This window comes from Streptomyces malaysiensis subsp. samsunensis (assembly GCF_024519315.1).
GTDB lineage: Bacteria > Actinomycetota > Actinomycetes > Streptomycetales > Streptomycetaceae > Streptomyces > Streptomyces malaysiensis.
The window spans coordinates 1-57,671 of sequence record NZ_JANIIC010000032.1; the positions used below are offsets into that span (position 1 = coordinate 1).

Genomic DNA, 57,671 nt, shown 5'->3' on the forward strand with positions numbered 1-57,671 from the left:
TCCACGACGCTCTTCCGATCTCCCCCCGTGGGACCCCCCCCGGGTTCCCCACCCCCCGCCCCCGCGGCCCTGACCCGACCCGCCCTCGGTCCGGGCGTCCCCTGCCCGGACCTCGCCCGGACCTTGCCTCGCCCGGACCTTGCCTCGCCCGGGCCCGGCCTCGGGCCTGGCGGCCCGTGAGCCGGGGGTCTGCGCCCCGGCCGGACCCTGCCCCGGCCGGGGCCTTATGGGCCCGTGCCTCGGCCCGGGTGCCTCGACGAGGCGGACGACGTGGATCGCCGCCGCCGAGCCCGGCGCGGGCCCGAGGTGTACCGCGCACCAGGTGCCGCCACAAGTGGCACGCGCCCGACACCTGCCCGAGGCAGCCCCGGCCGGGGCCCGCCTCGACAATCCGCCCCGGGCCGCGGCTCGTGGGTGGCCGGGCCGGTCCCGGGTTTTCGGGCGCCGCCCCGGACCGGGACCGAGACGGTCGGGCCCGGCCCGGGGCGGCGACCCCGCCGGAGCATTGGACGGACCCCGGGCGGGCTGTCGACCCGATCCTGCCCCGCCGGCAGGGTTCGGGGCCCTGCCCCGCCCCTGGGCTCCGGCTGGCCGGTTCCGGGTTTCGGGCCCGGGCCCGGTCAGGCCCGACGCCCTTCGCACCCCCGGCCCGGCCTCGGGCCTCGCGGCCCGCGAGCCGGGTGGCCCGCGCTTGTCTGGACCCAACCTCGGCCCCGGCGCCCGTTCTCCCCGCCCGAGCCTTGCGCAGGTTCCAAGGGCTTCCGCGAGCCGAGCGCCTATGGCACGTAGCGCCTGCCCGAGGGACCCCCGGCGCCGCTCCGGGGCTCCAGGCCGGGACCAAGACGCTGGGCCCGGGGCCCGGAGCCGCGCCCTGGGCGGTTGCCGGGCTGGTTCCGGGTTTCGGGTCCCGGCCCGGCAGGGTTCGGGGCGGGGTTCCGATGGGGCTGACGACCCTGGTGGGGTCTGGTGTTGGCCCCCGGCGGCCCCGGGCGGGTTGCCGGGCCGATCCTGCCCCGCCCGGCAGGGTTCGGGGCCCTGTCCCACCCTTGGGCTCCGCCGGGCCGCTCCCGGGTTTCGGGTCTCGGCTGGCGGGTCCGGGGCGAAGCCTCAGCGGGGGCCGGGGCGCGGCCCCAGCGGGGTTTGGGGCGCAGCCCCAGTGGGGGTCCGGGGCGTAGCCCCGGTGGGGTTTGGGGCGTAGCCCCGAAGAAGGGGCGGGGGGGGGGGCTAGAAGAACGTGCGGATGTAGTCCGTGACCGTGCCGTCCGCCTCCGCCACCGGGATCAGCTGCCACTTGTCGAAGCTGGTGCAGGGGTGGGAGAGGCCGAGGCCGACCCAGTCGCCGACTTCCAGGTCCGTGCCGTCGGCGACGGTGACCCAGGCGTGCTGGTCGGAGAGGGCCGTGATGGCCAGGCCCGTGGCGGGGCGGGTGGAGGCGTCGCGGGCGGAGCGGATGAGCTGGGGTTCGGGCATGTCGAGGTCGTAGGCCGCGTCCCGCTTGCCCGCGTTGAGGAACGCCTGGCCGGGTTCGGGGCGGGAGACGACCTGGGCCCACAGGCGGAAGGCCGGGTGGAGTTCGCCCTCCTCCGGGACGCGGTTGAAGGGGGTGAGATGCCGGTAGTGGCCGTCGTCGTGGGAGACGTACGCCCCCGAGCGCAGCAGCTTCAGCACGGGCCGGGACAGCGTGGGCAGTTCCGCGAAGACGTCCGCCACGGCGTCGAACCATGCGCTGCCGCCCGCGCTGACGACCACCTCGTCCACCCCCTCGAAGCGGCCCGCCGCGTCGAAGCCCGCGGCCAGCGCGGTGAGCCGGCGCAGCCACGCCCGTACCCGCTCGCCGTCCGGCTTCGGCACCTCGCCCTCGTAGCCCGCCACGCCGACCAGCCGCAGGGTCCCGGTGGCCGCGACCGCGTCGGCGACCGTCGCGCACTCCGCCTCCGTACGGATCCCGGTGCGCGCGCCCTCGCCCCCGCCGAGTTCGACGACCACATCGACCGGCCGCCGCGCGCCCGCCTCCCGCAGTGCCGCGTCCATCAGCTCCACACCGCGCACCGAGTCGACGTAGGCGATGAAGCGGAAGTCGGGGTCGGCGTCGAGTTCGGCGGCGAGCCAGCGCAGGGCGGCGGCGTCGACGACCTCGTTGGCGAGGAAGATCCGCTGGATGCCGAAGGCCCGGTAGATCCGTACCTGGGTGGGGACGGCCGCGGTGATGCCCCAGGCTCCGTGGGCGAGCTGGCGCTCGAAGAGCTGGGGGGCCAGGGAGGTCTTGCCGTGCGGGGCGAAGGCGAGCCCATGGGCGGCGGAGTAGCGCTCCATCGCCACCAGATTGTGCTCCAGCGCCTCGGCCGACAGCGCCAGCACGGGCGTGGTGAAGCCGCCGGTGAACAGCGAGCGCCGCTCGGCGGCGAGCTCGCCGACCGTGAGGCCCTCGGCGTTCGGCGGCAGCCCCTTGAAGCGGTGGTCGACGCGCTCCCGGGCGAGGGCGGCGACGGCCTGGTCGCTGTGGTCGGTGGCCATGGAGCGCCTCCATAACGATTCCGGTTGCAATCTCTGCAACGTTCATTGCGTATAACGCTTAGCGCTGTCTAACATCCCGCCCAGCACCGGGTCAACGGTGTGTGGCTGACCCCCCATCCGTCCATCCACGAGGAGCGAGACCGACCGTGTCCCCTCTCTCCAGCGTCGAGCCCGCCAACGGCGTCGCCGACGCCGACGCCGACGCCGTCGATGTCGTATGTCTCGGCGAGTCGATGGTGACCTTCGTGCCGTCCCGTCCGGGCCGGCTGGCGGATGTCCCCTCCTTCGCCCGGGGCATCGGCGGCGCCGAGTCCAACGTCGCCTGTGGCCTGGCCCTGGCCGGGCACAGCGCACGCTGGATCAGCCGGGTGGGCACGGACGGCTTCGGCGAGCACCTCGTACGGGAGATCGCGGCCACCGGCGTGGACACGGCGTACGTCCAGCGCGATCCGTACCGCCCCACCGGTATCTACTTCCGTACGGCGGGGGAGCGGGCCGTCGGCTCCGAGACGGCCAACTCGGGGACAGCCAACTCCGGGACGGCCAACTCCGGGACGGCCGACGGGGGCGGCGACACCGCCGAGCCGCTCGCCGAGGTGGTCTACTACCGGGCCGGATCCGCCGCCGCGGCCATGTCCCCCGAGCTCATCCCCCGGGAGCGGGCCTGGTCCGGCCGGGTGCTCCATCTGACCGGGATCACCCCGGCCCTCTCCGGCGACTGCCGGGCCCTGATGCGCGAGCTCACCGTCCGCGCCCCCGGCCGTCCCCTCGTCTCCTTCGACCTCAACTACCGGGTCTCGCTCTGGCGGAAGGGGGAGGCCGAGCAGCACGCCGAACCCGGCGCCGCCGTCCTCCTCGGCCTCGCCCGCCGCTGCGACCTCGTCTTCGCCGGCGAGGACGAGGCCGAGGCGGTCTGGGGGGTGCGCGGCCCCGAGGCGATCCGGGCGGCGCTGCCCGAACCCGAGGTGCTGGTCGTCAAGCAGGGCGGCGCCGGGGCCACCGCCTTCGCCCGCCGGCCGGACGGCGCCGACGCCATCACCTTCGAACCCGCCCTGCGGGTCGATGTCGTCGCCCCCGTCGGCGCGGGCGACGCCTTCGCCGCCGGTTTCCTCTCCGGCACCCTGCGCGGACTGCCCGTCGCCGAGCGGCTGCGCCACGGCCACCTCATGGCCGCCGCCGTGCTCACCGTCCCCGGCGACCTCGGCGCCCCGCCCTCCCGGGAGCGAGCCGACCACCTGGTGGCACTCGATGCCACGCGGTGGGGCACACTGCGATTCGGCCCCGGCTGGACAGATCTGCCGAGTCCCGCCGAAAAGTGGGCCGAGACCGCAGCGGTGGAGGTAACCGACCCATGAGCCAGACCGTCGACCGAGCGCTGAGCATCCTGCCGCTGCTGGCGGAGGGGCCGGCCAATCTGGAGCAGGTCGCCACGCGGCTGGGCGTGCACAAGTCGACCGCGCTGCGGCTGCTGCGCACCCTCCACGAGCACGGCATGGTCTACCGCCAGCAGGACCAGCGCTACCGCCTCGGCGCCCGCCTCTTCGCGCTCGCGCAGGAGGCGGTCGAGAACCTCGACGTACGCGAGATCGCCCACCCCCATCTGGTGACGCTCAACGAACGCTGCGGGCACACCGTCCATCTCGCGGTGTACGAGGAGAACGAGGTGCTCTACATCGACAAGGTGGAGAGCCGCTACCCGGTGCGGATGTACTCGCGGATCGGCAAGCCCGTGGCCATCACGGTCGCCGCCGTGGCCAAGCTGCTGCTGGCCGATCTGCCCGAGCCCGAGCGGCGGGCGCTGGCCGAGCGGCTCACCTACCCCGCGTACACGGCCCGTTCGACGCCGAACGCCGCCGCGTTCCTCAAGGAGCTGGCGACCGTGCGCGAACAGGGCTGGGCCACCGACTTCGGCGGCCACGAGGAGTCGATCAACTGTGTCGGGGCACCCATCCGGGGAACGGACGGCCGGGTCGTCGCCGCCTGCTCGGTGTCGGCGCCGAACGTCGTGGTCAGCGCCGAGGAACTGCTCTCCCTGCTGCCGCTGGTGCGCCGCACGGCGGACGAGATCAGCCGGGAATACTCGGGCGGCGGGCCGGCGTCCGCATCGGTGTCCCACGCCTCGCAGAACCCTCCCAAGTAACAGCCGAAACACCCGAGAAGAGAGCCGAGGAGACCTCCTCATGACCGAGAAGCTCCAGAAGACCGCGATCACCCCGGCCACCCACACCGCCCCGCCCGCCAAGTTCTCCCACGGCGTGAAGAAGGGGAACATCCTCCAGGTCGCCGGTCAGGTCGGCTTCGGCCCCGCCGTCCTGGGCCAGGCCCCCGCCCCCGTCGGGCCGGGTCTGCGCGAGCAGACCCTCCAGACCCTGCGCAATGTGCAGTCGGTGCTGGAGGAGGGCGGCGCGAGCTGGGAGGACGTGGTGATGGTGCGGATCCACCTCACCGACACCGGCCACTTCGCCGAACTCAACGAGATCTACAACGAGTTCTTCGCCGACCTCAAGGAGGTCCCGGCCGCCCGTACGACGGTCTACGTCGGCCTCCCCGCCGGTCTGCTCATCGAGATCGACGCCCTCGCCGTCCTGGGCTGACCCCCAGACTCTGGGCTGCCCCCCAGACTCTGGGCCGACCCCCAGACTTCGGGCCGACCCCGAACCCCCGCGGCGGGCGGGAGCTTTCCCCGCCAGCCGCGGGTTCCACCCCTGACTCGTCCTCACCGTCCCCGTCCCCGTCCCCGTCGCCGGAAGCTCGAGCCCTGATCACCCGCACCCAGGTTCTGCCCCAGGTTTTCCCAGCGCGCGGCCCCCCGCCGTGCGGCGATACCCCCTACCCACATCCCGGAGTACCCCATGATGTTCGCGGCCGCTCCCGCTGCCGAGACACCACCGCACACCGGTGGTCTGCTCGCCCTCATCGACGGCACCGCCGGTCTGCTGACCGTCGCCGCCCTCGGTATCGCGCTACTGCTCTACCTGATCATCAAGGTCCGGCTCCAGCCCTTCGTGGCGCTGCTCGGCGTCTCCATCGCGGTGGGACTGGCCGCCGGTCTCTCGGTCACCGAACTCTTCGGCACGGTGCAGAAGTCGGACGCCGTCTCGCTCATCGAATCCGGTATGGGCGGCATCCTCGGCCACATAGCCATCATCATCGGCCTGGGCACCATGCTCGGCGCGATCCTGGAGGTCTCCGGCGGCGCGGAGGCGCTCAGCGCCCGGCTGCTCGGCCTCTTCGGGGAGCGGCGGGCGCCGCTCGCGATGGGGCTCACCGGCCTGATCTTCGGCATACCCGTCTTCTTCGACGTCGGCATCTTCGTCCTCGCGCCGATCGTCTACGCGGCCGCCAAGCGCAGCAGCAAGTCGATCCTGCTCTACGCGATGCCGCTGCTCGCGGGGTTGTCCATGACCCACGCCTTCCTTCCGCCGCACCCCGGCCCGGTGGCCGCGGCCGGACTGCTCCATGTCGACCTGGGCTGGGTCATCCTGATGGGCATCGTCGTGGGCATCCCGTCGGTGCTGGCCGCGTGGGGCTACTCGGCCTGGATCGGCAACCGCATCTTCGTGCCCGTACCGCAGGACATGGTCGAGGCGGCCGAGGAGTCCCGGGAGGCGGTCGCGGCCCAGCAGCGCCCGGCCGGCACCAACCCGGCGGAGCAGCCGGTCTCGGTGGCCACGGTCCTCGCGATCATCGGCACCCCGCTGGTCCTGATCCTCTGTGCGACCTTCTCCTCCGTCGCGCTGGACCCGAGCACCGGCCGCTCGGTCATCGAGTTCTTCGGCCACCCCTTCGTGGCGCTGACGATCGCCCTGCTGCTCGCCTACTACCTGCTGGGCATCCGGCGCGGCTGGTCCCGCAAGTCCCTGGAGACCGTCTCCACCGCCTCCCTCAAGCCCGTGGGCAACATCCTTCTGGTGGTCGGCGCGGGCGGGGTCTTCGGCGCGGTCCTCAAGGGCAGCGGTGTCGCCCAGGCCCTGGCCGATGCCTTCGACAGCGCGGGGCTGCCGGTCATCGTGCTGGCCTGGCTGATCTCGGTGGTGCTCCGGGTGGCCCAGGGCTCGGCGACGGTCGCGATCGTCACGACGGCGGGCATCGTCACCCCGATGCTCTCCGAGGGCGATTACTCCCAGGCCCATCTGGCCCTGGTCATCATGTCCATCTCGGCGGGCTCGATCTTCGCCTCGCACGTCAACGACGGCGGCTTCTGGATGGTCGCGAAGTACTTCGGCATCTCCGAGAGCGACACGCTGAAGTCCTGGACGGTCCTGGAGACGGTGCTGTCCGTGGCCGGTTTCGTGGTGGCGGCGCTGCTGAGCATCGTCATCTAGCGGACGGCGCCCGCATGACACGACGGCCCCCGAATCCCGGCGGAAACCAAGGGGATTCGGGGGCCGTCGCCGTCGGCTCAATTCCGCTCCGTGCCCAGTTGGCATTCACCGCGGTATTCACCATTGCAACTCATTCATGGGAGCATCCAACTTTGCTCAAATGATGGCAAAGAATGCCGGTTGAAACGGAGAGCTCCCGCTCGGCGGCGACATCGCGAATGCCACGTCGTTTCGTGTTCTACGTACATTCAACTCTCCATTCCATTGAGCGGCATGATCAATCCATAGGGTCCTTGAGGCATTTGAAGGAAGGGACCCATGGAAGAACTCCGCGCAATCCGGGCTCGCGGTGTCACGAAGAGCTTCGGTGATGTCGTCGCCCTGGACGGCATCGATCTCGATGTAACGCAGGGTCAGCTCCACGGCCTGGTCGGACCGAACGGCGCCGGGAAAACGACGTTGCTCGGCCTTCTGCTGGGGCTCGCGGTGGCCGACAGCGGTCGCCTGGAGATCCTGGGTACACCGGTCGAGCGGGCACTCGACGCCCCCGACGGTGTCGCCGGCTTCGTGGACGGCCCCGCCCTCTACCCCTCGCTCACCCCACGGCAGAACCTCGCCGCGCTGGCCGCACTCCGCGGCCACGACGCGCGCACGGCGGGGATCGACGACGTACTCGCCGAGGTCGGTCTCACCGACGTCGCCGACGACCGTACCCGCGGCTTCTCCCTCGGCATGCGCCAGCGGCTCGGGCTCGCCGCCGCCCTGCTGACCAAGCCCCGGCTCCTCGTGCTCGACGAACCGTCCAACGGCCTCGACCCGGCGGGCAAGAAGCATGTGCACGGTGTCCTGGGCCGGCTCGCGGCCGACGGAACCGCCGTCGTGCTCTCCAGCCACAACATGGACGACCTCGAGGCGCTGTGCTCCGAGGTGACCATCCTGGCCGCCGGACGCGTCGTCTTCTCCGGCCCGCTGTCCAAGCTGGCCACCGAGAACCGTGAACTCGACTACCGGCTGCTCACCTCCGACCCGCGCGCCGCGCGCCGGCTGGCGGACGAGGCGCCGGGGATCGAGGTCGTCGAGGACGCCGGGGTAGGGCAGGACGCCGAACCGCTGGTCGTACGCGCCCTGGTGCCCGCCCTCGACCAACTCGTGGTGCGGCTCGTGGAGGCGGGCGTCGCGCCGCGCGAGCTCACTCCCGTGGTGTCGCCGCTCGAAGCCGCGTTTCTCGCCCTCACCGAGCGACAGGAGGCGGCCGGATGACCGCGACCCTCACCCAGCGCCCGGAACAGGAGCACGAGCGGGCCACCGGGGGTCGTCGCGCCCCCGTCACCCGCGCCTGTCGCTTCGAGTTCGTCAAGCTCGTCTCCCAGTGGCGGATCCGCCTGCTGGTCCTCGCCTGCTGGATCGCTCCCGCCCTCTTCGTCGCCGGGGTGAGCCAGCAGAGCACGCTCCCCGTCGACACCCTCTTCGGGCGCTGGATGCTCGCCTCCGGATGGGCCGGGCCGCTGGTGCTGCTCGGTTTCGCGGGGACCTGGGCGCTCCCGCTGCTGACCTCGGTCGTGGCCGGTGATGTGTTCGCCTCCGAGGACCGGCTCGGCACCTGGCGCCATCTGCTCGTCGCGGTCCGCTCGCCCCGGCGGATCTTCGTGGCGAAGGTGGTGGCCAGTCTCACCGTCCTGCTGCTGCTCGTGGCCGGGCTCGCGGTCTCCGGCACCGTCGGCGGCCTCCTCGTGGTCGGCAACCAGCCGCTGGTCGGTCTCGACGGCCATCTCCTGGCCCCGTCGGACGCCGCCGTCTCGGTCCTGCTCTCCTGGGTCTGCGTCCTCGCTCCGACCCTGGCGCTCGCCGCGCTCGGCTTCCTCGGGTCGGTCACGCTGGGACGGTCCCCGATGGGGCTGCTGGTGCCCGTGCTCCTCTCGCTCGCGATGGCGGTCGCCCAGATGCTGCCGCTTCCGGTGGCCGTGCGCGTCGCCCTGCCGAGCTACGCCTTCATCTCCTGGAACGGTCTGTTCACCAGCCCCCGGCAACTCGGCCCGCTGCTGATCGGCATCGTTGTCAGCCTCGTATGGGCCGTGGTCGCGACGGCGCTGGCGTATGTGCTCTTCGTACGGCGCGACTTCACCAGCCTGGCCCACGACGGTTCGGGTCGCCGCGCGATCACCGTCGGAGTCCTGCCGCTCGTCGGAGTGGCCGCCGCGTCGTTCGCCGTCGTCGCCGCGACGACCTCGGCGACGGGCTCCGGGATCGAGCAGGACAAGGTCCAGAGCTCGCTCGCCACCGCGTTCGCGCACCTGTACCGCATGCAGACCGACCAGCTCAACCGGCCCGCCGTCACCGAGGCCCAGTTGAAGGCCACGGCGTCGTGCAACAAGGGGAGCACCAGGGTCGCGGCGGAAGGCCCGGGCAACGACTGGCGCTGCGTCGTGACCTGGCACCTCCCCGGCGTCGAGGCCACCGGACAGGCCATCTACCAACTCGACGTCACTCCGGACGGGCGGTTCATGGCCGATGGCGATGGACCGAAGGAAGTGAACGGCTACTTCCTGGTGCGGACCCCCGATGGGGACGCGCCGAACCCGCTGTGGCAGTTCGACGGCAACGTCGAACTGCTCGACACCACCCCGAAGGGATAACCCTCAATGCAGGTCACTCGCCGCCGCAAACTCGTCGAGGAAGCCCGGATCAGCCTCATCAGCAGACGCATCGGCGGCCGGATACCGCTGTTGACGGCGGGCACCACCGCTGTCGCCCTCGTGGCCGCCGGTACGGCGCTCGCGCAGACCCACCAGTTCGGCACGGACCAGGTCGGTCAGGTCACCGAGAACGGCCAGGTCGTCTCCAGCAACCAGTACATCGCCCCGTACGGCGACCGTCTGGTCATCAACCAGGGCAAGATCATGTCGTCCTCGGTCAGCCCGGACGGCACGCACATGGCCGCCTCGGTCACCGACGGTGGCGCGGCCCTGGCCATCGTGGACCTGAAGAACTGGAAGACGCAGCAGCTCGTCAGCAGCGCCGCGTCGTCGAACCCCCGCATCAGCAGCAACAACGTGGGCCAGGAAGGCCCGACGTACTCGCCCGACGGCAAGCAGCTGTGGCTGGGCCAGCCGGACGGCTACACCGTGTTCACCGTGAACGCGGACGGCGGCGTCTCCAGCCCGCGGACCGTCGCCATCCCGGCGGACGGCTCCAAGCGCGCCCTGGTGGGCGAGGCCGTGTTCTCGGCCGACGGCAAGACCGTGTACTCCGCGGTCAACGGCCAGAACCGGGTCGTCTCGATCGACGCGGCCACCGGGACCATCAAGCGGAGCTGGGCCGTGGGCAACGCCCCGCGCGACATGGCCGTCGTCGGCGACAAGCTCTACGTCAGCAACGAGGGCGGCCGCCCGGCCAAGCCCGGCGAGCCCACGATCAACTCCTACGGTACGCAGGTACTCGCCGACCAGAAGACCGCCGCCACCACCAGCGGCACGGTCAGCGTCATCGACCTGGCGAACCAGGACGCTGCGGTCTCCAGCATCGAGGTCGGTCTGCACCCGACCGCCGTGTACGCCAAGAACGGCGTGGTGTTCGTCACCAACACCGCCGACAACAATGTGTCGGTCATCGACACGGCGAAGGACAAGGTCGTCCAGACCATCTCCACCCAGCCGTGGGCCAAGGCCCGGGTGGGCTACGAGCCCGACGCGGTGACCCTCACCGACGACGGCCACCTGCTGGTGACCCTCGGCCGCGCCAACGCCGTCGCCGTCTACAAGTTCACCTCCGCGCAGGAGCCGGTCTCTTACGTCGGCCTGCTGCCCACGGACTACTTCCCCTCGGAGATCACCACCTCGGGCAACCAGGTGTACGTCTCCAACACCCGTGGCGTCGACGCCCGCCGCAAGGCCACCGGCGGCCGCGGCACCCACGACACGACGTCGAGCGTGCAGAAGTTCACGCTGCCCGACGACAGCGTGATCAGGTCCTACACCGGCAAGGTCTTCAAGCAGAACGGCTGGAACGGCGAGTCCCTCAAGAAGACCGACGGCGCCCCGGCCAAGCCGGTGCCGGTCCCGGTCAAGCTCGGCGACCCCTCGACGATCAAGCACGTCTTCCTGCTCGTCAAGGAGAACCGGACCTATGACCAGGTCTTCGGTGACATTCCGAAGGGCAACGGCGACCCGTCGCTGACCGAGTTCGGCGAGAACGTCACGCCGAACCAGCACGCTCTGGCCAACCAGTTCGGCCTGTACGACAACACATACGACATCGGCACCAACTCCGCCGAGGGTCACAACTGGCTGATGCAGGCCGACAACCCGGAGTACACCGAGTCCTCGGCCGGTGAGTACACCCGCAGCTACGACACCGAGGACGACGCCCTCGGCCACCAGAAGACCGGCTTCATCTGGACCGGTGCGCAGGCGGCCCGCAAGTCCGTCCGGAACTTCGGTGAGTTCCAGCAGTTCCTGACCAAGCCGTCGGGTGCCAGCTGGCAGAACCTGTACTGCGACACCAAGAACATGGCGGCGACCGGTCAGGACACCGCCTACCCGCTGAACTCGACGTCGCCGATCCCGTCGCTCAACGATGTGTCGGTGCACGGCTTCCCGAAGTTCGACACCAGCGTCCCCGACGTCTACCGGGCACAGATCTGGAAGAAGGACTTCCGGAAGAACGGTCCGGCGAACCTGAACATGTTCTGGCTCTCCAGCGACCATACCGGTGGCCCGGTGAGCCCCGCCTCCCAGGTCGCGGACAACGACCTCGCCGTGGGCCAGATCGTCGACGAGATCTCGCACAGCAAGTACTGGAAGGACTCGGCGATCTTCGTCGTCGAGGACGACTCCCAGGCGGGTCTCGACCACGTCGACGGCCACCGTGCCCCGGTCCAGATCATCAGCCCCTGGGCCAAGCACGGCGCGGTGGACAGCCACTACTACTCGCAGATCAACATGGCGCGAACCATCGAGCAGATCCTCGGGATCCAGCCGATGAACCAGAAGGACACCGCGGCCACCCCGATGGCCTCGGCGTTCACCCGGAACCCGGACTTCACGCCGTTCAAGGCGCTGCCCAACCGGACCTCGCTGACCGACGGTGTGAAGACCGCGCCCTCCTGTGGTCTGGACACCCCCGCGGCGCAGAGCCTGAAGGCGGCGGCCGTGCCGTCGTCCTCGGTGCCGGCGGACATGAAGAACGTCGCCGCCGAATGGGACCAGTGGAAGTCGAAGCAGCGGCTGACCGGTCCCAACGCGGTTCCGGACTACGCTCCCCCCGCCCAGATGAACCACCTCACGTGGTACCAGACGCACAACTGGGCGAAGCCGTACCCGGGTGAGAAGAAGATCTACGCTCCTCAGGACGTGCCGGGCGCCTACATCCCGTCGGCGGAGAACGACGGCTGACGCACACGCTCACGCTCCGGGTGGCCCCTGGCCGGCGTCATCGCCGGTCGGGGGCCACCCGCGGGGTGGCTCGCATCGTCCTGAGCGGTCATCCGCAGGGCCAGACGGGGCAGCTGTGGTGTTCGCGGCAACGAGGCTGGCGCAACCGGCCTGGTCGGAGTGGGTGAGCCTGGCTGTAGCGGGACCGCCGGGCACCCGTCCCGTGGCCGGTGCCGACTATCTCTCCACCTGGGTCACGAAAATCTATCCTGGCTGGAGTAGACATTGGGTGGTGGTGTGGCTATGGTTTCTCTCGTAACCAGAGAGACAGTAGGGCCCGGCAGACACGAACTGCCGGGCAGCAATATCCGCAGTTGCAGTACGCAGGACGGTGCGGCGGTGGAGTTTCGAAGCCAGGGTTGTTGCAGGACGGCGACGGGACTGGCGGCCGGACCGGGTGGCCCGCAGTGATCAGGGGCCGCCGGGAGCAGTACCGCAGTTCACGCAGTAGCAGTACTCAGCAGTGAAGTTAAGTGAGCAGCACCTCGGTGAAGGCGTCGGCTGCGGACGCGCGCACCGGGAGGTTCGGCAGTGGGGTTCCAAGCCAGAGCAAACGCAGGACGGGCAACGGGGCTGGCTGCCGAAGAGTGGTGCTGTGACAGGCCACCGAGCAACGCGCAGGACAGTAGTAGGTAAGTGATTGACCCCAGAGGGAAGAACGGAGGAGCCAGGCGCCATCAGGATCGCCCGGGCGGAGTCTTGAGCCCGGGTACCGCAGGACATCGATAGTGAGGTGGTCTCCGGTCAAGCAACCGCGATCCCCGCAGCCCCGACAACTTCCAGGTCGGGTCAGCGGACACAGAAGGCCGGCGCAGTACCAGGGCCGGCGGATGGTGTAGCAGTTCCTTCGGGGCCCGGGTGCCATATGGCACCCGGGCCCCTCCACCCGTTCCACAGAGAGGTGCAAATGACAGCAGGCGAATCGTTCGACCGTCTCGACGACGACGACTATCCCGCCTACACGATGGGCCGGGCCGCCGAGATGCTCGGCACCACGCAGGGCTTTCTCCGCGCCGTCGGCGAAGCCCGCCTCATCACCCCGCTGCGTTCCGAGGGTGGCCACCGCCGCTACTCCCGCTACCAGCTGCGCATCGCCGCCCGCGCCCGGGAGCTCGTCGACCAGGGCACCCCCATCGAGGCCGCCTGCCGCATCGTCATCCTCGAAGACCAGCTCGAAGAAGCCCAGCGCATCAACGCCGAGTACCGCCGCGCCGCCGCCTCAGAGAACCCGACGACCGCAGGCTGAGGTGGTCCGGTCCCGCCTGCGCGCGGAGCATACTGCGGGCCGGGCCCCGGGCGGGCTGCCCTCCCGACTGGTACGCCACGAACGATGGCCAACGGCCGTCAGACGATGGTGGCGGGGTCCAGGGCATGCGCGAGCGGCCATGAACGCGTCGGGACGCGCTCATGGGCCGCCGTCGGGCGGACGAGGGTACTGCCGCAGTAGTCGCGCTCGCCGAGCCGTATGTGACGACCGCTCTTGCTGGAACACTGTGTCGCATGTGGGGCAATATCTATTGCCGCGAGACGAGGGTTAAATATGTCGCGCGGACAGTGTGTTTATCGCAGCGAACGAATTCGCTCCATCGGCCGTACGCGGGCCACTACCGCATGCTACTGTCGATCTCAGTTGCAGTTGTGGTTCCCAAAAACTTCAACGCTCGCGCCAGCATTTAGCTGCGGGAAGCGTTTTGTATTTCCGGTTGTTCTCCGGGCGGGGCATCATCACGGCGACCCGGTGTCCGTGGATTGCGGGTGCCGGCGTACTGCCCCACAAGGAGATATGACATGGCGTCTGGCACTGTGAAATGGTTCAACGCGGCCAAGGGCTTCGGCTTCATCGAGCAGGACGGTGGAGGTCCTGACGTGTTCGCCCACTTCTCGAACATCGCCGCCCAGGGCTTCCGCGAGTTGCTCGAAGGGCAGAAGGTCACCTTCGACATCGCCCCGGGCCAGAAGGGCCCGACGGCCGAGAACATTGTTCCCGTCTGACGCTGACGCGCACTTCGTAGCTGGGGCCCGCATCCCTCGGGGCGCGGGCCCCAGCTACGGGCATTTCCCTCAGTGATGCCTCCTGTGGGCCAGAACCGCTTCCAGCTCTTCTCCAGGGGGCACGCCCTCCCAGGCCGCGCCCATCGACGTTCGGGATCTCACGCCCATATGGCGTCACCCATTTCATCACCTGCGTCCCGCAGCGGATTCACTGCATGGCGTCTTCGATTTCGCATTCCATTTCGGCCCGTTCTTGTGATTCCCCGTGCGGCTCTTCCGCTGCGGGAATTCCTTGGTACGTGCCGTATCAAGGAAGGTTCTCAAATGAACCCCACACGTACGAACCACCGCACCTCCCGGACCCGCCGCACCAGCGGGCCCGCTTTCAACTCCGGCACCGGTTCGGGCCGGGGCAGTCGCTTCGGCTCGCCCGCCCCGAGCCGATCAGGGCGGCCGAGCCGCTCCGGTGGCCCGAGCCGCTCGGGTGGCCACGGTTGGCGGCCCGCCGCGGCCTCGGGCGAGTTCGCCCTGCCGAAGACGATCACTCCCGCGCTGCCCGCGGTCGAGGCTTTCGCCGACCTCGACATGCCCGCCCAGCTGCTGGCCGCGCTGACCGCGCAGGGCATGAGCGTCCCGTTCCCGATCCAGGGCGCGACCCTGCCCAACACCCTCGCGGGCCGCGACGCCCTGGGACGCGGGCGCACCGGATCCGGCAAGACCCTCGCCTTCGGCCTGGCTCTGCTGGCCCGCACCGCCGGACAGCGTGCCGAGCCCCGCCAGCCGCTGGCCCTGGTCCTCGTCCCGACGCGTGAGCTGGCCCAGCAGGTGACCGACGCACTCACCCCCTACGCCCGCTCGGTGAAGCTGCGCCTGGCCACCGTCGTCGGCGGAATGTCGATCGGCAGGCAGGCAGGCGCGTTGCGGGGTGGCGCCGAAGTCGTCGTCGCCACGCCGGGCCGGCTCAAGGACCTCATCGACCGCGGTGACTGCCGGCTGAACCAGGTCGCGATCACCGTCCTGGACGAGGCCGATCAAATGGCCGACATGGGCTTCATGCCCCAGGTCACCGCACTCCTGGACCAAGTGCGCCCCGAGGGCCAGCGGATGCTGTTCTCCGCCACCCTCGACCGCAACGTCGACCGCCTGGTCCGCCGCTACCTCACCGACCCCGTCGTCCACTCCGTCGACCCGTCGGCGGGCGCCGTCACCACGATGGAGCACCACGTGCTCCACGTGCAGGGCGCGGACAAGCACCGCACGACCATCGAGATCGCGGCCCGCGACGGTCGGGTGATCATGTTCCTGGACACCAAGCACGGCGTCGACCGGCTCACGCAGGACCTGCTGAACAGCGGAGTGCGGGCCGCCGCACTGCACGGCGGCAAGTCGCAGCCCCAGCGCACCCGGACCCTGGCCCAGTTCAAGACCGGGCACGTCACCGTGCTCGTGGCCACGAACGTCGCCGCCCGCGGCATCCACGTCGACGACCTCGACCTCGTCGTCAATATCGACCCGCCGACCGACCACAAGGACTACCTCCACCGCGGCGGCCGCACCGCGCGGGCCGGCGAGTCGGGCAGCGTCGTCACCCTGGTCACCCCCAACCAGCGCCGCGACATGAGCCGTCTCATGAGCGCCGCCGGGATCGTGCCCCAGACCACCCAGATCCGCGTCGGCGAAGAGGCCCTGAGTCGGATCACCGGCGCCCAGGCACCCTCCGGCATCCCCGTCACGATCACCGCGCCGGTGGCCGAGCGGCGTAAGCGCGGCGCATCCTCACGCGGCCGACGCAGCCCCGCCTCGGCTGCCCGACGCAGGACCGTACGGCAGACCTCCTTCGACGCGGCGGCGGCCTAGAAACTCCGTGATCAGGAAACTGACCCACCATTGCAGGAGGCACCTTTTGACGCTGGTTCAGATGCAGCCCCCCTCGAACGTCACCCCCGCACACCAGACCGCGGCGGACGCCATGGACACAGGCGCACTGCAAGTCTGCGACGACATGACCATCGAAGTCGCCCTTTCCGTCATGGCCGGCGCCCGCACCGGGCACCTGTTCGTCTGCGACAACGACGGCCTGTGCACCCAACTGGTCACCCAGGCCCAGCTCACCGCAGTCCGTGACAGCCTCGCGTACACGGACCGGGTCCAACTGCGCGATATCCTCGACGGCGGTGGGCCGTTCACCTCACCCGTGACCACGACCGCCGAAGCCGAGCACGCAGCCCTGGACCGCCGACTCGCCGCACTGCCGGTCGTCGAAGACCAGGACAGCGCTCGGGGCGTCCTCGCCCACTGAACCGCCTCACCGCGGTAGAACTACCCCCTTCTTCTCTCTGTGAGGCACCATGCGCTGTATCATCGCCCGCTTCCCGTTCGACCTCACCAAGAGCGGTGTCCTGGAATCCATGAAGGGCGTCAAGCCCGAACAGGTCATCGGCGAGTCCGTGATCATCGGCCGCCGCACCTACCCGGTCAAGCAGGTCGGGCAGGTCATCACGCGCCAGGACCGCCGCGATTTCAGCGCCGGTGAAGTTCTCCGGGCCATGACCCAGCTCGGCTTCACCTGCCCCGGCGTCCGCCAGACAGCCGCGCCCACGCGTGTCCCCAGCCCACTCCAGCAGGCTTCCGCGATGCTCGGCGCACCTGCCACCGTCTGACCGACGAGCGGGTGCGAGCCGCCACCAGAACAACAGGAGGGTCCGACCGGCACGTGCCGGTCGGACCCTCGTCGCGTTGCCGCGCGGTCCGTCAACGCGCAGCGTTGTATCTCACTGGTCGGAGTAGCTGAAGTCGCCCACGGTCCAAGCGCTGACGTCATCGATCGCCACGCGGTACATCCCGCCTGTCTCCGGGATCCCCACCGTGCCCTGCAGAATCCGCGACACATGGAAATGCAGATGCGTGGGCGCCTTCTCCTCACACGTCGTAGCGGTGAAGACACCAGAGAATCTATTGAGACTGGCCGAGTCCGCCAGGACCTCGGACACCCGCTGCCGCCAGACAGCTTCGGGAGCCAACCGACCCGTGATGACAGCACCACCGGCGACCACAGTCAGAGTCATCTGGTTGCTGTGCCCGGACTCCACCAAGGCCGCGACATCAACAAGCAGTTCGTCAGGCTTCGACATGAGAAGCGATTCTAATCAACGCCGCTCGGTCCGTTTGAGTGGTGGCGCCGGTGCGATAGCCGTTCGGCGGTGGGAACCAGCGGGGGCAGCCGTTAACGGCTGCCCCCGCTGGGGAGTTGGGTGGTTCAGGTGGTGGGGAACTCCCCGCGCTTGACGGCGGAGACGAACGCCGACCACGCGGACGGCTCGAATACGAGCGCAGGGCCGTGCGGGACTTTGCTGTCGCGGACGGGCACGGTGGCGTGGCCACGCGCTACTTCGAGGCATTCGCCCTGAGGCGTACTTCCTCCGCTGTAGCTGGACTTGTGCCACCCGGTGAGGGTGGACGCGTCTGAGACGGTGTGCTCACTGCTGACCATGTGCGTGTTCCTCCGCTGCCGCACTGACGAGGGCCAGTGACTTCTGTTGCGACAACGCGTCGCTCAGGGCAAGAGCGTAGGCGGTCTGGCTGGCGGCCACCAGCGCAGGATCGTCCATCAAGTTGCCGGTGAGAAAGCCTTCGACGTAACCCACCGGAGCAGAGTCCGGGAAGCTCATGAGTGTGAGCAGACTCTCCAGGAGCGCATGCGCCCCCACGTCGTACGGCAGTACGTGCAGCCGGATCCGTCCCGCCTCGGCCATGTCCCCGATCCTGCGCAACTGCTCGGCCATGACCTGTGAGCCGCCGACGCGACGCCGGATGACGGCCTCGTCGAGCAGCGTCCAGATGACGGGCTGAGCGGGTCCGTCGAGGATGCGGCGGCGTTTAGTTCGGATGACAACCGCCTCGTCAAGTTCCTCTGCCGTGTAGTTCGGCCGGTAGGCACCGAAGAGAGCGCGCGCGTAGTCGTCGGTCTGAAGCACACCAGGAACCAGCGACAGCGCGAACTGCTGGATCACCGTGGCCTGTTGCTCCAGCTCGGCCATGGCCGCGAAGTGGTCCGCGAACTTCGACTCCAGATCCTCCAGCCACCGCGCGAAGAACCCGTCCGTTCCCAGCGCCCGGTCGATCCGCGCCGCGTCGTCGGGCTTCGGTAACCGCCTGCCCGCCTCGAAATGGCTGATCAGCGTGGGCGAGCACACCACGCGCTCACTCAGTGCCTCCTGTGTCATATCGGCCGCTGTGCGCCGGATCCTCAACTCCTCCCCGTACTTCTCCCTCGGGGTGCGTGGCCTCCGATCCATCTCCATGGCTGACTCCCTGAGTTGAAAACTGTGCTGTCAGACCCGCCCTCCTAGCAGCGTAGCCAGAGTCACCTCCACTCTGTGAGGAATGCGCCACACAGCGTGAAGAAACTGAATGGAGCTGATGAGCGTGATGACCGGGCTGCGCCTGCTGCCGTGGACGGACCCCGACGGAAAGCCGTGTTATCTGTCGTCGGATGACGGGAGCAGCCCTCTGAGCCGACGGGCAGACGCGATCGAGGCCGTACAGGTGTCGATGGCGGCCGAACTCCTCCGGCACGCCCGGGTGCTGCTGGACGCCCCCAGGGCGGACAAGCGAGAACTCCGCTACCTCGCGGAGCGGCTGTGTGAGGCGCTGCGCGATGTGCTGCGGGTCGCCGAGAGCAGGGGCGCCCGCCTGCCCTCGTTCGACGAAGGCGACGGCCCGGACGTGATTACGGCGCCTGGCGGCGCTGCGGGGTCGTCGTGACCGACTGGCGGATTGGTCCGGTTCCGGGCCGGGGCTTGCGCAGGGTGAACGGTGGGGAACTCGCGTTGCCGCTCCAGATCAGCAGGGGCGGGCGGCATCAAGCGATCGCCGAGCTTGAGCTGACGCCCGCGGAGGCGGAGCGGCTGCACGCGGCCCTGTGTTACGCGCTTGGTGAGCAGCCCCGCCCCCCGACGCGCCCGAGTGCCGTCGGCCTGTCCGCTACCCGGGCGGCCGACAGCGGTACTGAAGACGGCCGCCCCGGGGCCCTCGCGAAGCGCCGTCCCGGCGGGGATACCGCCGGGACGGCGCTTCGCGTGCCATACGGCCCCGGCTCGGGCTCAGGCGCAGTACTGCGCTTCCTTGCCGATCGAGCGGTACATGCAGTCCGCGTTCTCCACGAGTTGGAGCACCGCGTCGCGGTTGCGGCTGGTCTCGCGGTCGATGACCTCGTCGGGCGGGTAGAAGCCGCCGGCGCCGGAGGAGGTCGGGTACATCTCGAAGGTGTAGGCGAAGACCTTCTGGGTGCCCCACAGATAGTCGTCGATGGCGCCGTCGGTGATGTAGAGCTCGCTGGACTGCTCGGGGGTGTAGCCGTTGCTCGCGGCCATCTTCTTGCCGACCGCGGCGAAGGCGTCGTAGTCGTCCCGCGTCATGCCGGTGGTGGTCTCGTCGTACGTCCAGCCGAAGGGCCACAGCACCAGTTCGCTGTAGGTGTGGAAGTCGATCGCGGCCTTGATCTGCTGCTTGCCGCCGACGACGCGGCTACGCGCGAAGTCGGCCACGACCTTCACCTCGGGGGCGGAGGCGGCGCTGGGCCCGCGGTAGGTCTCGGAGCCGGGCGAGCCGGAAGAGCCGCCGCAGCAGCCCCATTTGAAGTCCCAGTTGCGGTTGAGGTCGGTGCCGACGGACGAGGAGCCGGAGTTGGGCTGGCGGTTCTTGCGCCAGCTGCGGTAGGAGCCGGTGGCGATGTCGTACTCGCCGCCGTCCGGGTTCACATCCGGGACGATCCAGATCTCCCGGCCGTTGACCGCGTTCGTGATCCGGGAGTCGCTGCCGTAGCCCTCGGTGAACTGCCGCACCAGATAGAGGGCCATCTCCACGGTCAGATGCTCACGCGCGTGCTGATGGGCGGTGAAGAGGACCTCGGGTTCGCTCTCGTCCGTGGCCACATTGTCGCTGATCTTGAGCGCGACGATATCGCGGCCCTCGTACGACTTTCCGATGACGCGCTTGCTGAGAATGGCCGGATACTTGGCCACCGCCGCGTTGATCTCGGCATTGGCCTCGGCGTAATTGTGGTACTTCGCATCGGCCGAGGGGAAGTCGAACGGCTTGGCGGACCTGCCCTGGCCGCGGTCGGGCGGGCCCGGGAGGGCGGTGAGCCGGTGGCCGAGCGCGCGCAGCCGCTCGGCCTGCGCCGCGTCGGCGGTGACGACCAGGGAGCGGGCGTCCACCTCGTCGATGGACACACCCGTGGCGGCGATCGCGGTGCGGGCGGCCGGGGTGGTGGGGCCGGAGACCTCGTACTGCTTCACGCTCGGGTCGGCGGCGGTCTCGGCGGCGGATGGGGCGGTGCGCCCGGTGCCTGGCCGGGGCGCGGGGTCGTCGGCCCGAGCTGCCATGGGTGCGGCGAGTGCGAGGGTGAGCAAGGCGGTGAGGGCGGTGGCCCGTCTGCCGCGGATGCGACGTCGCATGACATCTCCTGGGGGGTGAGGGGCGAGCGACTGCTGCGCCAGTGTTCGGCCATGCGCATGACATGCGCAGGGGTGGGAAATGGTCGAAGCCGAAGGAATCTCTCATCGAGGGAAGGAACCCCCCGCATGAACAGATCTCTCGTCGGTGCGCTCTCGGCCCTGTTACTGGGCGGCGCGACCCTCGTCGGCGCGGGTGCGGCACCCGCGACGGCCGCGTCCCCCGCCAAGGCACCGAAGGCGGTCGACTTCGCGGGCACGGTGGCGCTCAGCAACTGCTCCGGCTCCGTTGTCCGGACGCCGGGCTCGGCCGACAGCGACCCCGCGCTCGTGCTCTCCAACGGCCACTGCCTGGAGAGCGGCTTCCCCGGCGCGGGAGAGGTGATCGTCGACCAGCCGTCGAGCCGGAGCTTCACCCTGCTGACCGCCTCGGGTGGCAGCGCCGGCACCGTACGCGCGAACAAGGTCGCGTACGCGACGATGACCGACACCGACATCTCGCTGTACCAGCTGACGTCCACATACGCCCAGATCCAGTCGGCGTACGGCATCAAGGCACTACCGCTGTCGGACAGCCACCCGACCCAGGGCTCCGCCATCAATGTGGTCTCCGGCTACTGGAAGAAGATCTACTCCTGCAATATCGACGGATTTGCATACCGGCTTAAGGAGGGCGACTGGACCTGGAAGGACTCGGTCCGCTACACCTCCGCCTGTGACACGATCGGCGGAACGTCGGGCTCTCCCGTCGTCGACCCGGCGTCCGGCAAGGTCGTGGCCGTGAACAACACGGGCAACGAGGACGGCGCCCGCTGCACCCTCAACAATCCGTGCGAGGTGGACGAGAGCGGCGCGGTGACGGTGCGCAAGGGCATCAACTACGCCCAGGAGACGTACGGCATCACGAAGTGCGTGACCACCGGCAACAAGATCGACCTGAACCTGGCGGGGTGTGTGCTGCCCAAGCCGTAGCGAACACCAGTACGCCGGTGTGCCCCGCCCATCGCGGGCGGGGCACACCGGCGCACCTCGAACCTTCGTTCCCGCTCTGTGGCCTAGAGCCCGTGGACGTGCGGGCCGACCGCCTTGGACCAGGCGTTCCCGCTGGCCGCGTCCCAGTTGGTGGACCAGGTCATCGCGCCACGGATGCCGGGGTACGTCTTCGACGGCTTGAAGGAGCCGCAGCCGGAGCCCTTGGCGAGGCAGTCGAGGGCGTCGTTGACCACGCCCGGCTCGACATAGCCGGAGCCGGCGCCGCTGGTGGAGGCGGGCACGCCGATGCCGACCTGGGACGGGTCGAGCCCGTTCTCCAGCTGGATACAGGCGAGCGCGGTGAGGAAGTCGACCGAGCCCTGCGAGTAGACCTTGCCGTCACAGCCCTGCATCGAGCCGCTGTTGTAGTACTGCATGTTGACGACCGTCAGGAAGTCCTTGATCCCCAGGGCGGTCTTGAAGTACTCGGTGGACGCCGACTGCATGTCGATCGTCTGCGGCGCCATGGTGACCACGACATCGCTCTTCTTGTCGTGGACGGCCTTGAGCGCCTTGGTCATGTAGGTGGAGTTGACGCCGTTCTCCAGGTCGATGTCGACGCCGTTGAAGCCGTACTCGTCCATCAGACCGGTGATGGAGGAGGCGAAGGCGTCGGCCGAGGCGTCGTCGCTGACCGAGATCGTGCCCTTCTCGCCGCCGACGGAGATGATCACCGACTTGCCGGCCGCCTGCTTGGCCTTGATGTCGTCCTTGAACTGCTGCTCGTCGCTGTAGCCGGTGGCGGGGTCGAGCTTGAAGTCGACGGCTCCGGGCGAGCCGGTGGCGTCCGCGAAGGCGACCGCGATGATGTCGTAGTCGTCCGGGACGTCCGAGAGCTTCTGGGTTGTCGCGCCGTTGTCGAAATTTTGCCAGTAGCCGGTGACGGCGTGCTCGGGGACGGCGGCGGCGCTCTGGCCGGCGTCGGAGTGGTCCTCGGACGCGTTGGCCGAACCTGCGGATATCAGCCCTCCAGCAGCGAGGGCGACGACTGCGGCGGCTCCGAGCAGCCGCTTGGTGAACTGTGCGCGTACCACGACAGCCTCCGTACGTGGGGGGATGTGGGGGGAGGTGGTGCGAGTGTGCGTTCAGGGGCCCCTGTGGCGTGGATATAAGGTGGTCCAGACCAATGCCGTTGTCAACCCCGCGCGACATCTTCCCCGCACGGGAGGGTGAAAAATGCGGATGAGGGGGCCAAGAGCGGTTGCGCTCCCGGCCCCCCTTGGCCCCTCCTCGCGGAAGGGCCCCATGGCCCCCTCGCGGAAGGGGCCGCGTCACGCTAGGGCAGACCGTGGACCTTGGGGCCCACCGTGTTCGACCACGCGTTGCCCGCCGTCGCGTCCCAGTTGGTGGACTAGTTCATCGCGCCGCGTAGACCCGAGAAAGTAACTGTCAGCTTGTTCGAAGACCGTGGTCGGCCGTCATGTCCTTCGTACGGGTGAACGAGACGAGTTCCCGGGACGGCGCAGGTGCTGGGAACGCATGCTCGGTGGTGGCGGGTGAGTTCGGCGCGACTGGGAGGAGGCGGCTGGTGGCGCGCAAACGTGGCAGGAAGCGTGAACTTCGTGTGCTGGCCGCTCCGTTCGTCGTGGCCCCGCCATCGGGGACACGGATCAGGGGCCGCCTGCGGCTGAGTCCGCCCGATGAGAAGGTCCTGCGCCTGGTGGGCGAGCATCTCGGTCGCCACCAGCGGGCCGACTTGGCCGAGCGGGTCCGGATCGGTCGGGCCAGCGGGAAAGACAGGCAGCGGGCGGAGCGGAAGAAGAAGCTCACCACAGTGTCCTCGGCCCGCTGGGCGGGGGCGATGACCCGTGTCAGCGAGGACCAGTTCCAGCTGTCGATGCGTTGCCTGTACGACGAGCGCGCCGGCTTGCGACGAGCCATCCGCGTCATCGGCCGCCGCCTGGCCGCCCCGTGCGGCAAGAGGTCGAGCAACGGTGTGCGTGGCTACGCCGATCGACATGAGCGGGCCCTCAAACAGCGCCGTTTGCAGGTGCTTGAGGCCCGGTTCGCCGTAGTGGAGCGGAAGATCGCCGCAGGGCGGCCGTCGATCACGGTCGGCGGTCGCCGCCTGGCACGAGTGCGACACCGTCTTGCCGGGGCGCAACTGACCGAGGCCGAGTGGCGTCAGCGGTGGGAGGCCGAGCGGCTGTTCCTCACCGCGGATGGCGAGTCTGGTGCCCCGCACGGCAACTACACCATCGCCGTGGACCCAGCTGATGGCGCGGTGTCTCTCGTGCTGCCCGAGCCGTTGCGGCACTTGGCCAACGCTCCAAGGGGCCGATACCGGCTGGGCTGCGGTGTGGTCTTCCAACACCGGTGTGGCGAGTGGCTGGACCGTGTCACCGCCCACCGGGCCGTGCGCTATGACATCACCTGTGACCCGGCCCGCGGCCGCTGGTACCTGGACGCGTCCTGGACGGCCGACACGGCCGAGCCGCCCAACCTGGATGAGGTCAAGGCCCCTGGTGCGCGGCTCCTGGGAGTCGACCTCAACGCGGACCACCTGGCCGCCTGTGTGCTCGACCGGCACGGCAACCCGATCGGCGAACCGGTCACGATCCCGTTGGACCTGACCGGCCCGGCGGCCACGCGGGACGGACGGCTGCGCGCCGCGATCAGTGGGCTGATCGCCCTCGCTCACGAGCACGGCTGCGTGGGGATCGCGATCGAGGATCTGGGTTTCGCCGACGCCCGCGTCACCGGTCGGGAGACCATGGGCCGTGGCAGGCGCGGCAAGACGCTCCGCCGCACGGTGTCGGGCATCCCCACCGGCCGCTTCCGCGAACGCCTGCGCGGCATGGCCTACCACCGGGGCCTGGTCGTCATCGCGGTCGACCCGGCGTACACCAGCCGCTGGGGCGGACAGCATTGGACCCGGCCTCTTCAGGACCAGTCGCGGAAGACTACGGTCACCCGGCACCACGGTGCCTCGGTGGCCATCGGACGGCGCGCCCTCGGGCACGGGATCCGGCGTCGGCCAGGTGTGACCGCCCACCACCGGAGGATGGTTGAGCGGAGAGCTACCGGCCAGGCCGTATCCCTCCCACGGGCGTGCGGGACCGCGAGCCCACCCAGGACGACGGGCTCGCCCACCAAGGGCGGCAAGACTCGACCGCGCCGAGGTGACCAACTCGCGCTGTTCCCCGACCCCCAAGACCGTTTGGAGGGTCACCGGACCACCGGTCCGAGTTATGGCGAGTTGGTCAACGCTGACCAACAAGCCCAGGAGCGGTAAAGTGACGACGGACCAGGACAGGGGCAGTAAAGAGACAGGGGCAGTAAAGACCTGCGGCCGCCGCCGCTCGGCGCCGATGTGAGACGGGGTAGCCGACGTGCCCACCGCGATAGCAGTCACCGGCCGCGAGCTGGTTCTTCCGCCACCCGACGGGCAGACCCCGTCGGCCGTAGTGCTCCGCCCGCCGGACGCACAGTCGCTCGACGACGCCCTCGCCGAGGTCGCGACCCTCCTCGACCAGCAGGGCTATCTCGTCGTGCTCTACCCCGCCGCGACCCCCGCGGCCGTGGTCCGCCGGCTCCACACCGTGCGCTCCGTCCTGGAGAGCGACCGGATGGCGCTGCTGCCCCTCGAACTGCCCCCGCTCGCCGTCGCGGTGCTGGCCCGTCAGCTGCGCCAGCTGTCCATATCGGACTTCAGCCCCGGTGTGCTGGCGTGCGCCGCCCGGCTGCTCTCCCACTACATCCACGCGGGCGCCCTGCTGGGCAGCGTGGCCAGGCTGGACCGGGTCCCGGTCAGCCTCACCTCGCACGTCAAGTCATGGATGCCCGGCGCCCACTTCGGAGTGCTCGCCCACCCCACCCCGCACCTGGTCAAGGTCGGCGGCGCGACGGAGCTGCCCGCGCCCGGGTACCTCACCGCCATGACCGTCGCCCGGGGCCAGCTGGGCAGCCATGGCTACGGGGGCGGCGGCGCGGGCCACGACGACTGGGTCACCGGCGCCCTCGCCCCCGCCTGGGGCGTACGAGGCGTGGAGGAGGTGCCGCTGCCCGCCGAGTCGGCGCGCTGGTGGGGCACTCCGAAGCTGATCGAGTTCGCCGCGGCCATCCCCGACCTCTCGGTCCTCTACCAGCTCGTGGCCTCCGTACGGAGAGAGGAATGTCACTGGTGCGGTTTCGAACTCATCGGCGACCGCTGTGCCTTCTGCTCCTGCCCGGTGGCGCGCGGCGATGAGATCCCCGCACTGCTCACGTCCCAACGTCCCGCCCTGACCAGCCGGTAACGTCCCCGAACGAGGTTGTGCGTCCCATGAATTCACGCCAGCGCCGCGGAGTCATCCTGCTGCTCCTGTCGGTCCTGTGCGCCGTCGGCGCCTTCGCCGGAGTGCTCTCCGTCATCGACGACGTGGAGTCGAAGGTCGGCCCCGAGACCACCGCCTACAAGCTCACCTCGGACGTCAAGCCCTACAAGGCGCTGGACGCGGGGGAGTTCGAGAAGGTCTCGATGCCCAAGCGCTATGTGCCCTCCACCGCCGTCACCGATCTCGACGAGCTACGCGGGAAGATCGCGGTGACCCAGCTGACCAAGGGGTCGCTGCTCCAGCGGGACATGATCGTGGACCGGCCCGCGCTGAAGGCCGGACAGCAGGAGATCGCGATCATGGTCGACGCGGCCACCGGCGTCGCGGGGAAGATCACCCCGGGCGCGCGGGTCAACATCTACGCGACCTTCGAGGGCAACACCCAGGGCGAGGCGCCGGTCTCCAAGCTGATCGTCGCGGGCGCCGAGGTGCTCGACCTCGGCAAGATCACCGCCCTGGAGCCCGACCAGGACGACAAGCGGCGGATCAACGAGGCCGTGCCGATCACCTTCGCGCTCGACACCAAGAACGCCCAGCGCGTGGCCTACGCCGAATCCTTCGCCTCGCATGTGCGGCTCGCGCTGGTCGCCCCCGGCGGGGGCTCCTCGATAGGCCCCGGCGACCGCACCTACACCCTCGACGGCGACAAATGAGTGAGGAGGTGCCGCGGTGACGATCAGGATTCTGCCGGCCGTCGGCGACCCCGACGCCGCCCGCTCCCTGAGCGGGCTGCTCGGCCAGCTGCCCGGTGTCGAACCGACGGCGCCGGTGGGCGACTCGACCCTGCTGCTCGACACCCTCGCCTCGCTGGCCGCCGCCTCCCTGGAGGAGCTGCCGGAGGTCGTCCTCGTCCATGAGCGGATCGGCCCGGCCCCCGCGCTGGAGCTGATCCGCGAGATCGCGCTGCGCTTCCCGGCGGTGGGCGTGGTGCTGGTCACCGCCGACGCGGGGCCCGCGCTGTACTCGGCCGCCATGGACGCCGGGGCCCGCGGCATCGCCGGAATACCGCTGTCGTACGACGAACTGGCCGCCCGCGTCCAGGGCGCCGCCCAGTGGGCCACCGGCGTGCGGCGCCATCTCGGGGGCGGCGGCGATCCGTTGGCGGCCGGGCCCGGCGGCAAGCTGGTGGCGGTCGCGGGCGCCAAGGGCGGGGTCGGCACCACCGTGACCGCCGTTCAGCTCGCGCTCGCCGCGCGGGCCGCGGGCCGTAAGGTCGCGCTGGTCGACATGGACCTCCAGTCCGGCGACATCGCCTCGTACCTCGACGTCCAGTTCCGGCGCTCGATCGCCGATCTGGCGCAGATCAGCGACATCTCGCCGCGGGTGCTCCAGGACGCGGTGTTCACCCACCAGACCGGGCTCGGGCTGCTGCTCGCACCGGGCGAGGGCGAGCGCGGCGAGGAGGTGACCGACCGCACCGCCCGCCAGGTGATCGGCGCGCTGCGGTCGCGCTTCGAGATCGTGATCGTCGACTGCGGTACGCAGATGACCTCCGCGGGCGCCGCCGCCGTGGAGACCGCGGACATCGCGCTGCTGGTCACCACCCCGGACGTGGTCGCGGTGCGCGCCGCCAAGCGCATGGTCCGGCTCTGGGACCGGCTCCAGATCCGCAAGGCGGAGGAGACCGTGACCGTGGTCAACCGGCACACCCGCAGCGCGGAGATCCAGCCGCAGCTGGTCCAGCGGGCCACCGGGACGACCGTGGCGCGCACGGCGATCCCGGCCGGTTTCAAGGAGCTCCAGCCCGCCGTCGACTCCGGCCGGATGCAGGACCTGGACGCCAAGTCGGCCGTCAAACAGGCGCTGTGGGGGCTGGCCGGGGAGCTGGGCCTGGTCGAGGCCGCGCCCCCGGGCGGCGGCGGCCGCCGCGCCGCCCACCGGGGCGGCCACGCGGCCGGGGGCGGCGGCGAGCGCGCCCTGCCGGGGCTGCGGCGGCGCCACGCCATAGAGGCGGGCGGCGACGCGGCGCAGGGCAGCGTGGGCGACGGCACCGATGCGCGGGGCGAGCTCGCCCCGCCGTCCACCAAGGGGTTCCTGCGCAAACGGGGCGGCGACCGCGGCCAGGTGACGGTCGAATTCCTCGGCGTCCTGCCGCTGGTGCTGATCGTCCTCGCGGTCGTCTGGCAGCTGGTGCTGGTGGGCTATACGTACTCACTGGCCGGCAACTCGGCCGACAAGGGCGCCCGCGCGGGCGCCGCCAAGGGCGCGGGCGCCTGCCAGGACGCGGCGAGCAAGGACATCCCCGGCTCCTGGAGCGCCGATATCGACTGCGCCGGCGGCGACGGCTCGGTCTACAAGGCCACGGTCGAGCTGCACGTCCCGATCCTCTTCCCCGGCGCCGCCGACTTCCCCTGGACGGTCACGGGCACCGCGGGCGCGGCGGACGAGACCGACCTGGCGGGCGGAGGAGGCTGAGATGACCCGTCGTCACCGCGCACCCACGCGGCCCGCCGTCGCGGGCTCCGCGACGGCCCCCCGCCTCCCCAGCCGCCCGGTGGCGGCCACCACGCCGGGCGGCGGCCTCGCGGCCCCGGGGGACGGGCGTACGCCGCCGAGCGGCGGGCCCTCCGGCCGTTCAGCGGCGCCCGGACCCACCGCGGCGCCGGGCGCCGAGCCCACCGCGACGGCCGCCGCGCGACGCCGCGGTGGGGCGGTCGACGTGCCGCGGCCGCGCGGGATGGCCGCTCATATGTCGTCGCCCCACCCCGTAGCCGTGCGACGGGGTGGGGCGACGGACCGTCGGGGAGACCGTCCCTCGCCCGCCGCCGCACGGCCCGGGGGCCAGGGCTCGGCATCGCCGGGACTCCGCGGCGCGGCGGAGACCACCGAGCGGTGGGGCCGTCGGGTCGCGGCTGTGCCGAGAGCCGTCCGGCGGGCCGCCGGGGCCGCGGCGCGCCACCTGGCCGCGGGTTCTCCGCGTGCGCGTGGCCGCGCGCGGAGCGCTGGACTCGATTATTTTGTGCGCGCGGGTTCTCCGCGTGCGCATGCCCGCGCGGAAGCGTCGCTTCGCCAACGGTCAGGGGCACGGCGGCTGCCCGGCGGGGTCCTCGCCCGTACGGGGCCGCGCCCCGGCGGGGCGCGCCGGGGGCGGGCCGACGCCGGGTCCGCGTCCATCGAGTTCCTGGGCTTTCTGCCGATCCTCATCCTCGTCGCGCTCGCCGCCGTACAGCTCGGCATCGCCGCCTACGCCGCGCAGCAGGCCGGGACCGCGGCGCGGGCGGCGGCGCGGACGGCGTCGCTGGACGAGCCGCGGACCAGCCCCCAGGCCGCCGGGCTGGCGGCGATGAGCGGATGGCTGGCCGACGGGGCGAGCATCGGCAGCGGCGGCTGCGGCGGCGGGGAGGCGCGGGCCACCGCGACCGTGGAGATCCCCTCCGTCATCCCCGGCTTCGACTTCGGCAGCGCCGAGAAGAGCGCCACCATGCCCTGCGACGAAGGAGACGGCGGTGCGGGCCGTGCGGCCCAGGCCGCGTTGGGAGGCGGCCGATGAGCCTGCGGTCCCGTATCACCGCGCCCGAGGGGACCCCCGAGAGCGGCGGACGCCAGGACGGGCACCTCGTCTCCGCCTACCGCGCCAAGCTGCTCGAGGAGATCGACCTCGCGGAGATGTCCTCGCTCTCCACCGCCGAGCGCCGCTCCCGGCTGGAGCGCGTGCTCGGCCACATCATCAGCCGCGAGGGCCCGGTGCTGTCCACCGCCGAGCGCTCCCAGCTGATCCGCCGGGTGGTGGACGAGGCGCTCGGCCTCGGGGTGCTCGAACCGCTCCTGGAGGACGCCTCCATCACCGAGATCATGGTCAACGGCCCGGACCAGATCTTCGTGGAGCGCGCGGGCCGGGTCGAGCTGGTTCCGGTTCGCTTCGCCTCCGAAGAGCAGCTGATGCAGACCATCGAGCGCATCGTCTCCACGGTCAACCGCCGGGTGGACGAGTCGAATCCGATGGTCGACGCCCGGCTCCCGTCCGGTGAGCGGGTCAACGTGATCATCCCGCCGCTCGCCCTCACCGGCGCCACGCTCACCATCCGCCGCTTCCCCCGCGCCTACACCCTCCATGAGCTGATCGGCATGGGCACGCTGGACGAGCAGATGCTGATGCTGCTCGCGGCGCTGGTGCGGGCCAAGTTCAACGTCGTGGTCTCCGGCCCCACCGGCTCCGGCAAGACCACGCTGCTCAACGCGCTGTCCGGGCTGATCCCGGACGGGGAGCGCATCATCACCGTCGAGGACGCCGCCGAGCTCCAGCTTCAGCAGACGCATGTGATCCGGCTGGAGTCCCGGCCGCCCAACGTCGAGGGCAAGGGCCGGATCACCATCCGCGACCTGGTCCGTAACTCCCTCCGGATGCGCCCCGACCGCATCATCGTCGGCGAGGTGCGCGGCGGTGAGACCCTCGACATGCTCCAGGCCATGTCCACCGGCCATGACGGTTCGCTGGCCACCGTCCACGCCAACAGCGCCGAGGACGCGCTGATGCGGCTCCAGACGCTCGCCTCCATGTCCGATGTGGCCATTCCCTACGAGGCGCTGCGGGATCAGATCAACAGTGCCGTGGACTGCATCGTCCAGCTGGTCCGGCACGCCGACGGCTCCCGGCGGATCAGCGAGATCGCGCTGCTGGACAGCCATGGCCACGATACGTACCGGCTCGCCACCGTCTGCCGCTTCGACGCCCAGCCCATGGGTGCGGACCGGGTGGTGCACGGGCGGTTCGGCTACTTCCCGCTGCCGGAGCGGGTCGCCGAACGGCTGCGCCTGGCGAGCGAATCGGTGCCGCCCGCCTTCGGGGTGGCCGCCTTCCCGGCGCAGCTGGCCACCCGCGCCGCCGGATACGACCCGCACGACCGACCCCCGTTCGACCGACCCCCGTACGACCCCAGGGACCGGAGGTAGCAGGGCCCATGGACCATCTCGCGACGGCGGCCCTCGGCGCGACGCTGGTGTGCGGCGCGCTGGGCGTCGTGGGCGTGCACACCTTCGTCCGCGGCAAGGAGCAGCAGCGCGCGCTGATCGACCGGCTGTCGGAGACCGGCCCGCTGCCGGGCACCGGCCGCCCGCGCCGCTTCGCCCGGGTGGACCGGCGGCTGCGCACCACCTCCCTGGGCCGGAAGCTGGAGCTGCGGCTGGCGGCCACGGGCCTGGAGATCACGCCCGGGGAGTTCTTCGTCTACACGGCGGGGGTGGCGGCCGGGCTGTGGCTGGTCGCGGCGTCCTTCCTCGCGGCGTTCTTCGGGCCGATAGCGGCGGTGGTCGCCGTCTGGGGGTCGTTCGCGTTCCTCAGCTGGCAGCGCCAGAAGCGGATAGAGCGCTTCATCAACCAACTGCCCGAGCTGTCACGGATCCTGGCCAACGCCACCCAGGCCGGCCTCGCGCTGCGCACCGCGCTCGGCATGGCGGCGGACGAGATGGAGGCGCCGGCGGGCGAGGAGCTGGCCAAGGTCGCGGCCAAGCTGGCCGTCGGCCACTCGATCGACGACGCGCTGGAGGAGCTGGCCGAGCGGCTGCCCTCCCGGGAGCTGGTGGTGCTGGTCACCACGCTGGTGCTGTCCAACCGCGCGGGCGGGACCGTGGTCAGCTCGCTGCGCAACCTCACCCAGACGCTGGAGGAGCGCAAGGAGACCCGTCGGGAGGTGCGCACCCAGCTCTCGCAGGTGACCGTCACCGCCTATGTCGTACCGCTCCTGGGGATCGGGACGCTGCTGCTGATGAACCGGATCTCGGCCGGTTCGCTGGACCGGATGACCTCGTCCTTCTGGGGGCAGGCCGCGGTGGTCGTGGCCTTCGGCCTGTACGGGATCGGCTTCTTCCTGATCCGCCGGATGTCCAAGATCGACGTCTGAGACCGTCCGGGACCGTCCACGACCGAGTACGGGCGAGTACGGGCGAATCCAGAAAACAGGAACCCAGGAAAAGGGGACACAGGGAGATGGCACTGCTGCTGGCGCTGGCGGCCGGTCTCGCGGTGGCGGGCATCGCCTACGGCATCGCGCTGTACCGCAGCGAGGCCAAGCTGCCCAGCGATCTGGCGGTGGCCCTCGAGGTCGGCTCGAGCCGGACGACCGTGGTCGGCTCGGCCGTGGACCGGCTGGGCATGCGCTACGCCCCGCTGGTGCTGCGGCTGATGGGCGACAAGCGGGTGGCCAGGGTGCGCCGCCGGATCGATCTGGCGGGCAACCCGGGCGGTCTGACGGTGGATCGCTACGCGGCCCGGCGGGCGGTCTACGGGACGCTCGGCTTCGGCGGGGCGCTGGTGATGCTGATCAAGGGCCAGGTGCTGCTGGCGCTGTTGCTGGTGGCGTTCGGCCTGTTCTGGATCGAGGTGGGCATCTGGGCGGCGGTGCGGGAGCGCAAGGACGCGATCGAGCGGACGCTTCCGGACTTCCTGGACGTTCTGGCCGTCGTGGTGAGCGCCGGGTTGAGCTTCCGTCAGGCCCTGGACCGGGTCGCGGAGAAGTATGAGGGCCCCTGGGCGGATGAACTTCGCATCACACTTCGGCAAATGGACATGGGTGTCAGCCGCCGTCAGGCGTTCGAGGAGCTACGTAAACGCAATGACTCGGAACAGGTCGCGCAGTTCGTCACCGCCCTTCAGCAGGGCGAGGAACTGGGCGCTCCGATTGTCGAGACGTTGATCGCCATTGCGAATGACATGCGCCGTACGGATGCGCAGAACGCCCGGCGGCGCGCGGCGCGCGCGGTGCCGAAGGCGACGATGGTCATCACGACCTTCATGGTGCCCGGAACCATGGTGCTGCTCGTCGCCGGGTTCTTCATCGGCTCCGGCACCGACTTCGGCTCGGTGACGGGGGACTGACGGTCTCTTTTAGGTGAAGCTCCTTCGCGGTTGCAATTGAATATGGGACAGTCGTCGGCGGAGAACTCCTCGCTGCCGGAGGGGGTGAGACGGATGCGCGATCGCGGTTGGTCGTCACGTCCACGGTTCGAACGTGGTGAACGGGGAAGGCAATGCTTCCTGGGGCACTGTTCCGAGACGGCTGTTTCGGCGTACTTTGCTCGTGTCGCGAGCGACACCACGGGGGTTGAGTCGCCGGACCACACAGGGACGGCAGCCCATGGAGGGGAACACAATGGGGAAGCGCGTCATGCGGAACGATCGGGGGCAGACCTCGATCGAATACCTGGGCATCATCGCCGTCGTGGTGGCCATCGTGCTGGTCCTGTCGACCACGGACTTCGGCAGCATGATCGCAAACGCCATCTCCGACAAGATCTCACAGGTCGTCGGCATCTGACCGGTCCCGTGACAGCGCGCCGAGATCTCAGGAGCGACGCGGGGCAGGCGTTTCCGATCTACATCACGGCGGTGGCGGGCCTGCTCTTCCTCGCGCTCGCCCTCTTCGCCGTCGGCCAGGCCGGAGCCACCCGCAACGGCGGGCAGACCGCCGCCGACGCGGCGGCCCTCGCGGCCGCCCAGGACTACCGCGACCAGCTGCGCAAGGGGTTCCTGGAGGCGATCGCGAACGGCAGCGCATGGGACGACCTGCTGGACGGACGGGGACTGGGCGGCACCAACGCATGTGATCAGGCGCAGTGGTTCGCCGACCAGAACGGCGCGGATGTGACCGACTGCCGCGGGCCCGACTTCCTGCCGACGTCCTTCACCGTCACCGTCAGGACCCACAAGCCCGTGGGCAAGACCGTCATCCCCGGTACGGAGAGCAAGCACGCGGAGGCGACGGCCAAGGCGGTCGTCACCCCGCGCTGCACCGCCGAGCCGCCCGCCCCGCCGAGCGAGCGACCCGGCGACGGCGGTGATGGCGGTGACGGCGGCAAGGGCGGTGACGGAGGCAAGGACGGCGGCGGCGGCAAGGACGGCGACGGTAAGGACGACGGCGAGGGCGGGGACGGCGGTAAGGACGACGACAAGGACGACAAGCCGCCCATCGACCTCCTCTGCGACGGAATCGACCTGACCATCGACCCGACGCGGCTCGATCTCTTCCCCGACGCCAAAGACCTCTTCTCCGTGCACCTCGCCGACTGACGGCAGACTGACGAGCGAACGAAGAGCAAAGGACAGCGAGCGATGAGCATTCGGCACACGACGAAGGCCCGGAGGGGGGCCGCCGCGACGGCGCTCGCCGCGGCCCTGGCCCTCGCCGTGGCCGGGTGCGGCAACGGCGACGGCGACAAGGCGCCCGACGACGGCGCGGGACGGGCGTCCACCGCGGCCAAGGACGACGGCGACGAACAGCAGCCCGCGGCGGACTCCTCCAAGACCATCGGCGAGATGAAGGGTCCCGGCGGGATCGTCGTCACCCTGCACTCCGCGGTCCGCGACGACGGCGGCTTCGTCACCGTCAACGCCACCGTCACCAACCACGGCAGCCGGCTCTTCAACGCGATCGACTGGCGCTCGAAGGAGACCGAGGTGAAGTCCCTCTCGTCCGTCTCCGGAGCGTCCCTCGTCGACGAGAAGGGCAAGAAGCGCTATCTCGTCCTGCGGGACACCGACGGCCAGTGCCTGTGCACCACCGGGCTCTCCGGGATCAAGCCCGATGAGAGCCGTCCGCTGTTCGCGCAGTTCCCGGCCCCGCCGAAGAACGTCACGGAGGTCGACTTCCAGATCCCGACCATGCCGTCCGTCGGCATCACCCTCTCCGGATGAGCCGCGCCATGACACCGCAGACGACGGCCCGCCCCGCGCGCCGCGGCCCCGTGCTCGCCGCGCTGGCCTCCACCGTGCTCCTGGTCACCCTCACGGCCCCGGCGCCGCCCGCCCACGCGGACAGCGGCCCCGGCGCGCCCGCCGACACCACCCCGCCGATGAAGATCGACGCCAAGGACTCCGATCTGCGGATGCCCGAGGGCGCCAAGCTGGCGCCCGGCCGGGTCCTGGACATCAAGTCCGTGGTCGAGACGGACGACGGCGACGAGCGGCGGGAGGACACCAACGCCAAGGTGAAGTTCGCCCTCCAGGCCGAGGTGCTCTTCGGCAAGGACAGCGCCAAGCTGGGCGGCGCGGCGCGGTCCCGGATCAAGGAGATCGCCTCCGAGGTCGAGCGGCAGGACGCGAAGAGCGTCCGCGTCTTCGGCTTCACCGACGACCTGGGCTCCGCGGGCCATGGGATCGTGCTGTCGAAGCAGCGGGCCAACGCGGTGCAGCAGGCGCTCGCCGAGGATCTCGACCCCTCGGTGAACTACGAGATCCGGGGCTACGGCGAGCAGTACCCGATCGCGGACAACGCGACCGAGGAGGGGCGCAAGCGCAACCGCCGGGTGGAGGTCAGCTTCCCCAGAACCGGCTGACGCCCGGCTGACCTACGGGGCGGAGCCGCATATCGAGGCTTTCCCCTCCCCGCCCCTTCCCGCAACCGGGGCTCCGCCCCAGACCCCGGACCGGGGCTCCGCCCCGGACCCCGCTCCTCAAACGCCGGAGGGGCTGGAAAGCGGGGCTTGGCCCTGGACCCCGCTCCTCAAACGCCGGAGGGGCTGGAAAGCGAGGCTCGGCCCCGGACCCCGCTAATGCCGGAGGGGCTGGAAAGCGGGGCTTGGCCCTGGACCCCGCTAACGCCGGAGAGGCTGGAAAGCGGGGCTTCGCCCCTTCCCGCGGTATCGGTATGCGGCTCCGCCGCGTGGCGGGGCTCCGCCCCGGCCCCCGGGGCCGGGACCCCTTGCCCCCTGGACCCCGGGGTCTGGACCCCTTGCCCCCTGGACTCGGCGGTCTGGACCCTCCGGCCCCCCGGCCCTCCGGCCCTCCGGCCCCCGGCCCCCGGGGGTCTGGGGCGCAGCGCCACCTTCCAGCCCCTCCGGCGATTGAGGAGCGGGGTCTGGGGCGGAGCCCCAGTATCGGGAAGGGGCGGGGAGGGGAACAGCCCGCCGCAGGCGAACAGCCCGCCGCAGGCGAACCGGCCGGGCGGGGCCGGGGTGCCCGATACCGCATCATGGGTGTGTTGATCGCCCCCTTCGCCGGAGCCCGTTCTGAGTACCGCCGTCGCCGAGACCCTCGCCATCGCCCTGCTCCTCGGCGTCCTGGCCTTCGCGGTCGTGCGCCCCCGTGGCCTGCCGGAGGCGATCGCGGCCGTGCCCGCCGCCGGGATCGTGGTCGCCCTCGGGGCGGTCTCGCCCGCACGGGCCTGGGCGGAGACCCGGGACCTGCTGCCCGTCGTGGGCTTTCTGGCCGCCGTGCTGCTGCTGGCCCGGATGTGCGCGGACGAGGGGCTCTTCGAGGCGGCGGGGCAGGCCGTGGCGCGGGCCTGCGCGGGGCGTACGGACCGGCTCCTGGGCGGGGTGTTCGCCGTCGCGGCCGCCGTCACCGCCGTGCTCAGCCTGGACGCCACCGTGGTGCTGCTCACGCCCGTGGTGTTCGCCACGGCGGCCAGGCTCGGGGCGCGGTCCCGGCCGCATGTGTACGCCTGCGCCCATCTGTCGAACTCGGCGTCCCTGCTCCTCCCGGTCTCCAACCTCACCAATCTGCTCGCCCTCGAGGCCGGCGGGATCTCCTTCACCCGGTTCGCCGTGCTGATGGGGCCCGCCTGGCTGCTGACCATCGGCATCGAGTACCTGGTCTTCCGCCGCTTCTTCGCCGACGACCTGGCCGCCGGGACCACCGAGCCGCCGCCCGCCGACTGGCCCAAGGTGCCGGTCTTCGCGCTGACCGTGCTGCTGCTGACCCTCGCCGGGTTCGTCGGGACCTCGCTGGCGGGCCTCGAGCCCCAGTGGGCGGCCTGGGCGGGCGCCCTCGTGCTGACCGTAAGGGCGCTATGGCACCGCAGGACGACCGTAAGGGGGGCCGTCGGCGCGATCGGGCCGCTGTTCTGCCTGTTCGTGCTGGCGCTCGGGGTGGTGGTCCAGGCCGTGCTGGCGGGCGGTCTCCAGGAGGCGCTGGGCCATGTGCTGCCCAGTGGGGCGAGCCTTCCGGCGCTGCTGGGGATCGCGGCGGTCTCGGCGGTGCTGGCCAACCTGATCAACAACCTGCCCGCGGTGCTGGCGCTGCTGCCGATCGCCTCCGGGGGCGGCCCCGGGCCCGTCCTCGCCGTGCTGATCGGCGTCAATCTGGGGCCCAACCTCACCTACGTCGGCTCCCTGGCCACCCTGCTGTGGCGGCGCGTAGTGCACCACCATGAACCGGGCACCGGCTCCGACCTGGGCGTGTTCACCCGTCTGGGACTGCTGACCGCACCGGCGACCGTGGTGGCCGCGACGGCGGCGATGTGGCTGATGCTGAGGGTCACCGGGAGCTGAGGCTCACCGGATGCCGAGAGGCACCCGAAGCCGAGGGGCACCCGAAGCCGAGGGGCCGCCGCCGCGACAGCTCGTCGCGGCGGCGGCCCCTCGACCCGCTGTCAGGCCGCGCCGCGGCCCGGCATCAGGATTCGATCCAGTTGTGCGCCTGGGCGATCTCGATGACCCGCCTGCGCACCTGCTTGATCTGGTCGGCGGTCAGACTGCCGCCCACCTCGACCAGCGCCTCGGTGAGCTCCTGCCGGAACTCGGCGACCGACAGCACATCGCACATGGTGTCGTCGCCGTCCGGCCCCGCGGAGGGCCGTACGATCGGCACCGGCGCGGCACGCTCCACGATGCGGACCTCGGATGCCTTGGGCCCCTTGTCGCCGTACTCGGGAACGAACCGCACCTTGGACCCGGGCTGGAAGAGGTGCTTCTCGTCCAGCAGGTCATTGGCGTGCATGAAGACATCCTCGCCACCGTCGTCCGGAGCGATGAAGCCGTAGCCGCGGAACTCGTCGAAACGCAGAATCTTGCCCGTGGTCGTCACCGTGCCACCCCTACCCCTATTACCTCTACCTCGATTACCTCGACCGCGATCGAGGGTGTCCCAACCATGACACCGAGAAGTCAGCGTACAGAAGGCGGGGGCGGCGTTGAAGGGGTGGGGGCGATCACGATGCGTACGCCCCGCCGTACGCCCCAGCGCTCCAACGCGCCCGCCTCCGCCTCCAGCACATGGCGGGAGCGCAGCCGGGGGCGGCCGAGCCGGCCGGGGCGCAGGGTGTGGACGGCCAGGACGGTGAGCCGCCGGTCCAGATAGGCGACGTCGATGGCGAACCGCATCCGGAAGGTGTGCACCCCGCTCGCCGGGGTGAGCAGGAGCGCGCCGGTCAGGCCGTCCCGGCCGAGCAGCCCGCGGGCGCGGGCGCGGTAGGAGGCGGCGATGGTGAGCGGAATGCCCTCCGCACGCCCCGCGGTGCCTTCCACGCCCCCAGGGTCCTCCTTCGCGCCGTTCGAGCCGCCGTCCCGGCCGCCGTCCGCACCGTCGGTGCCGCCCACCACGCGCAGCGTCCCCGTACCGTCCCGCCAGCGGCCCATGACCCGCCTCCTTCGGCCCTCCGCGCGCCGTCCGCCCGCCCCGGGCAGTGTTCCACCGGCCGGGCGCTTCCGTAGGCTCGGCCCGTGCAACCGCTGCTGATCGTGCTCGCCGCCGCGTACGGCGCGGCCGCCGGGCTGCTCGTACCGCGCCCGCTGTACCGGCTGGCCGTCGAGCCGGAGGAGCCCTGGCGCGGCGCCTGCCCGCGCGGGCACGCGCTCACCGGTCCGGCGGGCGGCTGGCTGGGCCCCGCCCGCTGCTCCGGCTGCCGGGACGGCGAGCGGGACTACGGGACCGGCCCGGTGCCCGCCGCGGCGCTCACCGCGCTGGTGTGCGCGGGCCTGGCGGCGGCCGTCGGCGCGCGCCCGGAGCTTGCGGTGTGGCTGCTGCTGGTGCCGCTGGGGGCGCTGCTCACGGCCGTGGACCTGGCGGTCAACCGGCTGCCGGACGTCCTCACCCTGCCCATGGCGGGCGGGGTCGCGGCGCTGCTCGGCGCGGCCGCGCTGCTGCCGCACAGCGCCGGGTCCTGGCCGCGGGCGCTGCTGGGCGGCGCGGTGCTGGGCGGGGCGTATCTGGTGCTGTTCCTGATCAGCCCGAGCGGGATGGGGTTCGGTGACGTCAAGCTGGCGCTGACGCTCGGGGTCGCCCTCGGCTGGTACGGCTGGGACGTGCTCTTCGTGGGCGCCTTCGCCGGGGTGCTGCTCGGCTGCTGCTGCGCCGTGGCCCTGGTGCTGACCCGGCGCGCCGGGCGCCGTACCGCGATGGCGTTCGGGCCGTTCATGATCCTCGGGGCGGGCGCCGGACTGGTGCTGGGGGCGCTCGGGGCCGGATGACACCGGCGCGCGGACGGCCGACCCCGCCGAGATGCATGGACATCCCCTCACAAAGCGTTATGGTGGAAACCCCCCCTCGGGCCGGTCCGTACTCCCCCCCACGGACCGGCCCGCTCTATTTCGGGCTTCTGGGGCCCAAAGGGGCGGCACGTATCCCGCACAGTCGGCTACGAAGCGTGACGGAAAGCGTTCATCCGGCCGTCCCGGTTCGCCAGCCCCTCTGCCCCGCAGTAGGGTGTCGGCCTTGGGGCGGACTGCCATGGCGAGCCATGTGAAGCACTGAGGGGCTGGAAGACGTGAAGTTGCGCGACCTGGTGTACAGGCTCTACGCACGCCGGGTGGAAGGCCGCCTCGACCACGCCCAGGTGCCCAAGCACATCGGCGTCATCCTCGACGGCAACCGCCGCTGGGCCCGTGCCGCCGGGGGCACCACCGAGCAGGGGCACAAGGCCGGCGCCAGCAAGATCCAGGAGCTGCTCGGCTGGTGCAGCGAGACGGACGTCGAGGTCGTCACGCTCTGGCTGCTCTCCACCGACAACCTGGACCGCCCCGAGGAGGAGCTGGTACCGCTCCTGAGCATCGTCGAGGGCGCGGTGCGCCATCTGGCCGCGGACGGCCGCTGGCGGGTGCACCACGTCGGCAACCGCGATCTGCTGCCCTCCCGGACCCAGACGGTCCTCAAGGAGGCCGAGCGGGACACCGAGCACATCGACGGAATACTGGTCAACGTGGCCGTCGGCTACGGCGGACGGCAGGAGATCGCCGACGCGGTGCGGTCGCTGCTGCTGGACCACGCCACCAAGGGCACCTCCTTCGAGGAGCTCGCCGAGGTCGTCGACATCGACCTCATCTCCGAACACCTGTACACCCGTGGCCAGCCCGATCCGGACCTGGTGATCCGCACCAGCGGCGAGCAGCGGCTCTCCGGCTTCATGCTGTGGCAGAGTGCCCATTCGGAGTACTACTTCTGTGAAGTTTTCTGGCCCGCCTTCCGCAAGGTCGACTTCCTCCGCGCGCTGCGCGACTACGCCGCCCGTCACCGCAGGTACGGCAACTAGTTCCCGTCTGTAGCACAGGAGTTCACCGGCGCGGGGCCGGACGCCGACCGGCGTCCGGCCCCGCGGCCGTGTGACACGCCCGTTTCACAACGTTCATATCCGTGCCGTCATATGCCGTTGCATGCCCCCGCACGTTCGAGGGAATATCCCTTCCAGGTCGACGCCCTGTTCCACCTGTCCAGTTGGGTGTCGAACTGCCAGCGGACGGCATCGGGCCGTTCGCCCGGGAGGCCCTTTGCACACGGACGACTGTGCGGATCGTGCGTATGACGCGGAGGGCCGGCGCTCGGCCCTCCCCGTGGGGCCTGAGCCCGGTCCGTTCCCCGTCTGCGGCGGGGAATACCTCACTCCCGCGACGCCGTCGCACCCCAACCTCTCCCGAGGGGGTTCGTCCACCCGTGGTGACCAGCAAGAAACGCCGCGAGCACGACCGGCGCACCTATGTCCTCGACACCAGCGTCCTGCTGGCCGACCCCAACGCCATGGCCCGCTTCGACGAGCACGAAGTCGTGCTGCCGGTCGTGGTGGTCACGGAGCTGGAGGCCAAGCGGCACCACCCGGAGCTCGGGTACTTCGCACGGCAGGCGCTCCGCCTGCTGGACGAGTACCGCATCCGGTACGGCCGTCTGGACGCTCCGATCCCGATCGGCGATCTGGGCGGCACTCTGCGCGTCGAGCTCAACCACTCCGACCCGGGCATTCTCCCGGCCGCCTTCCTGAACCACGGCGGCAGGGTGGGGGACAACGACTCGCGGATCCTCGCGGTCGCCAGAAACCTCCAGGCCGAGGGGTATGACGTCACCGTCGTATCGAAGGATCTGCCGCTGCGCATCAAGGCGTCCTCGGTGGGGCTGCTCGCCGAGGAGTACCGCGCGGAGCTGGCGATAACCGACTCGGGCTGGACCGGGATGGCCGAGCTCGCCGTCTCGGCCGAGCAGGTGGACGATCTGTTCGCCGCCGAGACCGCGTTCGTCCCCGAGGCCGCCGGACTGCCCGTGCACACGGGCCTGGTGCTCCAGTCCGAGCGTGGCAACGCCCTGGGCCGGGTCACCCCGGACGGGCAGGTGCGGCTGGTGCGCGGCGACCGGGAGGCGTTCGGCATCCACGGACGCAGCGCGGAGCAGCGCATCGCGCTGGACCTGCTGCTCGACCCGGAGGTCGGCATCATCTCGATGGGCGGCCGGGCCGGTACGGGCAAGTCGGCGCTGGCGCTGTGCGCCGGTCTCGAGGCCGTGCTGGAGCGGCGTCAGCACCGCAAGGTGATGATCTTCCGCCCGCTGTACGCGGTGGGTGGCCAGGAGCTGGGCTATCTGCCCGGCACCGAGGCCGAGAAGATGAGCCCCTGGGCGCAGGCGGTCTTCGACACGCTGTCCGCGGTGACCAGCGCCGAGGTGATCGAGGAGGTCGTGGGGCGCGGAATGCTGGAGGTGCTGCCGCTGACGCATATCCGCGGCCGCTCGCTCCATGACGCCTTCGTCATCGTCGACGAGGCCCAGTCGCTGGAACGGAATGTGCTGCTGACGGTGCTGTCCCGGATCGGCGCCAACTCCCGGGTGGTGCTCACCCATGATGTGGCGCAGCGGGACAACCTCCGCGTCGGACGGTACGACGGGGTGGTGGCGGTCGTGGAGAAGCTGAAGGGGCATCCGCTGTTCGCGCATGTCACCCTGACCCGCTCCGAGCGTTCGCCGATCGCGGCGCTGGTGACCGAAATGCTGGAGGACGGCCACATCTGAGCCGGTTGAGCGGTTTGCGGCCACAGGCGCCGTGCGGAAAGGCCAACGAGCTTAGCCGCGCGGCGTCTTGGTGCGCGGGGATTTCCAGAAATCCTAGGGCGTAAACAAGATGTGAGCTTTCACACCTGGCGGGGAATTGCCTCCAGGGCTCCGCGTCCGGCAGGGTGTGGTTCCTGTCAGGCCCCGCATACGGCACACCAGTACCCCCAGCGGTACCGAGTCACAGCACCACCAGAATTGAACAGAGTTCGCCGTATGCCGCCCGAGCACCTCGAGGATCTCCCGCGGGAGATCCTCACCGGGCCCGTGCCTCCCGTGACCAGTCGGCCCCATGAGCACCACCGGGGACGGAACAAGGGGAGGCCAGCGTCAGGGGCACGATTGCGCTCGCGAGGTCACCTAAGCGGGCGACGCTGGAAGGAAACCGTGTGAGCCGGATTTCGGTCCGGGGATTCGCAGTGGCTTCGGCCACCGCGGTCACCACTGTGGGCGCCGTCGTCGGTGTCGCCGCGGGCGGACAGCAGCAGGGCTCGTCCGACCCGATCGAGGCGACCGCCGCCGACTCGACGCTCCTTGCGGACATACCTGCTGGACAGCAGGCCGTGGCGCAGACCGCATCCCTGACGCAGCAGGCGGACGTTCAGTCCACCGCGGCCGACGCGGAGGCGCGCAAGTCCGCCGAGGAGTCAGCCCGCAAGCAGGCGGCCAAGGACGCGAAGGCCAAGAAGGCCGCCGCGGACAAGGCAGCCGCCGAGAAGCTGGCCAAGGAGCGGGAGGCGAAGAAGGAGAAGGAGATCGCGAGCCGTTCGGCCACGCGTGACTCCTCCAGCTTCCCCCAGCAGGCTTCGTACACCATCGCCGAGGTCCAGGCGATGGCGCGGCAGATCGTGCCGAGTGGCCAGTTCCAGTGCTTCAGCAACATCGTGGACCACGAGTCCACCTGGAACTACAAGGCCACCAACCCCTCGTCGGGGGCCTACGGTCTGGTGCAGGCGCTGCCGGCCGGCAAGATGGCCTCGGCGGGCGCCGACTGGCAGACCAACCCGGCCACACAGATCAAGTGGGGCCTGAACTACATGAACGAGCGCTACGGCAGCCCGTGCGATGCGTGGTCGTTCTGGCAGGCCAACGGCCACTACTGAGCCGGTTCCGCCGGGCTCGCACCGGCGGCGGACCATGCTCGGCTTCACGAAACCCCCGGCTCAGGTCGGGGGTTTCGTGCTTCCCCGGCAGGTAACGTCTCTTTGACGGCCGAGGGGGAAACTGGGGGTAGGAAACGAGAAATGTCCAAATTGCCGCAGTGGGTCGGCAGGCTGGGAACCGGACTTACCCGGCTCGCCCATCGGCTCGAATCCCAAGAGGCCGAGATGCGGGGGCGCGACGGCGACGGCGACACCGCCCCACGGACCCCACCGGGGCCCGAACCATCAGAGGAACGTCCGCGGGGGATACATCCGTCCGGCGGGGCGCCCGGCCCCGGAGCGGGCCAGGACCACGGCGCGGGTCCCGCGCGGGGCGGCGCGGAGGGCGCTGAGGGCCCGGAGGGCGCCAAGGGCCACGAACGCGCGGAGAGTCCCGCGGGCGCCGCGGGGGAGGGCGAGGCAGCCCGGCCGGAGCCGTCCAGCGTGCCCGCCCCGCCCGCCTACGCCCCCGCCGTCTCCGCCCGACCCGATCCGGTGTCCGCCGTGCCCTGGGGCGTCCGTGTGGCCGCCGAGGCGGCCTGGCGGCTGCTGGTGCTCGGCGGCACGGTGTGGGTGCTCATGAGGGTCATCAGCTCCGTCGAGCTGGTGGTGCTGTCCTTCACCGTCGCGCTGCTCATCACCGCGCTGCTGGAGCCCACCGTGACCCGGCTGCGGCGGCGCGGTGTGCCCCGCGGGCTGGCCACCGCGATCACCTTCATCTCCGGCTTCGTCATCATGGGCCTGGTCGTGTGGTTCGTGGTCTGGCAGGTCATGGAGAACATCGACGAGGTCTCGGGCGAGGTCCAGGCCGGTATCGACGATCTGCGCCGCTGGCTGCTGCACAGCCCGTTCCATGTGACCGAGAAGCAGATCAACCACATCGCCAAGAGTCTGCGCGACGCGGTCGGCGCCAACACCGAGCAGATCACCTCGGCGGGGCTGGAGGGCGTCACGGTCGTCGTCGAGATGCTGACCGGCATTCTGCTGACGATGTTCTCCACGCTCTTCCTGCTGTACGACGGCCCGAAGATCTGGAACTGGACCCTCAAGCTGGTCCCCGCCCCGGCCCGTGAGGGCGTGGCGGGCGCGGGCCCGCGGGCCTGGGCCACGCTGACCGCCTATGTGCGCGGCACGGTGATCGTGGCGCTGATCGACGCGATCTTCATCGGTGTGGGCCTGTTCTTCCTCGATGTCCCGATGGCCGTGCCACTCGCCGTCTTCATCTTCCTCTTCGCCTTCATCCCGCTGGTGGGTGCGGTGGTCTCCGGTGCGCTCGCGGTGGTCGTGGCGCTGGTCACCCAGGGCGTGTTCACAGGGGCGATGGTGCTGATCGTGGTGCTGGCCGTACAGCAGATCGAGGGCCATGTGCTCCAGCCCTTCATCCTCGGCCGGGCGGTGCGGGTCCATCCGCTGGCCGTGGTGCTCTCGGTCGCGGCCGGTTCGCTGATCGGCGGCATCGGGGGCGCGGTGGTGGCCGTTCCGCTGGTGGCGGTCGCCAATACGGTGGTCGTCTATCTGCGCTCCTACAGCCAGGAGAACGCCCTGCGCGCACTCCCGGGCCCGCACGGCGCGACCGCCTCCGACACGGCGCCCGCCTTGCCCCCGGGCGTGCCGCCAGGGGAGGGCGGTGGATGAGGCGACGGGACATCGAATACACAGGGTCGGTCACTGATGGTGGCCGACCCTGTGTGCGTCCGGGGCGGTGAGCATGTGGATGGAGCGATGCGTTCATGCGGAGCCATGAAAAGGGCCTTCACGATTAGCCTTTGATGAAGTGCGATCTCTGAGAACCCGGCTTCTCACCAAGAAACTTGCTGCTATTCTTTGCGTGCCCTAAAGTCATGGACGGGCGAGATCGGGCCCCTCATGAAGCAGGGAGCTCAACGCCTTCAGGCGCCATCTCGGCTCAGAAGTGACGTGTCACCGTGGACACGGAGTGTTGCTATGTCCTGGCATAGCTACGCCCCGGGCCGCATGCAAGCAGAGGCAGACACCGGGGCTCACGTAGGCAGAGTACCACTTCCCCGGTCATCGGGGAGGGGCGCGGTGGACGGGGTAACGCTCAAACTTGTTCGTGAGGCGATTTCAGCCGAGCGGTTCGATCGCTACCAGCAGGGACTGCCGGGACCGGAAGCCGAAGCACGTGCGTTGCGGCGCTACGTATGGAACATCGAGGTTTCCGCAGCGTTATTCGGGCCGCTTCACATCCTCGAGGTCATCATGCGCAACGCGATGCACCAGCGGCTCCAGGTGCTTTTCGGACGTGTGGACTGGTGGAGCGACCCTGCGGTGAATCTGCACCATCCGGCCCGGAGGATGGCAGTCAGCGCCATCGAACAGGTGGTGAAGGACAAGCCCCGGCATGCGCCCGCGGATGTGGTTCCGGCGCTGACGTTCGGCTTCTGGGTGAGTCTCCTGGGGCGGGGCAACGACTACGAGACGCGTTTGTGGCGCCCGGCGCTGCACCGTGCCTTCCCGGGTTTCCGGGGCAAGCGGACCGCGCTCCACAGCGAGTTGCAGTATCTGCGCAAGCTCCGGAACCGGATCATGCACCATGAGCCCATTCATCACCGCCACTTGGCCGCCGACCACGCCACGCTCCTGCGCGCGATCGGCTACGTGTCCGCCGAGACCGCTGACTGCGTGCGACGGTTCGACCGCGTCCCCCAGGTACTGGCGAAGAAGGGCGCGGTGGAGCGGGGAGAGATTCCGCCTTCGTTCTGAGCGATGGAGCGGGCCGCGGCCCGTCTGCGGGGAATCAGCTGAGGAAGGAGGGGTTGATGGAGCGGGAACTGGTGTCGTTGAGCGACATCAAGGAATTGGCCGAGGTCGGGCGGCCCACCGTCACCAACTGGCGGCGTCGGCATTCCGCCCACGCCTCAGCTTCCGCCGGCGGCGGGCGCACCGCCTTCCCCGAACCCGTCGGCGGTACGGATGCCAAGCCGCTCTTCGACGCCGAGGAAGTCGCCAGCTGGCTGGACCGTCGTCCCGCCCCGAATGAGCCTGGGAGGCCGGGCCACCGTACGTACGGAGATCGGTTCCGCCACGGACTGAGGCTGCGCGGGCTGGTCACGCTGAGGTACGAGGTCGGCTCGGGGGAATCGCTGATCACCTCCGCGCTTGCGCTGGCCGCCGGCCACGAAGCGGACGGAGACGGCGTTGCGGTGGACCTCCCGGATGCTCCGCTTGCGGACGGGGTGGGAGTCGACTCCCGGGTGCGGAAAGTGATGAAGGAGCTCATCGCGGTCGAGGGTCCGGCGCGGGCCGCCGACCGGGTGCTGAAACTGGCGGATCAGCTGGATTCCGACCTGTCCATGACCGCCACCCCCGAGCCGGTGGCCCGGCTGACCGAGTCCTTGGTGGGAAGCGTCGCCGGGCTACGGGTGATCGACCTGTCCGCCGATACGGGAAGCATGTTGCTCGCTCTTCCGGGACTGCACCGGGCCCGCGCCATCACAGCGGTGGAAGCCGACCCATTGCGTCGGACGCTGCTCCGATACCGTTTGCTGGCTCACGGCGTTGCCCAAGGGCAGGTATCCGAGGAGCTTGAGGAAAGCGGCTCTCCCGTAGCCGATGTCGTTGTGGCGGACCCCCCGTACGCTCCGGTGGAACGGGAGAAGGACGCCGTAGGGCCTCTGCACTGGGCGGAACACGCCGTGCGGCTGCTGGCGGCCGAGGGCCGGGCATACGTCCTCGTACCGACGTGGACCCTGACCCGGCCGCGTGGCCAGAACCACGGGCCCACGGTAGAAGCCCGGGACCGGCTGCTGAGCCGGGGCCACATCGAGACGATCGTGCAACTCCCGCGCCGTGTGCATCCCTTCCTCACCGGCGCCGAGTTCGCGCTGCTGGTGCTTCGCCCCGCGCGGGAGCCCGAACCGGTGCTGCTCGTCGACGCCGACCGCATCGCTCAGCGGCCCGGCGTGGGGTGGATCGACGAGGTGACGGTGGCGGTCGACGGAGGGGCCGCGCCCGGCCCCGAGGCATGGCACCGCGTCCCGGTCCGGCCTTCCCGCCCCGGCACCGAGCGGCTGCTCGACGGCCGCTCGGTGCTGCCCGCTCACCGGCTCGCCGAACCGGAGCCGGGAACGGACCACGTGCGGCGGGTCCTGGACGCCCGGCGCTCGGCGGCGGCGGCCCTGCCACGGTTGCGCGACTGGCTCGGAGAGGTGGACGTTTCCGAACGCGAGATCCGGGGTCGTCACCGCAAACTGGCGGAACACTTGCGCGCAGGCCAGCTCCGGCTCCTCTCCGGCCACCGCATCAAGGACACCGACATCGCGGACACGGGCCTGGTCGTCATCGGCCGGGAGGAGATGCTGGGAGAACTGCCGGTGGGGCGGCGGCGGATCGCCTTGGAGAGCCTGGCCCGGTACTCGAAGGCCGCGACCACCGAAGCCGGGGACGTCCTCTTGCTCACCGAACACGGTGTCCGCAGTCGGGTGGACGAGACCGGGGGCTGTGTTCTGCTCGCCCCGGTGCAGGGCCTGCGGATCGCGGCCCTCCGCGCACACCGCCGGCGCGAGGCCGAGGGCGAGCCGGTGGACCCCGCCGACCTGTGGATGCGTCCCCAGACCCTGGCTCAGCTCCTTCAGGCCCCCCGTAACCAGCGACGCAGCAGCGGTTCGCTGGTGCGACGGGTGAGCGTACGGGACATGGACCTGCCACAGGTGTCCGGGGCTGAGGTGGCCGAAGCGGAGGCCATTTTGAGCGAGACTGAACGTCTGCGGGCCGAGGTTCGCCGCCAGTTGGGAGCGTTGGACGAATTGTCCGCCCGGCTCGCGGCGGGCCTCGCGGACGGGGCGGTGGCGGTGCGCCGCCGCGCCACCTGAACCATCACCGGGGCCACCCGAGCCCTCATCCGGAACACGGAACGCCAACAGGAGAGAAGGAAACCCCCGTGCCGCCACGGAAGAAGAAGGACACCAAGCCCGAGGACATGAAGGCGATCCTCTGGAAGTCCGCCGACAAGCTGCGCGGCAGCCTGGACGCGGCCGAATACAAGCACTTTGTTCTGGGGCTGGTGTTCCTGAAGTACGTCTCGGCGGCTATGGCCGAGAAGCGGGAGCAGCTTGAGGCCGAGCTGCGTGCGGAGGGCGGCTGGAGCGAGCAGGCGATCCTCGAAACGCTGGAGGAGAGGGACGAGTACACCGGCGCCGGTATCTTCTACGTCCCGCCGACCGCACGGTGGGAGACGGTACTGGAGAGCGCCAAGGGCACGCTGGAGGGCCAGACCATCGGCGAGGCCATCGACGCGGCGATGCGAGCCATCGAGGGCTTCAACCCGAGCCTGAAGAACACGCTCCCCAAGATCTACAACAGCGGCCGGGTCGACAATCAACGGTTGGCCGATCTGGTCAAGCTGCTGGACCGGCTGATCTTCCAGGCCCAGGTCGGTGAGGACGGAAAGCGGACTGGTGCGCGGGATCTGATGGGGGAGGTGTACGAGTACTTCCTCGGGGAGTTCGCCCTTCAGGAGGGCCGGAAGGGCGGGGAGTTCTTCACCCCGCCGAGTGTGGTCCAATTGCTGGTGGAAATGCTAGAGCCGGTGGAGGGCGAGCGGGTTCTCGACCCGGCGTGCGGCTCGGGTGGCATGTTCGTGCAGGCGGAGAAGTTCATCGAGACGCATGGCGGTAACCCGCTCAACGTCTCGGTCTTCGGGCAGGAACGCAATCTGACGACCTGGCGCCTGGCCCATATGAACCTTGCCATTCACGGCATCGAGGCGAATCTGGGCGATGAGGCGGCCGACTCGTTCCACAACGACAAGCATCCGGACATCAAGGCCGATGTGGTGCTGGCCAATCCGCCGTTCAACATCTCCGACTGGGGCGGCGAACTGCTGGGCATGGACCGGCGGTGGACGTACGGAACGCCGCCGGTCGGTAACGCGAACTACGCGTGGCTTCAGCACATGGTGAGCAAGCTGACGCCCCAGGGCAGGGCGGGCATCGTCCTGGCGAACGGCTCGATGAGTAGCAAGCAGTCGGGCGAGGGCGATATCCGCGCGGCGATGGTCGAGGATGATCTGGTGGCGTGCATGGTCGCGCTGCCGGGACAGTTGTTCCGGTCGACGCAGATCCCGGCGTGCTTGTGGTTCCTGGCCCGGGGGAAGGGGCGAGAAGCGTCCCGTTGGGTGCGGGGGCGGAAGGGTGAGGTGCTGTTCATCGACGCTCGGTCCATGGGCGAGATGGAGACGCGGACGCTGAAGCGGCTGACGGCGGAGGAGATCGGGCGGATCGCGGGGATGTTCCGCGCGTGGCGGGGGGCGGAGGGGGCGGCATCCTATGAAGATGTGCCGGGCTTCTGCCGGAGCGCGGAACTGAATGAGATCCGTGAGCATGACTTCGTGCTGACGCCGGGGCGGTACGTCGGCACGGCGGAGGTCGAGGAGGACCCGGACGCCGAGCCGGTGGAGGAGAAAATCGCGCGGCTGACGAAGGAGTTGTTCGGGCACTTTGAGGAGTCGGCACGGCTAGAGGCGGTCGTGCGCGAGCAGTTGGGGAGGCTGTGATGGAAACTTGGACACACTGCACCCTTGCTGATCTGTGTTCGTCTATCACAGTCGGCCACGTGGGATCCATGACAGCCGAATACAAGAGCAGTGGCGTACTTTTCTTGCGTTCGAAGAATGTGCGGCCGGGGTACCTTGACCTCTCCGATGTGGCATATATTGGAGCGGAATTTCATACCCGCTTGAGGAAGTCGCAATTGCGCCCCAATGATATCGTAATTGTCCGCACTGGGGCACCGGGTGCGGCCGCCCTAATCCCGGAAGGGATGGGTGATGTGAACTGCTCAGACGTCATCATCGCTCGTCCAGGGCGGCATGTGAACCCTAAGTTCTTGTGCTACTCCATCAACGCTACGGCGGGCTCTTTTGTGGCAGCGCACACTGTTGGCGCCGTCCAGCAGCACTTCAATATTGGATCGGCGAAGGGCTTGAGGCTGTACGTCCCCCCGTTGGCGGAACAGTGTGCCATTGCTGAGATGCTCGGGGCTCTGGACGACAAGGCCGCAGCCAATGATCAAATTGAAGGGACGGGGATCTCGCTGGGAAGGGCGTTGCTTGGCAAAGAGTTGCAAGGCGCGACATCTGAGGTCCCGCTCGGAGAGGTTGCTGATCTCGTCTATGGGAAAGCTCTGCCTGCGTCCCAGAGGCGGCAAGGTGTCACGCCAGTGTTCGGGTGTACTGGGCAAGTTGGCTGGCATGACGTGCCGTTGACAGCCATGGGATGCCCCGTGGTCGGGCGAAAGGGCGCCAACGCGGGGCATGTTTCCTGGATGTCGAAGCCCGGGTGGGTGATCGATACCGCTTTCTATGCTAAGCCGGTGAATTCAGCAATCACGAATGAAGCGCTGTACTTCCTTCTTGAGTCTGCATCCATTGATGCGTTGACTGCGGATTCTGCTGTTCCTGGAGTGAATCGTAACGTGGCTCTCAGGCATCGCATCCTCGTTCCTGAGCTTGACGCTTTGCGGCGGTTCGGGGAGTGGGCTAGGGAACTGCTAACGGCATCCGTGCAGGCAGAGACGGAATCACGAACCCTCGCCGAACTCCGAGACACCCTGCTCCCCAAATTGATCTCCGGACAGATCCGCATTAAGGACGCCGAACGCGCCGTAGAGGAGGTCGTATGACCGACGGCATTTCCGAGGAACCTGGCTCCGAGGAACCGCCTATAAGAGACCTGTCCGAGGCCGATTGGGAGCTTTACGCCCTTGACCTCCTCGCCGAGCGCGGCTGGCCGCACATCCCCGGCCGCGAACTCGGCCCCTCGGGCGGCGTGCGCAAGAGCTGGCGGGACCTCGTCCTCTATCCGCGTCTGCGTCAGGCCATCGTCAGCCGTTATCCCCAGCTCCCGGCCCCCGCAGTCGAGGACGCCATCAAAGATCTCCTCGACCAGTCCACCGCCAATGAACTCCGCGAGAACCACCGCTTCCACCAGAAACTCACCACCATCGGTGCCAAGGTCAGCTACACCGACCCCCTCACCGACGAAGAGCACCATGTCACGGTCCGCCCCGTCGACTTCTCCAACCCCCACGGCAACGACCTGCTCGCCGCCAGTCAGGTCCGCGTCGTCAGCGACAAAGGCCGCACGTTCGTCTTCGACATCGTCCTCTATATCAACGGCCTGCCCCTCGCCCTCATCGAGCTCAAAAAAGCCTCCAGCACGGACAGCTCCCGTACCGCTTACGACCAGATCCAGAACTACCGCCGCGAGCTGAAGACCACCGCCTTTGCGACCATCCTCGCCACCGTCGCCACCGATGGCATAACGGCCCGCATCGGCACCCCCTTCACGCCCTGGCAGCACATGGCCCCCTGGCACGCCACCGAAGACGGTGTCCTGCTCCGCAAGGAGGAGCGCGAGGACGGCCGGGCGTTGGAGCGGATGGTCGACGGGCCGCTGGAGCCGGACCGGTTCCTCGATCTGCTTGCCAACTTCCTCTCCTACTCCGCCGAGAACACCGGCGCCGTGGACACGGTCAAGATGGCCAAGGCGCATCAGTACATCGCGGTCAACAAAGCAGTGCAGGCCACCGAATCCGCCGTCGCCACCGACGGCCGTGCGGGTGTTGTCTGGCATACCCAAGGCGCCGGCAAGAGCGAAGAAATGCTCTTCTACACGGCCAAGATCTCGGGCTCCCGTACACCCGAGCTGGCCAATCCCACCGTCGTGCTGCTCACCGACCGCATCGATCTCGATGGCCAGCTCTTCAAGACGTTCGCCAAGAGCCGCAGTTTGCACCAGGCGGTCGGAGAGCCGGTGAAGGCCGAGGACGCGACCCGACTGCGCGAGCTGCTGACGACGCGCGCCGGCGGGGTGGTGTTCACGACACTCCAGAAGTTCCGGCTCAGTAAAGAAGAGCGTGAGGCGAAGGTTCGGCATCCGGAGCTTTCCCCGCGACGCGACGTCATTGTCATCGTCGACGAGGCCCACCGCAGCCACTACGACTTCTATGACGGCTTTGCGCGCCATCTGCGCGATGCGCTCCCGCACGCTACCTTCATCGCCTTCACCGGCACCCCGATCGACAACACGACCGGCAACACGCGCGCCGTCTTCGGCGACGACATCCACACCTACGACCTCACTCAGGCCGTGGACGACGGCGCGACCGTGCCCGTCTTCTACGAGCCGCACCTCACCAAGGTCAAGATTCCCGACGATGCTGACCTCGATGAGTTGAACGCCCAGGCCGAGGGCCTGGTGGAAGGGTTCTCGGAGGAGGAGAAGCGCAAGGCGCAGCGAAAGTTCGCCTCCTACGAGAGCCTGATCGGCGCGCCGGAGCGGGTGGAGGAACTGGCGGACGGCGTCTTGACGCACTGGGACGCCCGCAGCGCCGAGATGAAGAAGCTCACCGGCAAGACCGGCAAGGGCATGGTGGTGTGTGCCTCCCGGGCCATCGCCGCCCGGCTCTTCGAGGCGCTGGCCCGCCGTCGTGCCGACTGGATCGGCGAGCGCGACAAGAAGACCGGCCTGCTCCGCGATGACACCGGCCGCATCAAGGTCGTCTTCACGGGAAACCCGTCCAGGGACGATGACGAGGTCGTCGACTACGTCCGTACCCCGACGCAGCTCAAGGAGATTCAGAAGCGCGTACTGAAGGAGGACGATGAGCTTGAGCTGATCATCGTCCAGTCCCTGTGGTTGACCGGATTCGACGCCCCGCCCCTCCATACCCTCTACCTCGACCGCCGGATGCGCGGTGCGGCACTCATGCAGGCCATCGCCCGGGTGAACCGCACCTGGGGTGAGAAGCCGTCCGGGCTCGTGGTGGATTTCCAGGGCGTGGCCCGATACATCGAGCAGGCTCTGGCCGAGTACTCCGACCGGGACCGCGAGAAGGGCACCATCGGCGCGCACATCTCCGAGGCGGCCGACGCGGTGCGCGAGCAGCATCAGCGGCTGACGGAGATCCTGCACGGTTGCGCATGGCGGGAAGTGCTGGCTTCCGGTGAGCGGCAGGCGTACCGAGAGGCGATTCTGGAGGTCCTGGACTTCTTCCAGATCGCCGAACCTCATCTGTCACCGGGCCAGCCCACCCGCAGACAGCGGTTCATGCACTACTCCCGGCTCCTGGCACAAGCCTTCACCCTTTGCCCCACGGCACCCGAGATCCAGGACCTGTTGCCCGACATCCAGTTCTTCGAGGCCGTCCGTACGCACCGCGAGAAGCTCACCGCTCAGGCGAACGAGGAACAGGGGCTGGCCACGGCTGCCGATGTGCGGCTGCTGATCGAACAGCTCAACGCCCAGGCAGTGGCGGTCGACGGCATCGTCGACATCTACGATGCCGCAGGGATCGTGAAGCCCGACCTCTCGCACCTGGACGAGGACTTCATCGACGAACTGAAGTCGAGTCGCCACCCCCACCTCGCCATCGAGGCGCTGCGTCAGGCGATGACCAAGCAGATCCGCGAAACGCAAGCAGGCAACATCACTCGGGAGAAACTGTTCACCGACAAGATGAAGGCGGTAATGAACCGCTACATCAATGGTCTGCTGACCACCGCCCAGGTCATCGACCTTCTGGTGAGCGTGGCGCGGGAAAGTGCCGCCGACCACGAGCGTGCGCGGGAACTGGGGCTGACCAAAGACGAGCTGGATTTCTACGACGCGGTGGCGGCCAACCCGTCTGCGGTTGAAGAGCTCGGCAAGGGCATCCTCGCCCAGATCGCGAAGGCCCTGGTCGAACAGGTCCGCAACGACGTCACCATCGACTGGAAGGTGCGCGAGCAGGCCCGTGACCGCATCCGGGCGAAGGTGAAGCGTCTGCTGCGGCGCTTCGGCTATCCGCCGGACCGGCAGCCCGAAGCCATTGAGCGGGTGCTGAAGCAGACGGAGGTCAAGGCCGAGGAATGGGCCTGAGCCGCTGAATATGGTGGGTTTGAGCGGGGGACGGTCCGTTGGGCGGGCGTCGTCCCGGCCCAAACCCACCGCTTTTACGGCCGCCGCATCACGGTGCTGGCTCCCTTGCCCACACGGCATGCCGGGATCTCCCCGGGCGTCCAGGAGTCACCGAGGACGTAGCACAGCTCGGCGTGCAACTGCTCCGCCTCAACGGTGCTGAGGTGGAGCTGGCCGTCGCCCTGGTGCTCACCGTCGCGGACCACCCACAACGGCAGCGTCACGCCTTGGCCGGGATCGCCGTTCTGTGCCACGCGCTTGCCGGGGATTCGGTCCAACCGCCAGCCGCGTGCGGGGTTGTAAGACGCCATGTCATCCGGCCTTTCCTTACTCAGTGTTGCTGTTTGCCTCTCCAGAGTGGCCGGAAATGGCTACGGTCAACAGTGGGTGAGCGTTGCCAGCGAGGCAAGGAACACAGGGGGTCGTGATGCCCGCACGCAAGAGCGTTTCCGGACGCAAGCCGTCCGCGCGGCGGCTGCTGGCCGCCGAGGTGGCGCGGCTGCGGGGTGAGTCCGGCAAGTCGTTGGGGCAGTTGGCCGACGAGACGACCTACGACCGTACGTATCTCCACAAGCTGGAGACCGGGGTGCGGATCGGGTCTCCGGAGGTCATCGCCGCGCTGGACAAGGTCTACGGGACCGGGGAGCGGCTGGCGATGCTGTGGGAGCTGGCTCGCGAGGACGTGTTCCCCGACAAGTACAAGCGGTTCATGGAACTGGAGGCGACTGCCACCGTCCGGTACGAGTACTCGGCCGCTACGGTGCCGGGGCTGTTGCAGACCGAGGCGTATGCCCGGGAGGTGCTGGGGGTGGCCCGGCCAGGAGATGAACAGGAGTTGGAGGAACGCGTCGTCGCACGACTGGGTAGGCAGAGGGTGCTCCACCAGGACTCGCCACCCCACTACCGCGCTGTGCTCGATGAGGCTGTACTGCGCCGTGCCCTCAGCGAGCCGGAGGACTGGCAGCGACAGTTGGGCCATTTGCTAACGACTTCTCGGCTGGCTCATGTCACGCTTCAGGTGTTGCCCTTTTCCGCAGGGCTACATGGACTGATCGGCACGTCGCTGACCCTTCTGTGGCAGCCCGACGGTAGTGCTGTGGCCTATACGGAGGACTCACACTCGGGCGAACTGGTCGAAGAAGCAGGGGGCGTGGAACGGCTGCGACTGTCCTACGATCTGCTGCGGGACTCAGCCCTATCGCCACGGGAATCCGTGGCGTTCATTCAGCGAGTGATGGAGGACGACGCGACATGCGAAACGCTCGACCCGAACTGAGTGCAGCGCGGTGGCGTAAGTCCAGCTACAGCAATCCTGACGGCGGCAACTGCGTCGAGGTGGCCGACGGCCACCCCACCCTCGTCCCCGTCCGGGACAGCAAGAACCCCCACCACCCGGCGCTCATATTCGAGGCCCCTGCCTGGGCCGCGTTCCTCGCCGAGGTGAAGGCCGGGCGCATCGGCAACCGGTGATCGGCCACTCGTCGGCCGATCACCCCAGTTCACGTCACGGCTCACCCTGTCACCGCACCGTGAGAAAGTGAGCTGCCAGGTGGGGGTTGGGCGGTGGCGGCCGGGAGGCGCCGGGAGGCGAGGAGTCATAGGTGTACGTCACCAAGATCGGCCTTTCGAACGTCAGAGGGTTCACGGGGCCCCGCGCGGTGGATCTCACCCTCCCCGAGGGCGGTGGCTGGATCGTCATGGCGGGCCGCAACGGCTCGGGAAAGACCACGCTGCTCAAGGCCCTGGCCGTCGCGCTCGGCGGTCCCTCGGTGGCCCGCACCCTCGTGCCGGACTTCACCGGGTGGGTATCCCAGGGGGAACGGGAGGGCTGGGCCCAGGCGTTCATCGCCCGAGACCCATCACGCGATGTGCTGCGCGGTCGGGGGCGGGCGCCGGACGGGCCGCAGGTGCTCGGGCTGACCTGGACGTTGCCACCCTCTTCGGCGCCCGACCCCACGCTGAGCCATCCGGTCCGGCCCGACCTGGCGGCCTATCAGCCGCCGTACGGCTGGCCGGGCGCGGAGCGAGGCCCCTGGTCGGAGAACCCCCAGGGGTGGTTCTGCGCGGCGTACGGCCCGTTCCGGCGCTTGATGGGGGGTGCTGGCGAAGCCCAGCGGCTCATGCTCTCCCCTGGCCCGGCGGGCCGGATGGCCTCGCTGTTCCATGAGGACGTCTCCCTCGCGGAAGGCGTTTCCTGGCTGATCAATCTGCACCTGCGGAAACTGGAGGGGCGTCAGGGAGCTGAGGAGTTGCTGGGGGTCGTCACCGATCTGCTCTCGCATGGCCTGCTGCCGGAGGAATATCGCGTCGTGCGGGTGGATTCGGAGGGACTGTGGGTGGCCCGTGCCGACGGGGAACGCCCCACACCCACCTCATCCGCACGCAGTCGGCCCTTCCCCTTGCGGGAGATGAGCGACGGCTACCGCACTGTGGCCGCTCTGGTACTGGACATCGTCCGGCAGATACAGACCGCCTACGGCACGCTGGATGCGCGCGTCACGGACGACGGGCGGCCGCAAATCCGCATGCCCGGCGTCGTCATCATCGACGAGATCGACGCACATCTGCACGTCACCTGGCAGCGCCGCATCGGTGACTGGCTGCGTGATCACTTCCCGAACGTCCAGTTCATCGTCAGCAGCCACAGTCCCTATATCTGTCAGGCCGCTGACGAAGGCGGGCTCATCCGGCTGCCCGGCCCCGATGAGGACCGGTCACCCGAGGTCGTGGACGAGGACCTGTACCACCGCGTCGTCTTCGGCAGCGGGGACGATGCCGCGATCTCAGAGCTGTTCGGGTTGGAGACGCCCTACTCCAGCAGGGCCGAGAAGCACCGCCGGCGGTTCGTCTGGTTGGAGCGGAAGCTGTACGACGGGGAGGCGAGCGATGAGGAGGTCGCCGAGTACCACGAGCTCGACGATCTGCTGACCAGCTCCGTGGAGGCGCGGGTCACCGAGGTCGCGGCGCGGTTAGGACGTGGCGAGTGATCCCGATCCAGCGGATTCCGGCGCCGGATGAGCTCACCCAGGAGTTGGAGCAGTGCAAGAAGAAGGTCACTACGTGGGTGGCGGAGGGCAAGACCGTACGAGATGTCTGGTCCAACGGTGCCAAGGTGGCCAAGCGTCGTATACGGCAGCTGCTGGAGGAGATGGCGCCAGGCCGCAAACGGTGCATGTACTGCGAAGACAGCCTTGGCACGGACATCGACCACTTCCAGCCAATCGCTCTCGCTCCGGAGCGCGCGTTCGACTGGCTCAACCACTTGCTGGCCTGTTCGTACTGCAACAGCAATCTCAAGCGTGACGCCTACCCGCGCCACGAGGACACCGGTGAGGCCCTGCTGCTCGACCCGACGGCCGAGGACCCGGCGGACCACCTCGCACTGCGGCTGGGTTCCTGCCGGTATGAGGCCAGCACCCGCAAGGGTGCGGAAACCGTCCGGGTCTTCGGACTGAACGACCGGCAGGAGCTGGTCGGAGGACGGACGACGACGTACAAGACCTGCCGGGGCCTACTGGCGCAGTGGCATACGTATATCCGGGAAGGTGAGGAGGCCGAGGCCGCCGACCTGGCCCAGGCGTTACGGGAGCAGCCC

At 69.7% G+C, this 57,671-nt stretch carries 50 protein-coding genes (1 of these 50 running past the window's edge); 41 read left to right on the forward strand and 9 right to left on the reverse strand.

Annotated features, from left to right (window positions below):
• Window positions 1–1,224 precede the first annotated feature (1,224 nt).
• A complete protein-coding gene (locus tag NQU54_RS25510) occupies window positions 1,225–2,514 on the reverse strand; it encodes an amino acid deaminase (protein ID WP_257633157.1) in 1,290 nt (429 codons plus the stop codon).
• A gap of 146 nt (window positions 2,515–2,660) precedes the next feature.
• Between NQU54_RS25510 and NQU54_RS25515 the strand changes: the two genes are divergently transcribed.
• The 12 genes from NQU54_RS25515 to NQU54_RS25570 all read left to right on the forward strand — a co-directional run bounded on the left by NQU54_RS25515 (window position 2,661) and on the right by NQU54_RS25570 (window position 16,920).
• Window positions 2,661–3,869, forward strand: a complete 1,209-nt coding sequence (locus NQU54_RS25515; RefSeq protein ID WP_372506024.1) for a sugar kinase — start codon at window positions 2,661–2,663, stop codon at window positions 3,867–3,869.
• Window positions 3,866–4,654 carry an IclR family transcriptional regulator gene (locus NQU54_RS25520; RefSeq protein WP_257633158.1) on the forward strand — a complete coding sequence of 263 codons (789 nt, stop codon included), beginning with the start codon at window positions 3,866–3,868 and terminating at the stop codon, window positions 4,652–4,654. The genes NQU54_RS25515 and NQU54_RS25520 overlap by 4 nt, the downstream gene beginning before the upstream one ends.
• 40 nt (window positions 4,655–4,694) lie before the next feature.
• A complete protein-coding gene (locus NQU54_RS25525) occupies window positions 4,695–5,108 on the forward strand; it encodes a RidA family protein (protein ID WP_257633159.1) in 414 nt (137 codons plus the stop codon).
• A gap of 258 nt (window positions 5,109–5,366) precedes the next feature.
• Window positions 5,367–6,839: a GntP family permease gene (locus tag NQU54_RS25530; RefSeq protein WP_257633160.1), complete on the forward strand. Its 1,473-nt coding sequence runs from the start codon at window positions 5,367–5,369 to the stop codon at window positions 6,837–6,839.
• A 318-nt stretch (window positions 6,840–7,157) separates the two neighbouring features.
• Window positions 7,158–8,099, forward strand: coding sequence for an ABC transporter ATP-binding protein (locus NQU54_RS25535; RefSeq protein WP_100806347.1), 942 nt, complete (start codon window positions 7,158–7,160; stop codon window positions 8,097–8,099).
• On the forward strand, window positions 8,096–9,472 hold the full coding sequence (locus tag NQU54_RS25540; protein WP_257633161.1) for an ABC-2 transporter permease family protein: 1,377 nt from the start codon (window positions 8,096–8,098) through the stop codon (window positions 9,470–9,472). Before NQU54_RS25535 ends, NQU54_RS25540 begins: the two co-directional genes overlap by 4 nt.
• 6 nt (window positions 9,473–9,478) lie before the next feature.
• The gene (locus NQU54_RS25545) at window positions 9,479–12,229 is read left to right on the forward strand and encodes a bifunctional YncE/alkaline phosphatase family protein (protein WP_257633162.1); all 2,751 of its coding nucleotides are present in this window, start codon (window positions 9,479–9,481) and stop codon (window positions 12,227–12,229) included.
• Between the two features lie 946 nt (window positions 12,230–13,175).
• The gene (locus tag NQU54_RS25550; protein ID WP_100806344.1) at window positions 13,176–13,514 is read left to right on the forward strand and encodes a MerR family transcriptional regulator; all 339 of its coding nucleotides are present in this window, start codon (window positions 13,176–13,178) and stop codon (window positions 13,512–13,514) included.
• Between the two features lie 542 nt (window positions 13,515–14,056).
• A complete protein-coding gene (locus tag NQU54_RS25555; RefSeq protein ID WP_167503006.1) occupies window positions 14,057–14,260 on the forward strand; it encodes a cold-shock protein in 204 nt (67 codons plus the stop codon).
• 324 nt (window positions 14,261–14,584) lie between these two features.
• Window positions 14,585–16,117, forward strand: coding sequence for a DEAD/DEAH box helicase (locus NQU54_RS25560; protein WP_257633163.1), 1,533 nt, complete (start codon window positions 14,585–14,587; stop codon window positions 16,115–16,117).
• 46 nt (window positions 16,118–16,163) lie between these two features.
• Complete coding sequence (locus NQU54_RS25565; RefSeq protein WP_257633164.1) at window positions 16,164–16,559, forward strand: CBS domain-containing protein; 396 nt, start codon at window positions 16,164–16,166, stop codon at window positions 16,557–16,559.
• Between the two features lie 49 nt (window positions 16,560–16,608).
• Window positions 16,609–16,920, forward strand: coding sequence for an SCO5918 family protein (locus NQU54_RS25570; protein WP_257633165.1), 312 nt, complete (start codon window positions 16,609–16,611; stop codon window positions 16,918–16,920).
• A 111-nt stretch (window positions 16,921–17,031) separates the two neighbouring features.
• Here NQU54_RS25570 and NQU54_RS25575 read toward each other — a convergent pair whose 3' ends face one another.
• From NQU54_RS25575 to NQU54_RS25585, 3 genes are all read right to left on the reverse strand, one after another.
• A complete protein-coding gene (locus NQU54_RS25575) occupies window positions 17,032–17,391 on the reverse strand; it encodes a hypothetical protein (RefSeq protein WP_257633166.1) in 360 nt (119 codons plus the stop codon).
• A 125-nt stretch (window positions 17,392–17,516) separates the two neighbouring features.
• A complete protein-coding gene (locus tag NQU54_RS25580; protein WP_257633167.1) occupies window positions 17,517–17,750 on the reverse strand; it encodes a DUF397 domain-containing protein in 234 nt (77 codons plus the stop codon).
• Window positions 17,737–18,561, reverse strand: a complete 825-nt coding sequence (locus NQU54_RS25585; protein WP_257633168.1) for a helix-turn-helix domain-containing protein — start codon at window positions 18,559–18,561, stop codon at window positions 17,737–17,739. Before NQU54_RS25585 ends, NQU54_RS25580 begins: the two co-directional genes overlap by 14 nt.
• Before the next feature lie 118 nt (window positions 18,562–18,679).
• Between NQU54_RS25585 and NQU54_RS25590 the strand changes: the two genes are divergently transcribed.
• A complete protein-coding gene (locus NQU54_RS25590) occupies window positions 18,680–19,024 on the forward strand; it encodes a hypothetical protein (protein ID WP_257633169.1) in 345 nt (114 codons plus the stop codon).
• A 338-nt stretch (window positions 19,025–19,362) separates the two neighbouring features.
• Here NQU54_RS25590 and NQU54_RS25595 read toward each other — a convergent pair whose 3' ends face one another.
• A complete protein-coding gene (locus tag NQU54_RS25595; protein ID WP_257633170.1) occupies window positions 19,363–20,718 on the reverse strand; it encodes a M14 family metallopeptidase in 1,356 nt (451 codons plus the stop codon).
• A 126-nt stretch (window positions 20,719–20,844) separates the two neighbouring features.
• Between NQU54_RS25595 and NQU54_RS25600 the strand changes: the two genes are divergently transcribed.
• Window positions 20,845–21,687, forward strand: a complete 843-nt coding sequence (locus NQU54_RS25600; protein ID WP_257633171.1) for a S1 family peptidase — start codon at window positions 20,845–20,847, stop codon at window positions 21,685–21,687.
• An 83-nt stretch (window positions 21,688–21,770) separates the two neighbouring features.
• On the opposite strand, the gene NQU54_RS25605 is transcribed toward NQU54_RS25600, so the two are convergent.
• Window positions 21,771–22,781, reverse strand: a complete 1,011-nt coding sequence (locus tag NQU54_RS25605; RefSeq protein ID WP_257633172.1) for a chitinase — start codon at window positions 22,779–22,781, stop codon at window positions 21,771–21,773.
• Between the two features lie 494 nt (window positions 22,782–23,275).
• On the opposite strand from NQU54_RS25605, the gene NQU54_RS25610 reads away from it, so the two are divergent.
• The 13 genes from NQU54_RS25610 (at window position 23,276) to NQU54_RS25670 (ending at window position 37,265) form a co-directional block, all read left to right on the forward strand.
• Complete coding sequence (locus NQU54_RS25610; protein WP_257633173.1) at window positions 23,276–24,982, forward strand: hypothetical protein; 1,707 nt, start codon at window positions 23,276–23,278, stop codon at window positions 24,980–24,982.
• Window positions 24,983–25,079: 97 nt separating this feature from the next.
• A complete protein-coding gene (locus NQU54_RS25615; protein ID WP_069864566.1) occupies window positions 25,080–25,985 on the forward strand; it encodes a hypothetical protein in 906 nt (301 codons plus the stop codon).
• Window positions 25,986–26,011: 26 nt separating this feature from the next.
• Window positions 26,012–26,716: a Flp pilus assembly protein CpaB gene (cpaB, locus tag NQU54_RS25620; RefSeq protein ID WP_102937408.1), complete on the forward strand. Its 705-nt coding sequence runs from the start codon at window positions 26,012–26,014 to the stop codon at window positions 26,714–26,716.
• Between the two features lie 16 nt (window positions 26,717–26,732).
• A complete protein-coding gene (locus NQU54_RS25625; RefSeq protein WP_257633174.1) occupies window positions 26,733–28,478 on the forward strand; it encodes a CpaE/TadZ family protein in 1,746 nt (581 codons plus the stop codon).
• Between the two features lie 544 nt (window positions 28,479–29,022).
• Window positions 29,023–29,553: a TadE/TadG family type IV pilus assembly protein gene (locus NQU54_RS25630; protein WP_372506026.1), complete on the forward strand. Its 531-nt coding sequence runs from the start codon at window positions 29,023–29,025 to the stop codon at window positions 29,551–29,553.
• A complete protein-coding gene (locus NQU54_RS25635; RefSeq protein WP_257633175.1) occupies window positions 29,550–30,953 on the forward strand; it encodes a TadA family conjugal transfer-associated ATPase in 1,404 nt (467 codons plus the stop codon). The genes NQU54_RS25630 and NQU54_RS25635 overlap by 4 nt, the downstream gene beginning before the upstream one ends.
• An 8-nt stretch (window positions 30,954–30,961) precedes the next feature.
• Entirely contained in the window at window positions 30,962–31,900 is a 939-nt protein-coding gene (locus NQU54_RS25640; RefSeq protein WP_069864557.1) for a type II secretion system F family protein, read from the forward strand.
• An 86-nt stretch (window positions 31,901–31,986) separates the two neighbouring features.
• Window positions 31,987–32,874: a DUF5936 domain-containing protein gene (locus tag NQU54_RS25645; RefSeq protein WP_069864555.1), complete on the forward strand. Its 888-nt coding sequence runs from the start codon at window positions 31,987–31,989 to the stop codon at window positions 32,872–32,874.
• Between the two features lie 289 nt (window positions 32,875–33,163).
• On the forward strand, window positions 33,164–33,313 hold the full coding sequence (locus tag NQU54_RS25650; RefSeq protein ID WP_162496074.1) for a hypothetical protein: 150 nt from the start codon (window positions 33,164–33,166) through the stop codon (window positions 33,311–33,313).
• 8 nt (window positions 33,314–33,321) lie between these two features.
• Entirely contained in the window at window positions 33,322–34,065 is a 744-nt protein-coding gene (locus NQU54_RS25655; RefSeq protein ID WP_257633176.1) for a pilus assembly protein TadG-related protein, read from the forward strand.
• A gap of 42 nt (window positions 34,066–34,107) precedes the next feature.
• Complete coding sequence (locus NQU54_RS25660; RefSeq protein ID WP_257633177.1) at window positions 34,108–34,689, forward strand: hypothetical protein; 582 nt, start codon at window positions 34,108–34,110, stop codon at window positions 34,687–34,689.
• A gap of 8 nt (window positions 34,690–34,697) precedes the next feature.
• Complete coding sequence (locus NQU54_RS25665; protein ID WP_069864549.1) at window positions 34,698–35,330, forward strand: OmpA family protein; 633 nt, start codon at window positions 34,698–34,700, stop codon at window positions 35,328–35,330.
• A 672-nt stretch (window positions 35,331–36,002) separates the two neighbouring features.
• Window positions 36,003–37,265 (forward strand): SLC13 family permease, encoded by a 1,263-nt coding sequence (locus tag NQU54_RS25670; protein ID WP_257633235.1) that lies wholly within the window; start codon window positions 36,003–36,005, stop codon window positions 37,263–37,265.
• A gap of 124 nt (window positions 37,266–37,389) precedes the next feature.
• Here NQU54_RS25670 and NQU54_RS25675 read toward each other — a convergent pair whose 3' ends face one another.
• On the reverse strand, window positions 37,390–37,800 hold the full coding sequence (locus NQU54_RS25675; protein WP_257633178.1) for a cold shock domain-containing protein: 411 nt from the start codon (window positions 37,798–37,800) through the stop codon (window positions 37,390–37,392).
• 80 nt (window positions 37,801–37,880) lie between these two features.
• Window positions 37,881–38,351 (reverse strand): DUF192 domain-containing protein, encoded by a 471-nt coding sequence (locus NQU54_RS25680; RefSeq protein ID WP_069864545.1) that lies wholly within the window; start codon window positions 38,349–38,351, stop codon window positions 37,881–37,883.
• 84 nt (window positions 38,352–38,435) lie between these two features.
• Between NQU54_RS25680 and NQU54_RS25685 the strand changes: the two genes are divergently transcribed.
• The 10 genes from NQU54_RS25685 (at window position 38,436) to NQU54_RS25730 (ending at window position 54,037) form a co-directional block, all read left to right on the forward strand.
• The gene (locus tag NQU54_RS25685; RefSeq protein ID WP_257633179.1) at window positions 38,436–39,182 is read left to right on the forward strand and encodes a prepilin peptidase; all 747 of its coding nucleotides are present in this window, start codon (window positions 38,436–38,438) and stop codon (window positions 39,180–39,182) included.
• Between the two features lie 296 nt (window positions 39,183–39,478).
• Window positions 39,479–40,240: an isoprenyl transferase gene (locus NQU54_RS25690; protein ID WP_069864541.1), complete on the forward strand. Its 762-nt coding sequence runs from the start codon at window positions 39,479–39,481 to the stop codon at window positions 40,238–40,240.
• A 398-nt stretch (window positions 40,241–40,638) separates the two neighbouring features.
• A complete protein-coding gene (gene phoH2 / locus NQU54_RS25695) occupies window positions 40,639–41,976 on the forward strand; it encodes an RNA 5'-3' helicase PhoH2 (protein WP_069864539.1) in 1,338 nt (445 codons plus the stop codon).
• Window positions 41,977–42,404: 428 nt separating this feature from the next.
• Window positions 42,405–43,118 (forward strand): aggregation-promoting factor C-terminal-like domain-containing protein, encoded by a 714-nt coding sequence (locus NQU54_RS25700; protein ID WP_093707059.1) that lies wholly within the window; start codon window positions 42,405–42,407, stop codon window positions 43,116–43,118.
• Window positions 43,119–43,259: 141 nt separating this feature from the next.
• Window positions 43,260–44,792 carry an AI-2E family transporter gene (locus tag NQU54_RS25705; protein ID WP_257633180.1) on the forward strand — a complete coding sequence of 511 codons (1,533 nt, stop codon included), beginning with the start codon at window positions 43,260–43,262 and terminating at the stop codon, window positions 44,790–44,792.
• Window positions 44,793–45,203: 411 nt separating this feature from the next.
• Complete coding sequence (locus NQU54_RS25710; protein WP_257633181.1) at window positions 45,204–45,881, forward strand: hypothetical protein; 678 nt, start codon at window positions 45,204–45,206, stop codon at window positions 45,879–45,881.
• Between the two features lie 56 nt (window positions 45,882–45,937).
• A complete protein-coding gene (locus NQU54_RS25715) occupies window positions 45,938–47,989 on the forward strand; it encodes an N-6 DNA methylase (protein ID WP_257633182.1) in 2,052 nt (683 codons plus the stop codon).
• A 68-nt stretch (window positions 47,990–48,057) separates the two neighbouring features.
• On the forward strand, window positions 48,058–49,671 hold the full coding sequence (locus tag NQU54_RS25720; RefSeq protein ID WP_257633183.1) for a class I SAM-dependent DNA methyltransferase: 1,614 nt from the start codon (window positions 48,058–48,060) through the stop codon (window positions 49,669–49,671).
• A gap of 266 nt (window positions 49,672–49,937) precedes the next feature.
• Entirely contained in the window at window positions 49,938–50,798 is an 861-nt protein-coding gene (locus NQU54_RS25725; protein ID WP_257633184.1) for a restriction endonuclease subunit S domain-containing protein, read from the forward strand.
• Window positions 50,795–54,037: a type I restriction endonuclease subunit R gene (locus NQU54_RS25730; RefSeq protein ID WP_257633185.1), complete on the forward strand. Its 3,243-nt coding sequence runs from the start codon at window positions 50,795–50,797 to the stop codon at window positions 54,035–54,037. Before NQU54_RS25725 ends, NQU54_RS25730 begins: the two co-directional genes overlap by 4 nt.
• Window positions 54,038–54,111: 74 nt before the next feature.
• Here NQU54_RS25730 and NQU54_RS25735 read toward each other — a convergent pair whose 3' ends face one another.
• On the reverse strand, window positions 54,112–54,387 hold the full coding sequence (locus tag NQU54_RS25735) for a hypothetical protein (protein WP_257633186.1): 276 nt from the start codon (window positions 54,385–54,387) through the stop codon (window positions 54,112–54,114).
• 116 nt (window positions 54,388–54,503) lie between these two features.
• Here NQU54_RS25735 and NQU54_RS25740 point away from each other — a divergent pair, with 116 nt between their 5' ends.
• From NQU54_RS25740 to NQU54_RS25755, 4 genes are all read left to right on the forward strand, one after another.
• A complete protein-coding gene (locus NQU54_RS25740) occupies window positions 54,504–55,352 on the forward strand; it encodes a helix-turn-helix domain-containing protein (RefSeq protein WP_257633187.1) in 849 nt (282 codons plus the stop codon).
• Window positions 55,328–55,546, forward strand: coding sequence for a DUF397 domain-containing protein (locus NQU54_RS25745; RefSeq protein ID WP_257633188.1), 219 nt, complete (start codon window positions 55,328–55,330; stop codon window positions 55,544–55,546). The genes NQU54_RS25740 and NQU54_RS25745 overlap by 25 nt, the downstream gene beginning before the upstream one ends.
• A 131-nt stretch (window positions 55,547–55,677) precedes the next feature.
• On the forward strand, window positions 55,678–57,063 hold the full coding sequence (locus NQU54_RS49820; protein ID WP_257633189.1) for an AAA family ATPase: 1,386 nt from the start codon (window positions 55,678–55,680) through the stop codon (window positions 57,061–57,063).
• Window positions 57,060–57,671, forward strand: partial view of an HNH endonuclease family protein gene (locus NQU54_RS25755; protein ID WP_257633190.1) — the 5' portion only. The gene runs 147 nt beyond the window's last position; 612 of the gene's 759 nt are visible here — the first part of the coding sequence; its start codon is at window positions 57,060–57,062; its stop codon lies off the right edge, out of view. Before NQU54_RS49820 ends, NQU54_RS25755 begins: the two co-directional genes overlap by 4 nt.

Coding starts and splice junctions, on each gene's coding strand:
- NQU54_RS25530 (WP_257633160.1), top strand. CDS start 5,367: ATGATGTTCGCGGCCGCTCCCGCTGCCGAGACACCACCGCACACCGGT.
- NQU54_RS25590 (WP_257633169.1), top strand. CDS start 18,680: ATGAGCGTGATGACCGGGCTGCGCCTGCTGCCGTGGACGGACCCCGAC.
- NQU54_RS25715 (WP_257633182.1), top strand. CDS start 45,938: ATGGAGCGGGAACTGGTGTCGTTGAGCGACATCAAGGAATTGGCCGAG.
- NQU54_RS25560 (WP_257633163.1), top strand. CDS start 14,585: ATGAACCCCACACGTACGAACCACCGCACCTCCCGGACCCGCCGCACC.
- NQU54_RS25525 (WP_257633159.1), top strand. CDS start 4,695: ATGACCGAGAAGCTCCAGAAGACCGCGATCACCCCGGCCACCCACACC.
- NQU54_RS25545 (WP_257633162.1), top strand. CDS start 9,479: ATGCAGGTCACTCGCCGCCGCAAACTCGTCGAGGAAGCCCGGATCAGC.
- cpaB (WP_102937408.1), top strand. CDS start 26,012: ATGAATTCACGCCAGCGCCGCGGAGTCATCCTGCTGCTCCTGTCGGTC.
- NQU54_RS25665 (WP_069864549.1), top strand. CDS start 34,698: ATGACACCGCAGACGACGGCCCGCCCCGCGCGCCGCGGCCCCGTGCTC.
- NQU54_RS25725 (WP_257633184.1), top strand. CDS start 49,938: ATGGGTGATGTGAACTGCTCAGACGTCATCATCGCTCGTCCAGGGCGG.
- NQU54_RS25680 (WP_069864545.1), bottom strand. CDS start 38,351: ATGGGCCGCTGGCGGGACGGTACGGGGACGCTGCGCGTGGTGGGCGGC.
- NQU54_RS25645 (WP_069864555.1), top strand. CDS start 31,987: ATGGCACTGCTGCTGGCGCTGGCGGCCGGTCTCGCGGTGGCGGGCATC.
- NQU54_RS25745 (WP_257633188.1), top strand. CDS start 55,328: ATGCGAAACGCTCGACCCGAACTGAGTGCAGCGCGGTGGCGTAAGTCC.
- NQU54_RS25735 (WP_257633186.1), bottom strand. CDS start 54,387: ATGGCGTCTTACAACCCCGCACGCGGCTGGCGGTTGGACCGAATCCCC.
- NQU54_RS25520 (WP_257633158.1), top strand. CDS start 3,866: ATGAGCCAGACCGTCGACCGAGCGCTGAGCATCCTGCCGCTGCTGGCG.
- NQU54_RS25600 (WP_257633171.1), top strand. CDS start 20,845: ATGAACAGATCTCTCGTCGGTGCGCTCTCGGCCCTGTTACTGGGCGGC.
- NQU54_RS25540 (WP_257633161.1), top strand. CDS start 8,096: ATGACCGCGACCCTCACCCAGCGCCCGGAACAGGAGCACGAGCGGGCC.
- NQU54_RS25650 (WP_162496074.1), top strand. CDS start 33,164: ATGCGGAACGATCGGGGGCAGACCTCGATCGAATACCTGGGCATCATC.
- NQU54_RS25705 (WP_257633180.1), top strand. CDS start 43,260: ATGTCCAAATTGCCGCAGTGGGTCGGCAGGCTGGGAACCGGACTTACC.
- NQU54_RS25535 (WP_100806347.1), top strand. CDS start 7,158: ATGGAAGAACTCCGCGCAATCCGGGCTCGCGGTGTCACGAAGAGCTTC.
- NQU54_RS25550 (WP_100806344.1), top strand. CDS start 13,176: ATGACAGCAGGCGAATCGTTCGACCGTCTCGACGACGACGACTATCCC.
- NQU54_RS25595 (WP_257633170.1), bottom strand. CDS start 20,718: ATGCGACGTCGCATCCGCGGCAGACGGGCCACCGCCCTCACCGCCTTG.
- NQU54_RS25570 (WP_257633165.1), top strand. CDS start 16,609: ATGCGCTGTATCATCGCCCGCTTCCCGTTCGACCTCACCAAGAGCGGT.
- NQU54_RS25640 (WP_069864557.1), top strand. CDS start 30,962: ATGGACCATCTCGCGACGGCGGCCCTCGGCGCGACGCTGGTGTGCGGC.
- NQU54_RS25555 (WP_167503006.1), top strand. CDS start 14,057: ATGGCGTCTGGCACTGTGAAATGGTTCAACGCGGCCAAGGGCTTCGGC.
- NQU54_RS25580 (WP_257633167.1), bottom strand. CDS start 17,750: ATGGTCAGCAGTGAGCACACCGTCTCAGACGCGTCCACCCTCACCGGG.
- NQU54_RS25575 (WP_257633166.1), bottom strand. CDS start 17,391: ATGTCGAAGCCTGACGAACTGCTTGTTGATGTCGCGGCCTTGGTGGAG.
- NQU54_RS25740 (WP_257633187.1), top strand. CDS start 54,504: ATGCCCGCACGCAAGAGCGTTTCCGGACGCAAGCCGTCCGCGCGGCGG.
- NQU54_RS25510 (WP_257633157.1), bottom strand. CDS start 2,514: ATGGCCACCGACCACAGCGACCAGGCCGTCGCCGCCCTCGCCCGGGAG.
- NQU54_RS25660 (WP_257633177.1), top strand. CDS start 34,108: ATGAGCATTCGGCACACGACGAAGGCCCGGAGGGGGGCCGCCGCGACG.
- NQU54_RS25635 (WP_257633175.1), top strand. CDS start 29,550: ATGAGCCTGCGGTCCCGTATCACCGCGCCCGAGGGGACCCCCGAGAGC.
- NQU54_RS25585 (WP_257633168.1), bottom strand. CDS start 18,561: ATGGAGATGGATCGGAGGCCACGCACCCCGAGGGAGAAGTACGGGGAG.
- NQU54_RS25730 (WP_257633185.1), top strand. CDS start 50,795: ATGACCGACGGCATTTCCGAGGAACCTGGCTCCGAGGAACCGCCTATA.